Here is a 57671-nt window from a genome sequence, read left to right as displayed (position 1 = left end):
TCCGGTCGGAAAGACAATTATTGATTATCTGATTAATTTCCCGAAGCTTTATGAAAATCCGACCTGAATTAAAACGGTCAAGATCCTCGAATATCACCACATCATACCTTGTTGAGTCAAAAAAATAGACGATCTCATCAATGTAGATATTCAGTAATGAGGGAGATGATGGCCGTGTTGTAACTGCCCCTTTCAGGAGGTCCACTTTATCCAGACTTACTTTCCTATCAAATATGCCAATGCGATGCAACTGGCTTAGAAGCAATCCTAACGAGCCTGCCAAAGAGACCACCACTCCTGCCAGCCGTGCCGCAAAAGGACGTTCAAGGAGATAACGGCTAAATACTTCCGGCAAGGATAACTTTGCCGTGACGTAATGCGGGGCCAGGAAAAAAAGTGCTATCCCGGTCAGTAGCATGATCCCCGTGAGCAACGTTGCGGACTGCGCTATTTGCTCCACAGTAACACATGAGATACGATCAATACGTGAGTAGGGTAGCTCATGTTTTTTATTCTTGTAAAGGATCTGTTGCAGGATACTGTATTCAATAGATTTTTCGACGGAGCTTATAGTTTTCTTTTCTTCCTCTTTACTGCCCTCCGCGCTACTTGTGTTGGCATCATCCGCATAGTTCTGCATGTCAAAATCTGCAAGAGAAACGGTTAGCACTCGTAGTGCCCCGTCTTTAGCTTTACACCATGTTTTTATTACTGAACTTTTACCGGCACCATAGGGGCCTGTGACTGCAATGTTCCTGATGTCGCGTTGCTCATACGCAAAATTCAGCGCATCTATATAGCTTCTGGCCTTTTCAGGCTCCAGTTCTGTAGGGGTAAGCGCTTCATAGCCAAAAGAACACACTTCACCGCCGTCATTCTCTGCATGGTTAGGCATCAGCCACGGTGTAAACATTATCATTTAAATCAGTCCGTTTATTATTTTGGATAGTATTTCACCAATTGTTTTTAAGTTCTATCACAAGCCGAGCTGGACCTGTCTTACCTCAGGTTTTTATGGTTTCCGGCTTTTGGGGTTTTCGGATCTCAGGAGAAGAAGGAAGACATTGCTGCATAGAAAGTACTAATAGGTGAGAATTGTTGCTATATCTGGATTATTGTCTTTTTTGAAATAAATAGTGATTATTATTGCTATGAGTGAATAAGTCAGCCCGACGCCGAATCAGCGACTAAGCGGCACTCATCGTTTCATCCTGATCTGCCGTTCTGACCTGTGACATCGTGGCTGCCCCTGAATTCCGCTTTGTGCCAAGCGGACGTGATGCACCTCTGTTAGGATCACCAAATTTAATGAGCCACTACAACATTACGGATCGTTAGGCAAAATAACAAAAACATAGGCTCCATTTGGTTAGGATACTTATTAGTTTAACGATAGAATCTGAGGTCAACAATCTGTTTTTAATGGAGATTTAGAGTGTGGCAAAATTTTTCTTTAACGCAAAGTTATGGGGAGCGACCGCCTCAATTCCCGTAATGAAAATGCTTGCGGAGCAGGCAGAAGCAAATATATCCCGTGCGCTAAGTGATGTCGATAAGCCCGAGGCCATTGAGCCAGGAGAGTTTCCAGATGAAAAACATCATGAAGATGGACGGATTACAACGTTTCAACGCACATACTATACATGCGGATCATGCGTAGGGTATGATGAAAATGAAGTTAAATCTGAATACAAGCACCTGATAGCGCAACTTACTCGCCGCTCAGCCTTTCTAACCATATTTGGTCTGTTTGAACACCGTATGGTTGATTGCCTAGAACTTATGGATGACCTATCAGGTAAGGTTACTAATAAAATACACAAGACAGTTGAGGATTGCCATAAACGCCTCAAAGAGAATTTTGGCGGTGGAAACATTAAGGATATCGATCATCTATCAGTGATCAGAAATATTATGGCCCATAGCGATGGTATAGCAGATAACTATAAGATGCTTTCCTGTAAGCAAACCAAAAAAACTGACTCTGAAAAGCGACTCCTGCGAGCCATTCCTCGCGCTATAGCTGAGAACGCTGGCGTTTCAATTACTATTTTTAATAATGTACTGATGGATGAACGATTTCTGTTGTATGTCGTGGATGAATTTGAGCGCTATGTTGATGAGTTGAACACCGCGATCTTAACTTACCAAACGAAAATCAGTGAGAATCTTTAAGCAGTACCTGACAATTCTGCTTCTGCTGGCTGCAGTAATTTCGTGCGCTCAATCGGAAATAGCTATTAGGTGCGGGCAGGATTGATATTGTCCTAAAGATCCAATTAATAATAATCGGATTTTCCCATGAAAAGTTTAATAGTACTCAGGAGCCAGAAGTGAAGTTGAAGGAGCTATTGATGAAAGTTGTGAAAGTTGTAAAGGAGCAGGTTATAAGTACCGTTATATCGGGAATAATATGCATAGTGGCTACAGTAGGGCTTTTCCATTTCACCTCACAGCCAATCCGATCTGCTGATGTTCGTGAAAAATTAGTTGAAATGGCTCGAGCCTGCATCCAGCAGCAGTTTGCCACACATTTATACTCAGTGGCGTTTGACTCAGTGGCGAGTGAGTCCCTCGACCTAAGCACCTCAAACTCCGTAGTAGTCTACGGAAGAGCTGTGAGCACAAATGGTGCCTCTAGCCGCTTCCTGATGATCTTCGAACCCTCCGGGCAGAGTTTGATAGATAAAGTGGTTGGCAGACCTGGATTCTACGATATTGGGTATTGGGCAATCATCCCGGATGCAGGGGATGACGAAGTCGTGGCTTCTTCAGTGAGCATTGAAGATCTCGACAAAGATGGTAACAAGGACATACTTGTCCGCTTAAAGTCAACTTACGCGGATGGCGTATCCAAAGGGCTTCTTATACTTAAAAAGGATATCCATGATGTATGGCATTTGATGGGGCTTCCATCAATGACAAAGATCATGTATTCCATTGCCGCAGGTCAGTCTCCCCAGCCGGAAGGCCTTCACCCTTCACTCTCGGCAATACAATGGTTTAGTAATGACAAAAAACTCAAACCTAAGTCTGATATCAAACAATACCTTAATTGGAAAATTGACGAATATAACTGGCAAGTCACTGATACCACTGGTAATCATTCTGTGTGGATGTTCAGAAATGGCACGAAGATAAAAATGTTCGAGAATGGACAAGCAGGCTACAAGCACTTTGGTGTACTGGTCAACATCGATGATGACGAGGCGATACAGGGAAGCCATCATCTCATGGTCAGTTTTTTTAAGATAGAGAATAATAGTTTGGTTCCTGATCCGAATTGGAACTGGGCTCATCCCATGTTCTCTATCGGGTTAGAGGATAGCCAGGAAGTGGAATTGAGTGAAATGCAGGAAGCGGGCTTACAAGCTCATGTTTCAGGGAGTTCCGTTTTCGGCCTTACAGAGTTTGGGAAAATGGACTCAGATTAATATTCGCTAACCTTATCAACGAAGAGCAGGTCACAGACATAGCCTATTATGTTTTCAGAGGAGTAGGTGCTCAAGAACGCCCCCTGATAAGCCGTAAATTCTGTCGCGCAAAATCGTCTCAGATGATGCAGGGATATTAAAAACACCTTGACCTGTTCACCATTAATTGACACGTTGGACTGGTAGCTAAACCTTCATCAGCAGAAAGGTATAAACCTCCGCTAACCGTTCGTAGCAGAACTGATCCCTATGCGTGGCGCTAGTAGTTGAGGCTGCTAACATCAAACTGCGTTGAGAAAAAAGAACATGTCAATTATGCTTGATTTGTATTAGCCGTTTTTTGCCGAAGTAGCATTGAAGCGCAAACTTAGCCGGTGCAACCAGCGTTGGCTCTCCATTGAGCCAAATGCGAATATTCTTTGTTTAAGAATTATTTTTATAAGATAATCCCTCAAAGTTGAAAATATACAGGACTCACTGATGTGCGCATACAGACCCCCAAGCGTAAGGAATTTTAAGCTATTCATAGGTGAACTTACAGCAGAAGCAGCTGCAGTTCATATTTCATTATTAGAGTCCATAAAACTCGAACATGAAAATGAGAAGTATTGGAGTGAAAAGGCTGAAGAGGCAAGTATAAAACTTGAAGGCATAAAATCTGAACGAGTAATAAATAGTCAGAATAGACTCGCTATTGTAGCGCTTTATAGTGGATTTGATTTATTTCTGGAAGAAATTGAATCCGAATGCAAACACTTTGGCTTTCAGTGGAAAAGAACAGATAAAGCATCTCCTTTAGAAATTTTACAGAGCAACTTTACTAAAAAACCATTAGATAAAACATATTTTCGGTATGAATCTGACTCTGCAGATTATTTTAGGCTATTACGCAATTCAATTGCTCACCCAAGTGTGGAATGCAAAAAGAAAGCAATTGAATATTATAATTCTAAGAGAAATTCCCTCAATTTCGTGCAAGAAAAATACACAATGATTTCGGCTCCAAATGAACCAAACAACTTATCATTTCATGATATTAAGTTTTGGTGCCAATTTCTTTTAGACTTTACAGAACAAATGGCTGAACTTCTTGAACCTACGGAGAAGATGATTTTTGATAGTATTCCTTTCAATACTTGGAGAAAGTATGGGAAAGATCACGCTAAGATAAAAAAAGTTGCTAAAAACTATATACATTCACAATACTCTTATGACCTTGACAAATCTGATAAAATCATAGAAAGTTTCTACGACTCACTCGCTTAATAGGTAAAGCAACTCCCTTCATAAGAGCCTTGCAATAGGGCTCTTATGAAGGAGTAGCTCTGAGTTCGATTCTCAGGTGAGTCACCAGCTAAAGCTAAACTGATTGTTAGCAAGCAAATCTTTGTTTCAACCAACCTTCTAAATATAGAATAGACAACAGTGGTAAGGTCTGCACCTCGCTCAGAGCAGACGTTCCTTATATCTGGCTATGTTGATCTTTGGGCAAGAGGTCATCACACTGAGTTTATCAACTGGTGATGAGCCTTAGCTAACTGAATGGCCCTTTAATGTTTTTTCTCAATCAAAAGGTATGGATGAGCCCAGTCAGTAACCTCTTCACATGAAACAAACCCATCGTGCTCCAGTGCACATACCCCTTTGTGGCTGATGACATAATCGTACACAGCCTGGCTTTCCAGGCCCTGTAACATGTGCGACAGCAGCTTACGTCGCATCACATCCGACTTCCAACGTTTACGTGATGCCTTATCTTTCCAGGTGATGTTGAAAGGCTGCCCTACCGCATTAGTAACGCATTTACCGTAACGATTGGTTTTTGCTTTGGCCTCGTAACTATCCAGCAAAAAAGCCAAATCTCGCCGTAAAGGCTTCAGAAGGCGTTTCCAGCGTTTCAGTACTCGTTCAGCCTCTGCCTCACCTAGCTCACGATTCAACAAGCGTCGGGTACTGGATTTAAGTGATAGGGTAACAAAACCAGCATTGAATACACTGGAAAACCGGAATTGCTTAACCAGTTCTTCCGCAATACGTAGTACCCGGCAGATATAGCTCGTTTCCAATACTTCAAGGCTCTTTGCCAAAATACCAATACTCAACAGCTCATGCCGCAGAATCTCAAACTGGCATCCCTTGATGTCATAATTGACACCACGTGCCAGACACACCCATTTAATACCAGAAGGCAGGCTCTGAAAGCCTGTGCCAACCTCAAAGGATCTTCCGCCAATGTACGCGGTTTTATAAGATTGCCTGTAAGCCACCGTCAACGGTGACTCTTTCACCAGCTCCACGCCTGTTTCAGCAAGTCGAGAGAGAAAATTGAAAATGAATACTTTATTCTTCGTAGTGGGATTCTCGTTATAGTAATCCAGCAGTGCATCCAGATTGATTTCAAGCGGCTCAAGATTGTTCCAGACTCCCACAACCAACTCCCTGAAGGCAGCGCTAGGGATATCGCGTTTAGACTGCTCATGTTTGGCATGCTGCCCTCGATCAATGGCAATCCCAATCAGTTCATCAAATGAGTAACTTTTACGCTTGGTGAAAATATCCGTCAGATAATGGTAGCGATCCTGACGGCTAAGGTATGCCTCGCGGTCGTTGCCAAACAACTTACGCAAAAAAAGCTTAGAAACAGCATATTCCCGGCAAGAGCTTTGAGCATTGGAATACCCGGTTAGTTTGATAATTCCCGCGCATACCAGTGCCTCCATTGCACGCTCCTTGGTCGGCCCACTTTTCTTGAATACTCCAGGGAGTTTCGCCCTACCCAGCTCAAAGGGTACTGGCACAGAATAAGACCATTTTTTATTCGCCTTAATCTTTGCTTTTTTCCTGTTCTTGCGACTACAGGTAGCAACACAAATAACGTGCTGGAGAAATACTGCAATATTACGATAAAAAGGGCGCCGTAGACCTGGAACACCATGGTAAGGGATACTGAAAACAACTTCTTTGAAATAATCCAGCGTTGAATCTGTGACAAGAATATTGTTGTACGTAATATATGGCTTCATAATTCACCTGTATATAGAGATCATAGCACCATGCTCTGACCCCATTTATTTACAACTGAATTACTCAAACCTTACGTGAACCCAACAAGGTTCAGATGGTTATTAGATGATGATAATATTGGAGGCTGGAGCCTCATGATAGCTGATACTGGATAATGGCTATAGTATGTAATGACATGTATATAATAATACAGCAACAGACCGTATATATAGCCCTGCAGATGCAGCTATATACCTTGCAGACGAAAATAGCGAATAAATATCAGCTCAGCCAGAATGGGATTAGCGGATACGTAAAACGTTACCGGTTATTAAGCGGTGGAACTTCCTCCCGGTGATATTCAATAGCGGTTATAGGCGCATGTACACATTCTGGAATTTGATCTTTTGATACCTCAACTTTGCTCAAAACCGCCGATCCTAGCAATTGTCAGAGTCAGGGAAAACCATAGGCGGTTTCCCCCTACCATTGTACGAGGTGCGGATCTGACCCAAAACGATACCGGTAGTTAGTCGGTCTACCACGCCAAAATCCGGCAACGTTGGGCGGTCTGGAAGAGTGTTTTTTTCAGATCACTCATTTCGGTTCTGCCTGTTAGCCAATCAATCAGCGAAGTAACTGGCCTGTGACTCTGCCGGACTGGTCGCCATACAACAGACTGATGACGAAGCGGAATACAGCCCCCCTTGCTTATGGCCGAATTGCTGGTAAAGAACCGCAGCCCAGCTCAGCGTGAATGCAGAATTGCACAGTCAGAGACCGGCTCGCCTACGAAGCCGCAATCACTCAATCACTTTTCCATAGCGCCAAATGTTTTCATCATGGTTAGCCTGCCAGTGCTGAGTAGTGTTGATCATCCATTTTCAGCAACTATGCGAGTTAACGCATTTACATACCCTCCCGATATCCTCTTTGAACGATTTCAGCGAAAAGCTCATCAACAAACCTTGTTGCGATTATGGGTATTCAGCGACAGAATGGTCATCACAATCGATCCGCATTTCAACAGATTGCGATCACTTACAACGTAAGGTTAAGAGGCTTATGAATACCGATTTGATGCCCAATTTCTGGAAGCTGTCACACGGCTGGAAGGAGTTCTCATTCCTGGATATGGTCGAATGTATTGATGAAAAGCTCGTCTACATTCACCGCACGACCGCTGGTAAAGGGCAGTCTTCTGTTAACCAGGCAGAGGAATTTGTAAACGCTCCGATTGGTGACTACTTCTATCTGACTCACGGTAATCAGGGTGTATACCTGCTTGGTCAGTTCACTGGTCCGGTTAACTACTTCACAAAACACAGTGATGGTTGGATGGACAGACCATTCCGGCTGATCCACAAAGCCAATGCCAGGGAGGCGTATTATGGCGTCGAGAAATGGTGGACACCTAATCACAACTCAACTTTTGTTAAGGTTCCGCACCACGAATATAATTTATTTGAAGAGCTGATATTGACGCCCTATTTCGATATCAACCTGAAAGATTTTTAGACAAATCTCAAGGATGATGTTCCAAGGAGAAAATCACTAAGCAATCACTGTAAAATAATAAGGGATAATGATGATTTATCAATGCTATTCATGTTCTAGAACAACCTTCGAAACAAGCTGTCCGTGGTGCTCTCCAGATGTATCTGGAACATTTCGGCAAATGACGCCATTAGATCCATCCTATTACCCTGATTTCCAGTACCAATCTAAAGGCATCATAAAAGATTTATTCGGTAAGAAGAAAGAGCAGTCTCAACTCAACGCCCTACTTGAAAATGTTCTTTTGAAATATGCTACACTGAAAGACCCTTATTTTACTAATTTCATTCATACATCAAGATTTTCGTATAACAATCAAGATAGTAACAGTAATATAAATAGTGAACGCAATAGTGATTATTCAGAGATCAGATTATTCCAGGAAGTACTGATTAGAAAAGGGTTCAACGAACTGGAGCAATTACCATCATTGTTAGATAAGCTATTGCTGACAACTTCATTCAACTCTATTTATTCAGGGTTTGCCCGTGAGGTTAAACGACATATCAAGCCAACCCTTACCGAGACATTAAAATCATGGATAGAAGAGGCCGGTACAACTTATCGTGCGGACCTTTCCTTATTCCTGTATTACCTGTGGAGTAATAATATTCAGTACCCTGCTATAGCATATAACGAGCAGGCAGAAAGTACACCAGGCACACCATTATTATCATTTGACTCTATCGAAAAATTCCTTGCTATCTGCGAGAGTATATATTTTGATATTTTAGTTGACAGATTAGCTACCCGCCTTGAACATTTTAATCCAAACAAATTTGTCACAATGTATCTTGTCGATGCAATGGATGGGTTCCAGTTTGAGGCCTTCCTGGTTGAAATATTCCAGACTATAGGATATGACGTTAAAGAAACCAAGAAAACACAGGATCAGGGGGCAGACCTATTCGTCACCCGTTTCGGGAAGAATATGGTTATACAGGCAAAGAATTATTCTGGTTCAGTTGGCAATTCGGCAGTGCAGCAGGCAATTTCAGCAAAAGCATTTTATGGGTGTGATGAAGCAATGGTTGTGACAAACTCTTACTTCACCCGGTCTGCTAAGGAATTAGCTGATTCTGCAATGGTTCGTTTGATTGACCGAAAAGAACTTCAAAACTACCTGGATGATTACAATCAGAAAATAATTGAAGATTTCCAGTCAGAATCATGAGGTCACAACGGAGTGGTTATAGGCCACTCCGCTCCCCCCTTATCAAGCTGTAAAACTATTCTTTCATAAACTTATCGAACTTGTTGCATACAAAACAATACCGGCGACCCACCTGCTTACGTTTATAAATAATCTGAATGGTACTGTACTCCTTGTTCACATCAGATAATAATATTCCCTGCTTTGTTAATAATGTCAGAATGCCTTTGCGCTGAGATTTCGACAAGTAGTTGTGTACCAGATCCTTATCAACTGCATATACGGCACGGCCTTTAACTTTGTGGATAATGACCGGTGTCTTTTTAATCGCCGTTTGGGTTACGCGATCATTTCCAATCAAATTTAAAAGATCATCCTTTTTACAAACATCAATAATTTCTTTCAAGGAGTTCCCTATTAGGGGCTTAGTCATTTCAGGTTCAGATAAAGCCACCTTAAGGGAGTTCAGGTAGCAGGTTGAGATCCCCTTCATAACATCCTGCTTTGTAAATGGTAAAACACCATATTTCACAGCCATGGAACCTGCTACATAAGCGATGGCAAAACGTTTGGCGATACGCACCTGAATGCCGGAGTTACGATCTACCTTGTGCTTATCCAGAAAGAACTCAATCCCTTTTTCAAGCTTCCGTTTCACATTTTCACGATCCTCCTGAATATCAGCCACCAGACGCTTGAGAAAGGCTGGTTTGGCGCTTCCGTAATAGTGGTGAGTTGCATCCTTGATCGCATGAACAAGTTCGTTGCTGGAATTAACATCATCTGGCAGTGATTCGAAGATCCCCATTTCAGCACCAGCATCTGCATGAACATCAATTACACGCACATTCTCGCCTTCAAGGCGCTCAATGTTCCCGTTAGCAGCCAGTTGTTGAAGACTGCACTCGCCCGTACTGAAAATGCTCACCTGCCATTCAGCAACTTTGTTCTCATAAATTGCCGAACGTGTTTTCCCTTTACCACCCGATAACGTGTACACGCGGTTCTGCATGATTTTAGCGGCCGCCAGTACGTCTTTATCTAACAGCTTCGACTCATCGAGAACCAGGTAGCTGTCGTTATGGGCCACGGCAATCTCCTCAAGCCCTTTATCCGTATTGTTCCACAGTACGACAATGTCTTTCGGCGATCCTGCTAATGACGCCAGCATGTAGGCACTGGAGGTTTTTCCTATACTACTCATCCCCCATAAATGAAACCCGCCCCCTTCCATACCTGAAAGCTTAAGGAGAAAGCCAGAAAATCCGCAGCACAGAGCCAACATAATGCGCGAGCTATGTAGCGCGTATGGAGCAACATTGATTTTCCATAATTTTAATGTTTCCTGTTTTCCCTCGACAGGTAAATGATTTTTTGAACTGGGGTGTAATATTGGTTTATCTCCTTTTATCTCACCAATGACTTTATCATTAGCACGTAAATAAGCATCACCATAAAAACCGGGCTTATAACAGAGTGTGATTACCTTATCCGTTTCCTTAACGACCTCCTGATGCGCCCGACTCCAGTATTCTTTAGTTACATTGGGATTATGCCCACATTTTAATAACGTTTTTTTTAACTCTAATACACTGACAAGTGCTAAAGCAGGGACAAGTACACGTGTTGACTCCAGCCCCTGCGAATCAGTGATTTTAATAAGGCGGTATGCAACTGGACATGATTCGGAAATTTTTGTACGAGCCAACAATGTAACAAGTAAATTTTCTTCTTTGTCACTTAATTTTTCTTTATATACTTTCATTAACAGAACCTCATTTTTATTTAAAGATCCCCTCGCAGTTATTACTATTAACGTCGTAATTAGGGCGTAAGGGATTCCTTGCATGATTTCTCATACAATATTATTATTTGGCAGAAAAATGCAGAAACGGTTTACGGCTGGTACATATCGCTAATAGATCATGACATTATTTTAATATCAAATGGTCACCATACTTCCTTACCTTATACATAAAGGTTAATCCTGCTGCCCCAATAGAATCTAACTTAACCAGAGAATCAGCATATTGCTTACTCAGTAGACGATATTTTTTAGTCCATCGCTTCCTTTTTCTTTCGTTGCTCCCCTGTAAATAACCTTCAGCATACTGAACTGACTCAATTCGCCCCCAAATAGCTTTAAACCGATAACTTATCTGTCGTAATGGGGCTTTTAACTTACTTACTAGCATGGGGCGATTTATTACATTTCCCCGCGTATTCATATTGTTCTTGTTCTTCATCTTGATACGTAGCCTTTTTATAGCCTTCTTGTCATTGGGAATGATAAGATGAAAATGGGGCATCCACTTTTTAATATCTATGTGGTAATCCATTTCAAACCCACCGATCACCATTCCAGAGAAGCCACATTCATTTAACCAGCGACGAAGCCGTGCTATTAATGCATCGGGCTGCCATTTTAATAGTTGATTGTCACAAAATGCATCCTGATAGAATATTAAAGTGATACTTCGCCATTTTTTGCTTTTCTTACATAAACGGAGCACTTCTCCAATCATTTCCAGTCGGTGTTTCCTGAAGCATTCAGGGCATGCAGCACTTCCGCAAGGATAAAGTGGATGACACTCTTTAAGTTTTTTAAAGAGATCCCTATAAACTTTCCCTTGGTATTTCTGCAATGATTTTTCCCTGAAACACTTTTCCGCTCGGACCTTCTCCACTGTTTCAAATTTCGGTAATGCTTCGGCTAACGCTTCATTCTTATCACTTAACCTTGCCAGTGGTATTTTCATTACTCTCCTAATTGATTTATTGTTGGGCGCTCTTCAATCCAACGCTGGATATCCTCATCTCGCCAGGCAACGGAACGATTTCCAGTTACCGAAACCTGATTTGGAAAATTTTTATTAGTAATCAGGCGATATAACGTTGCCCGGCTAATGGCACAGCGCTTTAATACCTCTTGAATCTTAATTAACTTGCTCTCTTTCATGTTTGCCTCCCCGTTAGCTGATGGAGCCATTTTATCAAACTCGAAATATCAGGCTTACAGGAGAAGCGGCTCTTAAAAATAAACAAATTCTTGGATTTTCCCGGCTAAAACCCTGATAGTTGAATCCTAAGAGCCGCTTCTCATCATTGAGGAGTCCTCGACTCTAAAAAGCTCAATTAATAGTCATTATTTTGTAAGAATTTCATGTACTGAGAGGTCATTGATGGCAAATAACAGCAACAAAACCGACAAAACAGCAGATGATACTGTTCTTTTTGATATCAAAGACATTAAACGCCAAAGGGATGCGGCAAACAAAGCCAGGAAAGAGAAAAAGTATACGGACTCAGGATTTTCAAGAACAAAGATATACTTAGGAAGGGACACTTATGAAAAACTTGCCGCAATATTCGAAGACCAGCGGGGAGGTGTACTCAACATTGGGGGGCGTAAAGACATTGATTCACTTAGCCGGGTTGTCAGCTACTGCATCAATAAGGTTTACAAAGAGGTGCATATCAAAAAGAAAGGTGGTCAGTTAGCTGATGTCACTCCCGCTTTTAACGCAAAAAGTCAGGAACTATACGATCTCTACCAGGCTGTGAGCTTCATGCATAGTAGGGGGCTAAGCATCGCTAAGATCAGAATGAAAATGCATGCTGATGGGTATCCTGCCCCCAATACATTCACGCTGAAGAGTTCGGGGAATCGTTTATCGGTCTGGACGGAACAGCAGGTAAGAGACTTGCTGGATTTAGAAATCCTCAATCAAGATATTGATGACCTTCAGAAGCGCTGATATCGACTGTAATGAGTTACCAGCATTTAAGCCGTTTGCTGGCGTTTATTTTCATGCTATCCCCCTGTTTCAGAAAGCGGAGTTACCAAGGAATAAGCTATGCCTTTTGATATCGACCAAGACGCACTTCGGGCCTCAGTATTCAAACAGCATTATGTTCCCGCTGTTGAGTCAATCGGAAAAATTGGGCGTTACTGGTTTGGAGGAACAAGGCAGGCCGCCTCAATGGTGGCATCCTTATTAAGAGAAAGTGGGATGTCGATCATCTTACATAATGCACCACCTCGCTGGGAATTCGTGGTTTACCTGACAGAAAGTGACGTCAATAGTGACGACCTAGATAAAATTGCGCTTCGTCGACATGAGCTGATTGAACAAGGTGTTGCAGAACGGGATTTACCTCTTTAATCATCACCAGCACCGCAACCTCTGTGATGCTTTGGCTTTCATGTCATCATCACGATAGTCGTACCGGGTTGTGGTGGTTATGTCGCTGTGCCCTGCCAGCTGGCGTACAGTGTTAATATCCACGCCCTGCTCTAACAAGCGCGTAATGAAGGTACGCCGCATGTCATGAGGAGTAAAACGCGCTATACCTGCATCATGCTGTAACTGCTCCAGGATGCCGGTTAAACCGGTCGTTGTCATCGGCTGGCTGGCGACCCTGCCGTTGCGCTGAATGCGGTTAAACAATGCATCCCCGGCCTCTTTCGCGCCACTGGCTTTAATCCATGCGCGGATGGCTTTATCTACCGCTGCCGCAACATGTATCTCCCGGTATTTACGCCCCTTCCCCTGCCTCACTGTAAGGATGCCGTTGTCATAGTCCCGGCACTCAAGGCTGACCAGTTCCCCGGCCCGCAAACCCGCACCGCAAAGTGTCATAACAATGGCGGTATCACGACAGCAGCGGATACGTTGCGGATGCCGTTTAGCAGCCTGAACGAGTGCACGAACCTCCTCCCGGCTGAGTGCCCTTCCCTTGCGCTGGTTATCGCCATTTACGCGCTTAACGGCCCGGATACGGGCAAGGGTGTCCGCCTCCAGGCAACTGAGGTTAAAGGCCGTCTGCGCAATGCCCCGGAGTGCTGACAACGCCATGTTGACCGACGACACGGCATAGCCGTCATCCAGCAGTGCCGCACGTACTTTAGCGACAGCGGCGAAGCTAAGTTGTTCCCAGGGATAACTGGCCGCATCCGCACCGCGTTTGAGTATGCTGGCGCTGCGGTTTAACAGGCTGGTGATACCCCTCCGTCCCGACGGGGCAAGACCGCTGATATAAGCGTCCAGCACGGTGGTTTCCACTACCGGCGAGACCTGGCGCAGCGCAGCCCTTCTCATGCGTTTAACCTGCTATAACATGTATTAAACCAGGTAACTGTCTGCATCACACCAGCCCTCGTTCAGCCAGTGATACCGTCTCCGTCCCGGCCACAATAAAGTGGTCCAGCAACCGTACATCCAGCATTTGCAGTAGCTCCTGCAGCCGCTTAGTTATCCGGATATCGCACTTGCTGGGTTCTGCCTCACCGCTGGGGTGGTTATGCACAAGGATGACCGCAGCGGCGTTATGCCTGAGTACCCGCTTAATAACCTCACGGGGATGAACGCTGACCGTGTTTAACGAGCCCCTGAACAGCATTTCGCGATGCAGAAACTGGTGCTGGTTATCGAGCAGGATGATGCCAAACTCCTCATGCTCCAGCAGGGCCATTTCATACATCACGTACCGCCGTACATCATCAGGGGAGCAAAGCTGAACGCCACGCTGGTAGCACCGGCTGATAATGTCGCGGGCCTGGTCCAGGATGCGGGTTTCACGCAGGGTAAACGTCGTCATGTTCAGAACTCCCGTTCGATGAAGTAAATGGCTTCGGGAAACAACTGGCGTCGGGTTGCGCCAGCACGAAAGGAGAAAGCTTTGCGGGGCATGGAGGTTCGCCCGTTGCTGTCGAAGAACCAGAGCGTTTCTTCGTCCATTCTGGTGATAAGGGACCAGTGGAACTGGTCGCTGAGCATAATCAGCCGGGAGTGGTCTGTTACCGCCAGAAACCGCCTCATTTCACTGAAAACCCGCCCTTCCACAAGACCGCGACTTCCGTCGAAAGGTTTGGTGATTTGGACCGGAAACTGGCGGTGGTAGTGGCCTTTCCGGAGTACCTGTGCAATCAGCCAGTCGAGCCGGTTTTCATCTATCCCTTCGGTCAGCCATTCATGCAAAGGCCAGCGTTGCTGATAGGCCTGAAGAAGTCGGTTCACGAGTGGTTTTCGCTTCACCCGACCGTCATACAGCCAGCTCAGCATATTCACCACACAGTACGCGCCGCAAAGACAGTCAAGCTCTCCCTGTACAGACGCGTGGATCCCTCTGTTAGCAGTCACAGATAATGTCTCCATCAATAATTAGCTGTCAGTGTGGCGGGATTAGCTTTCCCACATAACGGTGAGTGTGTAGATATTCAGGAAGTGGTAATGAACGAAATTTCTCTGCCAGAGTGCAAAAATGTCGCGCCCTTCCCCTGGGGGTAAATCACCGGCATAGGACAGGAAGACATAGCGCTGGCTCCAGCTGATATCGATTTCCTTTTCGAGCTCCGGGTCTGTCCCCATATATTTGAAGTCAGTGATGTAATCGAAATACCATTCATCGTTGCTGGAAATAAGCCTTATTTCGACCGGGTGAAAACCACCATTCTCAGCACTGTAATTGATATCTTTGAACAGCAATGTAACAGCACGAATATTCGGTTTAACTGGCGGCTTTTTACTGAGCTCAGCCAGTATAATATTAATGAGCTCCTGACTTACGGGCATGGACAGCCCTTCCTGACGGATAATATTCATTGTATTTATTCCGGTAAATATGCGTTTGGATTGATGACACAAACCACTAATTAACCCTAACCCGTACTGACTTTTCAGACGATAGACGTCCTCCCGCCAGAAGGGATATAAAATGAAACGCTAAGTTGGCTATTAGTTTATGCATCAGTTACTGAATAATATGACACTATCCAGTAATGACATTTTACCAGGAATATACTTACAAAGCAAATAATTTCACTAGGGAACTAATTTTCCAATATAAATATGCTAACCCAAATATTTATTTCTAAAGAAGAATGGCATAATGATTTACCTCCATGGCAGGTGGGCAGGGTTCCGGGGTGGTTCCTCCTGCCTGCCGTGGCGGGAAATAAAAGTAACCAGTTAAAGTTATTTATTATCGGGCGGCTATCCCGGCACAGTAAATAAGCTCATTACTGGTCTTTGAATTGCTCAAGCAAGCGCTCCCGCTCTTCCTGGGGAAGTTTCATTATTTGTTCAGCCAGGAGGGATACATCCTGATGCTGGCTGAACAAATCTTTGGTCACCTGCTTTAAAGCCTGCTCCATCAGCAATGCACGTGACGCTGGCGACATGTTACGGAAAAGCTGAACCCACAGACTCAGCTGTTTATCAGCTCCCGCAACGCTGAATGCGTCATCTTTGGCCCTGCTTCGTTCGTTTTCAAGCGACATCGCAGCAGCACTTATATGGTAAACCACACCTTTGCCGACTTTTCGCTTACGCCGGATTTCCGGGTGGATCTCTGCCAGCTTTTCAAGGCGCATTCTTGCTCCCCTTGCAGTGCCCGGCATCCCTTCAATGCGCGTAAATTCGTCAGCCGTCAGCCAGTCTCTGGTTTCATCTGCAACCGTGGAAGGTAAGGTTTTTTTGTCCATATTAGCCTATGCGTTACTCATCTAAATTCTTTCAGATATCAATGCGTTAATTCAAAAATCATCAAAAGATAATAAAAATACTTGAAAGGTATCTTTTGTTTGCATTTAATATCTGTGTACTGATTCCATGGAGTTAATACAGTGCCTAACTCAACAGCATCGCAGAAAAACCGGGGTAACGGAAGTTCCGGGAACTGGCATCGTGCCGATATTGTGGCTGCGCTGCATAAACGCGGGCTTACTCTTGCAGCCCTTTCACGCAGCCATGGACTCGCTCCCCGCACACTGAACAATGCTCTGGAGCGCCATTACCCTCGTGCGGAACGTATTATTGCAGAAGCTCTGGAAACGACGCCGGAGAGCCTATGGCCGGAACGATATGCCCTTAAGTCAGCGCGGCAAAGCAAGTAAGGAAGACAACAATGGCGACGACCATTACAGAAATAACGGAATGTTTTGAGTATTTTTTCAGTTCCCTTTACCGGCGTGAATTTGTGAAAACGCTGCGTCTGAATGAATGTAGCGAGCGGGAACTACTGCCATTAGTACGTTGCTATCTGCTGGGTTGGTTTGCGGATAACGTATCGCCAGAAGTCAAAAGCAGGCTACCAGGAACGGTATCCGGGCATGGTTTCATTGATTTTGTGATTGATGATGTGGCCGTTGAGTTTGCAGTCCGTAAGCCAACAGCAGCTCGCTCCAATGTCTCCGCAACCGTAAACAGCACGGAAGTGAAGAAGCTAATGAAGCACGACGGCAAAGCCCTGCTTGTACTGTTCGACTTCTCTGACACGCCCTATTCAGAAGAACAGATTGAATCTTTCCGTAACTGGCCCTCCCTGGGTCGGGGGAATCACCGTAAATCAGCTTTCAACGTTGTGTATTTCTTTGTGGAAAAACGCAGGCCGCTGGCACTGGGGAAAATCACCAAAAACATTCGTATCAGCTAACAGGATATTTAATGATGAAGAGAATTATTACTGCATTAGTACTGACAGCCTTAGCCCTCCCGACAATCGCAGCTCAATACGCTAAGCCAGGTGCAGTTTTAACGCTAAAGCCAATGAACGGTAATGCAGAGTTCAGCATCAACGCATCAACCAAAGATGGCTCAGGGATCTGCAACATGGAAGGTACAGCACAACAAATAGCTGCTGGTGAGAATCAGAAACGCCGTTGGATCTGGAACGATAGTTCCAGCCAGTGTGTTGCTGTGCTCAGTGAAATGAATAATGGAAAAACCAGCGTAATGACTCGTGGTTGCGAAGGATACTGCGGGGCTTCGGCAGCAGGCGCAATGGATGGTCAATACAGCAAAAAATAATAAAACGGCACTTTGATTTGAAGGAAAACAACAAATGAAAATAAATATACTTCTGGTACTGATTGCAGCGAATTTAATAGTGGGCTGCGGCGATAAGACACCCAAATGCAATAGTGATGACGCTAAGAACCTGGTCGTTGATATAGCACGGAAAACGATAGAGAAAGGAATGACGCTTGATAAGGATGTCCGAATTTCTGTGGAAAATGTCAGGACAGTAAGCCATGAGTCAGGTCTTGACGTTTATCAGTGTGCTGCTGATCTAACTTTCGCCAAACCAAACATGAAAGACTCATTGCCTATTACGTATCGGGTACAGAAAACAGAAGATGGTAAAGGGCAGTTTTATATAAATGTATTTGGTTTATGATAGTTAGACTGCTCTGCTCCCGGTTTACCGATGCAAAAAAAACGTTAGGTCTGTACCTCGGTCATTGCCATCAATAGTATTTGCGTAGTGCATATCTTGTGGCAGGTGGTTACCCACATCATCCGGAGTTTTCAGTTAAGTGGAGTGAATACGATAATCAAGCAAAATCGTCTATAGGAACGTTGCAGTACTGTATTCTAACCGATCACAGCGCCATAGAAATGATCTCTTCCCAATATCGGTGCCAGGTTAAATCAGAGATCCGGGCCTATTTTCAGATTTCGGATAAATTCTGCCGGAGTCTGGTTATTTAACGAGGTATGTGGCCGGTACTGGTTATATTCCTGCCGCCAGTGCTCGACCTTCTCCTGGGCATCTTCCAGTGACAGGAACCAGTGCACGTTCAGACATTCATCACGCAGACTACCGTTAAATGACTCAACCAGGGCGTTATCTGTGGGCTTCCCGGGGCGGGAGAAGTCCATCGTCACCCGGTTTTCATACGCCCAGCGATCCAGCGTTTTCGAGATAAATTCGCTGCCGTTGTCCGTCTGTAGCCGCTGTGGTACCCGCTGCTGTGTCTGCCTGATCCGTTCCATCACTGCGACCACATCGTCACCGCGAAGTCCCTGGCCTACCTCGATCGCCACGCATTCACGACTAAAATTATCGACTACAGTCAGGGCGCGGATCCGCCGTCCGTTGAACAGATTATCAGCAACGAAATCCATGCTCCAGCACTGATCCACCGCGGTCACTGCCGGGCGGATACGCCTGTGCCTGGCCGTCACGTGCCGCCGCGGCCGTTTTGACTGCAGGTTCAGCCCCTCCAGACAGTAAATCCGGTTGGTTTTCTTGTGGTTAACCAGCCAGCCCTCGCGCCGCAGCAGGATATGGATCCGCTGCACACCATAACGAATGCGGGTTTCCGCAATCTCCCGTATCCGCTGCGTGAGGGCCCGGTCATCGCGGCAGCTGCGGTAGTGGTAGACCGTCCGGCTCTGCATCATCAGCCGGCATCCCCTGCGAACCCCGATGCGGTACGCCGCCAGCAGGTATTCCACTGCGTCGCGTTTCTGCACCGGCCTCAGAACTTTTTTCGGATGACGTCCTGCAGCATTTCTTTGTCCAGACTGAGATCGGCGACCAGCCGTTTCAGGCGGTGATTCTCTTCCTCCAGCTGACGTAACCGGCGCAGCTCGGTCACGCCCATGCCGCCAAACTTCTTCTTCCAATTGTAAAAAGTAGCCTCAGAAATGCCCATCTTTCTGCACACTTCCTCCACCCGCGTGCCGGTTTCGGCCTGTTTCAGCGCAAACGCGATCTGTTCTTCGGTATAACGGGTCTTTTTCATGTTGGATATGCCTCTCAGTGAGATGAAAGAAAGACCGGAGACTTCAGTTTAGCCTGGCACTGTTTTCAGGAAGGAGATCACAGTTTGACGCCAAATGAATCAGAACGATTGTTCTGGAAAAACTCTAAAGCTGTGGCCAATTTTTGTTGACCACTACAAGCATTGAGAATTCAATGTAGTGGAAACTCAAAGCACCAGTTCAGATGTACAGACTGGCAAAATAACTGGATCATTACGGATATGACTGATAACACGCAGAAAAAAAACAAAGAGACGAACGAAATCATCATCGACTTGTTCGCCCCCAATCTTCCGGGCAGCACCAAGGAAGACGACTTAATCCAGAAAGCATTGCGTGCTCAGCTGGTTGAAAGCATTCGAAGCTCGATTACTCTCCCTAAATCCAGCAATCCATCAGGGGTTGTCCGATTTATTGACGAATCAGGCCGTAATGTGTTCTTTGTGGATGGTACTCGCGGTGCAGGTAAAACCACCTTTATCAATAGCGTGGTCAAATCACTGAACAGTGACGCAGGTGATGCCAGCGCCAGCATCAAATGTCTGCCGACCATCGACCCTACCAAGCTGCCGCGTCATGAACCCATTCTGGTCACGGTGACCGCCCGTCTGAACAAAATGGTATCCGACGAGTTAAGAGGAGACTGGTCGTCGAATAGCCATAAAAAACGAAAGGAACAATGGCAGAGTCATCTTGAACAGCTCAAGCGCGGTCTGCATCTGCTGACTGACAAGGAATACAAGCCGGAATATTTCAGTGACGCTTTGAAGCTGGATGCCCAGCTTGATTCCTCCATCGGTGGCCAGAATTTGTCGCAAATCTTTGATCAACTGGTTGAACATGCTTGTGAAATTCTCGGCTGCAAGGCCATTTTGATCTCGTTTGATGATATCGATACGCAGTTTGATACGGGTTGGGATGTACTTGAATCTATTCGCAAATTCTTTAACAGCCAGAAATTAGTGGTGGTGGCGACCGGGGATTTGCGCCTTTATTCCCAGTTGATTCGCGGTAAGCAATACGAAAATTACAGCAAAACTTTGCTCGATCAGGAAAAAGAGAGCGCCCGCTTAGCCGAACGGGGCTATATGGTGGAACACCTTGAACAGCAATATTTGTTAAAACTGTTCCCGGTTCAGAAGCGTATGCAGTTGAAAACCATGCTGCAACTGGTGGGAGAGAAAGGTCAAGTTCAACACTCTGAAAAGATTAGCGTTTTATACAGTAAAAGCACAGATGGCATAAAGGTCAATACAGTTAGGAGTGCTTTGGAGAATATTGTTTCGAATGGTTTGAACATACGGGTTGGCTCCGATCTTGATATGTATGTTGATGAGCTTTTGAAGCAGCCGGTTAGATTGTTAATGCAGGTGATGCAGGATTATTACACCCGTTTGCAAGAATCTAGTATAACTGAAAGTGTGTTGCTGAGGGATTCGTTATATGGAGCAATGCTTAGCAGTATTTATAGGGTGGGCTTGAATTATGAGCAGCATCGGTTTGGTATGGATTCTTTGTGTGATGATATATTTAGATATTCGCGTCAGGATCAAGAGGTTAATACCGGATTTTATCTTCGACCTCAATCAAGTTCTGAAGCTCTTAGGAATTGCTCTGTTTATTTATCCTCTCAAGTAAGTGCTTTGTGTGGAGGAGGTCTTTCACGAATACTTCAACTTATGCTGGTTGGATGCGGCAGTGTCAGTCTCTTTGATCATGTGAAGAAGCGACTTGGAGGGGATGTAGAGAAAACTCGACCAAGTATAGATGTAGAGTTTAAGTCATATATGTCAATTGGTCGTCGTGAAAGTGTTACCAATTGGGCTAATAGAAGTTGTGCCGTTATCTCTGATGATGGGTTGCCATCCCAGTCAGCAGGTGTATATCTTGGGATGATACAAGTAAATAAGAAAAATCGTGGTGAGAAAGGAGTGTATAAAGCATTAAATATAAATTCAGAAAGTGGATTGGCGAAGCTTGCTGTTGCAGCCTCTCTTAGCTCTTCATTGACGCCAGTCCCATCGGATTTCCTGTCAGTTTTCAACCTAATTGGCGCCATTGCTGATCTAGCGGATATTGATACGAAAAGTCAGGTGGAAGATGACACTGTCTCAGAAATAAATATGGGCGAGCAGGTATTTAATAAGGCTTTACTGAAGGTCTTGGCGAAGCCCACTTGTGTTGCGCCTATATGGTCTAAACATATGGATAAAGGTACAGTCGAGGAGGTGGAAGATCAGGACATTGTTAGTGAAAAGGAAATTAGTGAAGCAATGACGGCGCTTCTTGATTGGAATCGCCTTGTTCGTCAAGAATCATCTAGAATAAAACCTTCCTCTATATTGATTGGTAAGATATGGACCCGGTTGTTTTTTAATTTGTCCTCCATATCTGAAAAGCATAAAACGTTGCTTGGTGGTGATGAAGATGCGCATAAAGGAAAATATGCAAAATATACCAATGCTGCAAAAATCATGCGATTTAATGTATTGGCATTCCTTCATGCGGTATTGGTTGAAGAAGATGCTTATCATCGGATTGACGAGAACTCATTGTCTAGTATTTCTGTTAAGTTTAAGCAAAATCCCGTCACATCTGTTGGTCAATTTGTCACCAAGCTGGATTCAATAGGGAACTTGGACGGGTTGATAAAAACTCATCCGATTTTTTCTCTCATTATAAAATGCCCGTTAATACATCCATTTCTTTTTCCTTTTGGTGGGATTAATTCGGCCGATACGCAACTCCTCCAGCAAGAAATTTCCTTTCTTGATTGTTTGGATAAGATTATTGGCGGAGAATTCCGAAAGAATGTGGATTTCGATAATTTGGAAAAAAATGATTCCTCATTTTCAGGTCTGGGAATTAGGAACTTGCATGTCACCAGTATTGCTGCTGCGCCATATGATTCAAAATCGGCAAAGTAAGATAAAACATATTCATCAGATGATGGTCAAGATTAATCTGTTTAAGGGCCGGATATGGAGCGCTTTCTTCTTAACTCAACAGTACTGTTGGATCGGCTGAGTAACGTATCGTTGGATGAGGTATTAGTTGATGACGGGGTAGAGTCATCCGTGTTCCTTGCTCAATACGAACAAACGCGTAGTTTGCCTGATCATGTAGCCAAATCGGCTTGGTCATCCCTGGAACAGCAACTCAAACAGCGAAATATGAAACTTGGTCCGGTAGCGGCCTTACGCCTGATCGCTGAAAAATTTGTTAAAAACGAGAAAGATGGCCCCAGAATTGATCTTGCTTTGTTCTCAGAATGGCAAACTCTGATGAGCCGTGTGTCGTGCCTGCCGATTATGGCGTGTCATCAGGTCATTAATCCTGGGTCTACCAGTCAGGAATATCGTTTTCACTGGCCTTTATACCCTTATCACCCGACGGTTGAGGACTACATTACCCGTGAATGGCTGCACGAAACTCACCAGCATCTGAATGGCAGTACCAGTGCGGAAGAGTGTTGGCTGGATACACTCCGGCATCCAGAAGTGACCGTCAGAGATTTCGAGAAGGGTTGGGTCTCGCAAGAGATGAAACAACTCTGCGGCCAGATTGATTCCTCACTGACGCCCAAAACCTTCAAGGATCGTTTGCAGGTTGCCAACAATATTCGCGAAATTCTTTGTCGGTTAGCTCAGGGCGTGGAGTTGCCAGAGTGGATGGCATCATTGCAGCACCCGCAGCAGTTGGCGGACAGCACAATTCTGCATCAGGGCAAGGAGTACGGGTTTGCGACGGTTTGGCCAACGGACCACAAATATAGTCAGGAGTCTGAATTTTTCTGGCTAACCGGGGTATTGGAGAAATGGCGGTATGGTGCGCCCGAAGGATTGGAACGACTCCTTTGGATTTACTTGCTAATTCAGAACCAGTATTTGACGCTGCTGGTTCAGCGAGACGATTTTTTCGGTTTTGATCAGTTCCAGAAATACACCATGACGGAGCTGAGAGAAGAAACCGAGAAATCTTATTTGTCTCGTTTCAAACATGCGCATGGTTCCGGTGTGTATTCTCAGGTGCGTTATCTGGAAGGACGTTTTGCTCCGAAGAGCTACCCCAGCAAAATGCAAAAGCTGCTCTTCAGCGTTTTGCGTGGGTACTGGGAATACCTCAAATGTCATATAACCATGGACTGGGAGCATTCCCAGCCACTGAATATTACTCAGGTGCTCGATAATCTTGAGCAGGTTAAGCCTGGCAGTGTGTGTGCCGAGCTGGCGCTGGTGCCGCACTTTATTAAGAAAAAGCCCCAAAAGGATGAAGTCTATCCCTACGCGTTGCTGTTCAAGGATTTGAAGAATCAGGCAGCTATTCTGATGGACATCCTGAATCATGAACCACGCTTGACACGCTGGATTAGAGGAGTGGATGCCGCAGCTAATGAGATGCACGCGCCACCGGAGTTGTTTGGCCCATTGTTCCGGGTGCTAGCCAAATCAGGTATTGCTCATTTTACCTATCATGTTGGCGAGGACTTTCCGCATCTGATCAGTGGTATTCGATCAATTGATGATGCCTTGAGGTTTTTGCCGTTGCGGAATGGTGACCGTCTTGGTCACTGCACGGCGATTGGCATCAAACCTGGCATCTGGAAACGCTCTTTGCCATTGTCTTTGTCCATGACCAAAGAAACGCGATTGCTCGATTTGGTGTATATCTGGCGGGAACTTCGAAGTCATGCGGAACTGCTGCGTTACGCCAGTGATGCAGCGATTGAAGCGGTTCATTTGGCCCATGAGGTATTTTCGCTGGAAGAAGAAATCTCGATTAACACTCTTGATCAAGTGTTTGAGTTGCGGGGTGTGTTGGCTGAATCGGAAGGCCTGCTGGGTGAACTGGATGGGCCATTAAAACCCAAATCCCTCTGGTTGGAAGAGTACGAGCGTGCCAGAGAGTTGGCTAAAAAAGTGGGCATGAAAAGACCTCTGAAATTGTATGAGCAATGGCTTACATCTGATAGCGTGCGAAAACAGCGTGCAGAATACGTTGAAGTTGCCCTGGAATATTTGCCGGATGAGGCGTTAGTTTTATTGCAACAGGCTACGATGGCAAAAATGGCAGACCGAAACGTTGCGATTGAGTGCCCTCCGACCAGCAATACGCGTATCAGTCAGTATCGAGATATCAATGAGCATCATATCTTTCGCTGGATGGGCTTACCAAGTGAGGCGATTGAAGGTGATGTCCCTATGTCCATTTGTCTGGGATCTGACGATCCGGGAATCTTCGCAGCAGATTTGAAATCCGAGTTCTATCATCTGTTCGTGGTGTTAACCAGAAAGTTCGGTTTGTCGCCAGCGGAGGCTTTGAGAAAGGTTGCGGAGGTGAACGAGAATGGGCGGGTTTATCGCTTTCACGATGTCAGGTAGCGCACATACATCGAGGGTTTGATGACAATGCAATGCTAAATTAAAATGTGTTGTCTCATGCGAGACCAATACAGCGCATGAAGACGGGCCATCTCTCTAAAATCCACGCAATTGCGTGGATTTTTCATTTCATGGCGTCGCAATTCATCTCGTAACCACGCAGTCAACAATAAGTGCAACATCCTGATCTACTCCTAGCCAAGATCTCAAAAAACGCATGGAACTAAAAGCAAAAATAGCAGCGCTATAGTTTTATTCTGCTCTTATTGCTGGAATTTTTAATCACCAGTTCGATGCCCAATGTTGAACCAGCATTTGTCTTAAAAGGCTATGTTGAATAAATCAGATTTCAATAGCCTAATAACCTGCTTCTTTGCATAAGAGTTATTACCCACTCAGAGTTGGCCTTACAGCTAGCCAACTGCACTCTGCTCAATGCTGATGAGTCTGTCGCGTAACCCCATAGCTGTTTGAACATCAAATATTCCAAAAACTCCCTCAAAATGCTCATCGGTGAACGGAGGCTGGGCCAGTCGTTCCGGATTCATCGTACCGTTTTCCGTCAACCATTCAATGATTGTGTTGACGAACTGAATCTGCTGACTATCAAAACGAGCCTCATCGAGGTAATCGGCAAACGCGGCTTTGGCTGCATGGCGATCGAGCCCAACCAGTTCACGTATAAAAATCCCCAGAGGTTTATCGGGATGAATGGTTTGTTGGTAAGCCTCTGTGTTATCTATACCACTCGCCTCAAACAGCTTTTGATCCAACAGTTCAAGATCGAGTTTGGTGATGCGTTGCCCGCGACGCAACCTCTGAATAGTGAGATCATGCTGATGCTCCTTTACCCAAGATTCCACGCGCTTTCTGTACAGCGTCAACGCATCGCCGTCTGTAAAGGTGTAGGTCGATTTATTCTCATACACAGAGAGGATTTCATCACGAAAATTGGTATAGACCACACTCGTACTCTCTTTATCGATAAACCGGAGCAACAAACGCAAACGCAAACGCGTTGTCTCCAGGTCTTCAAGAGAAAGGTCCTGCCAGAAGTGTTGACTCAGCACATAATCGATCCATTTAATTTGTACTCCAACCAGAGGAATACTGGCTTTGCTTCTCAGCTTCTGTGCAATCTGCAGTAATCTGTCCTGCTGAGTATCGCTGACGCCTCGCCGCTCAAGCAAAGTCAGTTCCATCGTCAAAATTAGCTGGTCGAAACGCAATGCCAGTTCCTCTTCCTGCTCCTGTGCATCAAACGGTTCCGCTGCGCTAGGCAGTCGGGATATCTGACTTAACAGCTCACCCAGATGTTCGTCAGTTAAATCCTGCCAGATATCGGCTTTTTGATACTTCTCAACCAACTTACGACTTGGGCGCACAATAAAATTATCAAGGCTCATACCAGCCACACGATGATGAAGCATTGTTAACAAATATTGCCTGAGCTTATTCCCGTAATGACCGCTTTCCTCGTTATCTTTTAACACCTGCGCCAGCACCAGACGGTTTTCAAATAGCGACTGCGACAACGACTTACCGGTAGAGTCAGCGGCTCCCTCTGGGTTCATTTCGAAATATTCAAAGTTCTGGCAAATGTCGAAGACTTTAAATTCTGTTTTATCATCATCCGGAGTCACGGGGCCGAACAGCTTTTCGCACAACCGGGTGCCACGACCCAGCATTTGCATAAACTTGACTTTAGATTTGACAACCTTAAAGAACACCAAGTTGGCAACTTCAGGAACATCCACACCGGTATCAAGCATATCGACGGAAATAGCCAGCGTCATAGGAATGTTAGGGTCGACGGGTTCACGCTCACCTTTAAATTCTTCAATAAGGCTTTCGGCAAATTTTTCTTTATAGGTGACCGTGCGAGCAAACTTTCCTTTATATTTGGGGAAATGCTCATCGAACACCTGGTTGATAAACTGCGCATGGCGGTTATTTGCGGCAAAAATAATCGTCTTCGCCAATCTGTCACCGCCCGCGACTTTAATCCCTCTTTCCATCAGTATTTTGAGGGCCGCAGTGACAGTAGGCTTATTAAATAAGAATTCGTTAATTTCAGAAGGCAGTACCTCATCCCGGTCAACCAGCTCCTCATTACTTTCCCACTCTTCCTGCTCATTTTTGCTTAATTCACCGTATTTTATCCCTTGGCGTACAAAGCCCAGCTCAACACGAACGTCACGTGGCGGAACGAGATAGCCATCATCGATGGCTTCCTGCAGCTCATAAGCAAAGGTTGGATCATCGTCAGGCAACTGAAAAACATCGTAAGTATTTTTATCCAGATCGGCCTTAGGTGTCGCCGTCAAGCCCACCAGCAAGGAATCAAAATAGTCGAAGATATAGCCGTATTTTTTGTAAACCGAGCGGTGAGCCTCATCAACAATCACCAAATCAAAATGACCGACGCCAAACAAACGGCTGTCCGGCGGCGCACTAAGCAGGTTCATCATGGTGGGATAAGTCGACAGGTACAGACGCCCTTTCAGCGTGCTGGTTGCCCCACTCAGAATTTCCGGTGAGCATTTTGGCAACAGCTTTGAGAACTCTTTTTTAGCCTGGATCACCAGTGCATTGCGATCGGCAAGGAATAATGCATTCTTTACCCACCCCCCGCGCATTAAGAGGTCCAGCAGGCCGATAATCGTTCGGGTTTTACCTGTACCGGTTGCCATTACCAACAGCGCTTTTCGCCGACGCTGCTGGTCAAATTGCTCACACACTGCCCGGATAGCCTGCTGCTGATAAGGGCGCTTATAGCCCGCGATGCTGGTGTCGATCTCAATACTGTTCAGGCTCTGTGCCAGTTCGCGACGGTCAATAAGTCGCTGCATTTCATCCCTGGATAAAAAGCCCTGCACTTTTCGCGGTACATAGTTCAGATCGTCCCAGAAGAAGATCTCATAGCCATTGGTAAAATAGATAAGCGGGCGGCGACCGCCAAAACGAGAATCTTGCTGCAGGCAATCGGCATAAAGTTCAGCCTGACGCTTCCCCTGCTGCACATCAACCGTGGTACGTTTAGCCTCAACCACCGCCAGCGGCTTGCCGTCTTCTCCCCACAGAACATAATCAACGAAACCATTTCCCTGCAGATTTTGGCTGGAAAGAGGCATTCCTGTGACCGGATATTCGCGATCGCGATTATCCTCCAGCAACCATCCCATCTCTTTCAGGTATTGGTCGATAATAAAGTGACGGGTGTCAGCTTCGTTGTAATTATGGCTGTCCTTAACTTCAACGTTTTGCAGCTTACGCTCAGCAACACTTGCTTTAAGCTGTTCCAGTTCCTGGCGCAGGCTGGCATTTTCCAGTTCACGCTTTTCTTCTTCACGTTCCTGTTGGCTATCCCGATCTTCAAGCTGTTGTTGTAACTCTTTGAGCTTTTGTGCACTGAGGGTAATCAGCCCGGCATCAACATGGACCGTTTGCGGAACATTTTTAAGATCAAAAATCTGATTGCTGACAGGTTGATTTGCGGTATAGGTGCGGTAGAGCCAGTAAAGAACATGGTGCAACTCTTTCAGGGCTTGCGTGGCGACAGCCGCACTCACTTTCGCGGCGCTGTGCACCGCATTATTTCCCGACTTTTGAATGGCTTTAATTTTAGGGAAAATACTGGAGCCCACCAGATCGCGGAAATCAGGCTGGTTAATCAGCGTGTTAAGGCTGGAGTCATATTTAGGTTTTTGCAACCCTCTGTCGAATTCATACATCCAGTGAACAGCACGTTCCAGCGTATAGCGGCTGTAAAAGCAGCAGGTCCGCGGATCGCTGCTCAGCATTTTCTCCGCCTGCTGAGCATTTAGCTGAATTTCTGACCATTCACTTAAGAAAGCAAAATTCGACATCGGGTATCCTTACTTATCAGGCCACTTTTTTGAGGTCCAGTTTTCCGGAGAAGGCGCGTTGCATTAGAGCGTTGAACTGTAATTCAAGAGTCAAACTCAGTTCCTTTGCTTCTGCAATTCTATCCTGAATAGCTTTCGCTTTTAGAACATACTCATCTTGTATTTCTTTTGGAGGAAGCACAATGTCTAGTGATTTTATTGTCCCCAGATTCAACCCATCCATGATAGCCCCCTTATTACTTCTCTTAATTTGCTCTATGACATGAGTATTCCATTTAAGAGTATCAGCTATAAAATAAGGATTAGCCTTATTTTTATCAAGTGTTAAAACTGCTAGGTGCTTGGTGGAAATTGCAAGCGGTATATCGGCAGGAATCACAGCAACCCGACCAGTCGTCCCCATGATGGTGATGATTACATCATGAGGAAGAACAGTATATCTTTTTAATTTTTCATACTTTTGTTTTGTTATGAAACGCCGTTCAACCCAACGAAACTCATTTGAAACCGCATTGTCAATACCGATTACGGCAACACCAGCAGAGACAAATTCTGAATGTTTTAAATCACTGCCAAATGGACCTGTACGCATGCTGTTTTTGCTTGTATCGCAAAGTTCTGAAATGGTGTAACTACTCCAGTTAGAATGTTCTTTTGCAGATATTCCCACACTAGATTCATAGACAGCTTGAGCCAGTGCGTTGAGCTCATTTTCTATTTTACGAGATTGATTCAACGATAGAAAAACCCTGTCCAACATATCTACAATGCCTTCTTGGATATTAAGAGGAGGTAGCTGTACTTGAAGATTTTTCAAAATATTAAGGTTAATATTTTTTTGTGCCACACCCTCTGACTTATCGGTGATTTCTTTCAACTTCGACTTAAGAGAATACATAAGAAAGCGATTATTAACCGAGTCATTACATTTTATACCAGCAATCGCCTGATTAGTCGCCATTTTATCACCTAAAATAGCAACCCTACCAAGGGTAGCAAAAATAGATATTATTACAGTACCTTCATCAAAGATCTTAGCTGAACTATTATTTAATCCTTCTAATGTGATTTGTTCCTTAGTTTCCTGTACAAGGGAGAAATCACTATAATCACTTATAGCAAGCCATTTAATTCCGCGGCCCCAATATGAAGAGTTACTTCTAGACGGCGTTCCGCCAGAATAAACAGTACCTAACTCGCCAATTTTCACCATCGGCCAACTCACAGCATCTTCTCCAATTCAGCAATCCCCTGATCCATCGCCTTTTGCAGTTCTTTGATCCGCTTCAAAATCACCGTTGGAGAATCGTACTTCACTTCCTCATACACCGTCTCTTTATAACGGTTGATGCTGAGATCGTACTCTTTCTCCACAATCTCGCTTTTCGGGACAAAGAAGCTTTGATCGGTGCGCTTACGGCTAATCTCTTTATGCGCATTTTGCCAGCGCCACAGGACGTCCGGGATATTGCTGAGTTTGTGATTCGGTAATTCTGAAGGAGCCTGCGCGCCTTCCACAGCCTTCTCATCAACGGCGTCCGCTTCGGTGGTCAATGCCTGGTCTTTAATTAGCGGCGTACGCTTATCGTCCAGCGAGAAGCCATCAGCCTGCATATCATAAAACCATACGTCATCCGTCCCGCCGCTGTTGGTTTTGGTGAAGAATAGAATGGCGGTGGAAACACCCGCGTAAGGTTTAAACACCCCAGAAGGCAGGGAAACCACCGCATCCAGCTTATGCTTTTCCACCAGCGTTTTACGAATTTCACGGTGCGATTTTGTCGAACCAAACAATACGCCGTCTGGCACAATCACGGCTGCGCGTCCACCCGGCTGCAGCATGCGCAGGATCAGCGCCAGGAACAACAGCTCTGTTTTCTCGGTTGGGTCTTTTTTCTTCTTCTCTTCGCCGCCTTCTGTCTTAACGACTTTCTTTTCGGCTTTTTTCGGCGATTTGCCCAGTGCGGTCAGCAAATCTGGCGACAGTTCATCGTAGGCCACGCTGCCCTTAAACGGCGGGTTAGCCAGGATTAGAGTGAATTTGTCTTTAATGTTCTCTTCGCCGTAATCCATCAGGCTGTCGCGATATTCCACAACAGGGTTATCCACGCCATGCTGCATCATGTTCATGGCGCCAATGCGCAGCATCGACTGATCAAAATCGTAAGCATTGAACATCACATTATGGAAATGGGCGCTGTTTTCTGGCTTCATTAACGCAGTTTTATGGTGTGTGCGCACATATTCTTCCGCGGCCATCAGGAAGCCACAGGTGCCGGAAGCCGGGTCACAAATCACATCGCTGCTGTCGCCACCAAGTTTTGGCTCGGTCATATTCACCATCATTTTGATAATATGACGAGGGGTACGGAACTGGCCGTTGGTCCCTGCTGATCCCAACTTGCTCAACATGTATTCGTAGAGATCGCCTTTGGTATCACGATCGTCCATTTCCAGCTTGTCGATCAAGTTAACCACTTTATCCAGCATTGAGGCGCTCGGAATCATGAAGATGGCGTCTTTCATGTGGCGAGCGAATGCGCTTTGCTGACCGTGAATAGTCTTGATAAACGGGAAAACCTTGTCCTTTACAAGCTCAAACATTTCCTCAGGGTCAATGTTCTTGAATTTGTTCCAGCGGTAGTGCTGTTTGTCAGGCGGGAAAAGCGCGTTTTGCAGGCCACTGTTACGCAACAACGCCTGATTTTCACGCTGCATCTCAAGCTCATCCAGACGACGGATAAACAGTAGATAGGTGAATTGTTCGATAACCGAAGTGGGATTAGCGATTCCACCGGTCCAGAAGGAGGTCCAGATCTCATCAACCTGGTTGCGTAGCTTACCTGTTAACATATGATTCCTGATAACTTTTACGTCTCTGATATGGCGATCAGAGATGGCAAATGGAGTTTGGCCGAAGCCAGAGACAAGTTGTTCTATTGTACCAATGAAAAATGTTTCTTTGGCGCTTTTTCCCGTTAGAGCAACAGGAAAGATGAAGAAGTGAGCTAATCAAGTACTACAAGACTCCATTTCACGTATTCGTATGGTAGTTGCACAGTAACAATGAAGCATCACAGCAAATGAGTACAGCGGTGAGTACAAAGCATAATATAAATAAAAATTATATATAAATATCAAAAAAATAAATTAAGTAGCATGTTTTAACGTCTAAATAAGTTTTGTTGTCTCATGAGGTGTCAGAACATCTCATGGAGCTCACAAAACCCGCTAAAATCCACGCAGTTGCGTGGATTTTTTTATTCCATATTGTCTCATGGAAGCGCAGTCTAAAATGAGTACATAGATGTCTCACCTTCTTTAGCTGAAATTAAGCTTTGATTTAACATTAATTTGCTAAGGATGATTTGTTATAAGCCATGCATTTTCATTGTTAGACAGGGGGAACTACGGCTCTTATCTTCGTCATGATTTGTAAATTTTACGCAATTACTTGATGAGGGAGCAATTTTGTCCACCTTACTGACCCGCTTAAAAACAAAACCCACGCACTTTACCCTTACCCTCAAAATTGCCCTGCTCAGCAGCGTGGTGGCTTTCTCTTCTGCATCGTTTGCCGATGAAGCCTTAAAAGAAGGGATTACGCCAGCGACGGATGCTAGCCAGATCCCGGCGGCGGCAAAGCTGCGTAAAGACACTGTGGTGGCAGGCATTTCTGAACCGCAGGGTATTTTTAACCCCTATTTCTTTGTCAACGGCTGGGACGAAAACGTCACCAATGTGATTTTCTCACGCCTGATCGACTGGGACAGCCACGGTAATCTGGTGCCAGGCCTGGCGGAAAGCTGGAGCGTCAGCCCGGACAACAAGGTCTATACCATTAAGCTGCGCCCGAACCTGACTTTTAGCGATGGCTCGCCGCTGACCGCTGAAGACGTGGCGTTTACCCTGACCGTGCTGTATGACCCGAAATACGATGGCGATACTGATATCACCCTCGCCAATATTGCGGGCGGCGCGGAGTATAAAGCCGGGAAAGCCGATAGCGTCAGCGGCCTGAAAGTGATCGACCCGCTGACCTTGCAGGTCACCACCACGCAGCCAGGCGCGACAACGCTGGCGAAAATCGGCGGCCCGGTGCTGTCAAAAGCGTATTACGGTAAAGGGTATCAGCGCGGCAACCTCGATTATTTGCGTACGCTGCACGGCAAACCGCTGGGCAACGGGCCGTATGTCTATGAAAAATATATTCCGGGCCAGGAGATTCGTTTCCACGCCAACACCCATTTCTACCGTGGCACACCGCCGACGCCGCGCTTTATCTACCGCGTGACCAACCCGTCCACCAACTTCCAGTTGTTCCAAACCGGCGAAACCGATTATGACGCGTTCACTTCGCGCCCGGATGATATCGAACAACTGAAAATGCTGGGCTTCGCCAATATCAACCTGTTCGGCTCCAGCGACTACAGCAAAGTGGAATTTAACGTGCGTCGCCCGGCGTTACAGGACGTGAAAGTGCGCCAGGCGCTGATTTACGGCCTCGATCGCCAGAAGCTGATTGATGTGGTTTATCAGGGCTACGGCAAAGTGGCGATTGAACCTATCGCCCCGATTTCATGGGCGTATAACACCGACGGCGTGAACCCGTACAAATTCGACCCGGCGCAGGCGAAGAAACTGCTTGATGAAGCGGGCTGGAAACCGGGGCCGGACGGCATACGCGTGAAGGACGGTAAACGTCTGGAGCTGACGCTGCTGGTAAGCAAGAAAGTACTGAACGATGCGCTGATCCCCATCGCCAAAGAGAACTGGCAGCAGATTGGCGTGCTGCTGAAACCGCAGGTGGTGGATTTCAACGCCCTGATGGCGCAACGCAAAGCGGGCAACTATGACCTGGCCTCTTTCAGCACCAGCACGCTCAACGATCCGCATGATGGTGTGTGGGATTACTACAGCACAGAAGCGAAAGAGTCCGGCTATAACAATCCGCAGGTTGATAAGCTGATCAATGAAGGCAATGCGGTGCTGGACGTGGAAAAACGCAAACCGATTTATCACCAGCTCTATAAAGTGCTGGCGGACGATCCACCGGCGATTCTGCTGGGTAACCGCGAGATTCTGTCGGCCAGCAGCGCCCGCGTCAGCGGCTTTAAGCCGGATATCTACAACGGACTGACCGGTAGCCTGCCGGATGTGAAAATCGTCAAGTGACACTAACAACTGCCGGGGATCTCCGGCAGTTGTCATGAGAAAGCTATGCGAAATTTTATCCTCAGGCGACTGCTGCAAACCCTGCCAATGCTGCTGCTCGCATCCCTGATTATTTTTATGCTGTTCGCAAAAACGCCGGGCGACTTTATCGACGGTAACATTACCCTCACCGCCACCCGCGCCGCCGAACTGAAAGCCATTTATGGCCTCGATCAACCACTCTTCAGCCGTTATCTGCACTGGCTCGGCCAGTTGCTGCGCGGCAATTTGGGGTTCTCTCTGCAATACCAAATCCCGGTAAGCCAGCTACTTAACCAGTACATCTGGAACTCGTTCCTGCTGGCAAGTGTTGCGCTGGTGTTTTACTGGGGCATCGGGCTGGCGGTGGGCATTGCCTCTGCGCTGAAACCCAATTCGCTGTTCGATCATCTGGTAAGCGTGGTGGTGTTCGCCGCCATGTCATTCCCGACCTTTTTCCTCTGCCTGTTGCTGATTAAGTGGTTCGCAGTCGATCTGCACTGGTTGCCGGTGGGCGGCATGACCAACACTGGCAGCGACGACAGCGGCTGGGCGTGGGTGATGCAGGTTGCGGCGCATCTGGCGTTGCCGGTTATGGCGCTGGTCATGTTGCAGGCGGGCAGCCTGACGCGCTACTTCCGCGCCAGCATGCTGGACGTGGTGAAGATGGATTTTATCCGCACCGCGCGCGCCAAAGGGCTGCGCGAACGTACGGTGATCCTCAAACACGCGCTGCGCAATGCGCTGCTGCCGATCATCACCCTGCTCGGTTTTGAGCTGCCGGGGCTATTTTCCGGCGCGATCATCACCGAAAAGGTGTTTAACTGGCCGGGCGCGGGACATATCCATATTGATTCGCTGGCCGCCCGCGATTACCCGGTGCTGATGGGATTGACCCTGTTTCTGGCGGTATTAACCATTGTTGGCAACCTGATTGCCGATGTGCTGTACGCGTGGGCCGACCCGCGCATTCGCGTGAGGTCGTGATGTTCGGTTCCCTTTTCTCAACGAATCGCCGCCTGCGCAAGGCGGAAATTCCGGCGCTGGCGCAGGCCACTCCCTCTCCGTGGCGTCAGGCGTGGAAAGCGCTGTGCCACAATCATCTGGCGATGTTGTGTCTGGTTCTGCTGGTGGTCATGACCATCTGGTGCGTACTGGGGCCGGTGTGGTCGCCGTGGAAAGATGACGCCACTGACGCGCTGATGATCAATAAACCGCCTGGCGCAGCGCACTGGCTGGGCACCGATTTTCTTGGCCGCGATATTTATACCCGCCTGCTGCTTGCCGGGCGTATCTCGCTGATTATTGGCCTGTTGACCATGCTGCTTTCGGTGGCGCTGGGCTACCTGCTGGGCGCGATCTCCGGTTATGTCGGCGGCTGGACGGACAAACTGATTATGCGCCTTGCGGATCTGGTGATGACGATCCCCAGCCTGCCGCTGCTGATTGTCGCCGGGGCGATGTTGTCAGAGCTCGATTTCTCGCCCGATTCGCGCATCTACATGGTGGTGGTGATGCTCAGCCTGCTGGAGTGGCCAAAGCTGGCGCGGCTGGTGCGCGGGCAAATCCTCTCGCTGCGCGAACGCGATTTTATGTTGGCGACGCAGGTACTGGGCCTCTCTTCGCGCCGCCGCCTGTTCGGCCATCTGTTACCGAACACCATTCCCATTCTGGTGGTGATGGCGACGATGGCGGTGGCAAATGCCATTCTGATGGAATCTGCGCTCAGCTATCTCGGCCTTGGCGTCGTACCGCCAACACCGTCGTGGGGTAATATGATGGATGCGGCCAACAGCCTGATCGATTTTCAGCGTCGCCCGTGGCTGTGGATGCCGCCAGGTATCGCCATTTTTCTGACCGTCATCGCCATTAACGTGCTGGGCGATGGCCTGCGCGATGCGCTGGACCCGAAGATGAAACGGAGCCTGAAATGAGCGAGCCGCTAATTACCTTTAACAACTTATCCATCTCCTTCGCCAGCGAGCAGGGGCGCGTGCGCGCTGTGCAGAATGTCTCATTTGCCATTCAGGCCGGGCAAACCATTGGCGTGGTGGGTGAATCCGGCTGCGGCAAAAGCGTTACCGCCATGTCGCTGATGGGGCTGTTACCGCCGCAGGTTGCGCGTATCGACGGTGGAGAAATCCGCTTTCAGGGCACCGATCTGCTGCGTCTGAAGCCATCGAAAATGGCCGATCTGCGTGGTAATCAGTTAGCGATGATTTTTCAGGAGCCGATGACGGCGCTCAACCCGGTGCTGACCATCGGCGAGCAGCTCTGCGAACCGCTGATTCGCCATCGCGGTGAAACACCCAAAGCAGCCTGGGCGCATGCCACGCAACTGATCGCCGATGTCGGGCTGGCGCGGGCGGAGAGCCTGATGAGCAGCTATCCGCACCAGCTTTCCGGCGGCATGTTGCAGCGCATCATGATTGCCATGGCGCTAAGCTGCCAGCCAAAACTGCTGATTGCCGACGAGCCAACCACGGCGCTGGATGTCACCGTGCAGGCGCAAATCCTGCGCTTACTGCGTGACCAGGCGCGGGCGCAGCAGATGGCGCTGATGCTGATCACTCATGATTTGGGTGTTATCGCACAGATGGCGGAACACGTCGTAGTGATGTACGCCGGGCGCATCGTTGAGCAAGGTCCGACCGCCGACGTGCTGCGTACCCCGCTGCACCCTTATACCAAAGGGCTGATCGCGTCGCGCCCTGTTCCGGGTGAGCGCCGACGCCGCCTCTATTCGATTCCCGGCCAGGTGCCGGATCTGGCCGAACTGCCGCCGTACTGCGCGTTCTACGATCGCTGCGAACGCGCTACGCCGCAGTGCCGCGCGGGCATTCCGCCGCTGATCGGGCAAACGCGGCAAGCCGCATGTATTCACACTGAGTTAGCGGAGCCGGTTGCATGAGCCAGCAATATGTCATTGAAGTAGATGGTCTGAAAAAGCACTTCCCGCTGCGCGACGGGCTGTTTGGTCAGGAAACCGGACAGCTACGCGCCGTGGATGGTGTCAGTTTTAACATTCGACCCGGCACCATTTTTGGCCTGGTGGGCGAATCCGGCAGCGGTAAAACCACCGTCGGACGCACGCTGCTGGGGCTGTATGACAAAACGGCGGGTAGCGTGAAGTATCGCGGGCAAGAGTTGCAGGATTTGACGCCGAAACAGATGCGTGCGCTGCGCCCGAAAATCCAACTGGTATTTCAGGATCCTTACAGCTCGCTGAACCCGCGCATTCGCATTGGCGATGCGATCGGCGAAGCGATGCTGGAACACAAGCTGTGCAGCAAAGCGGAACTGCGCGACAAAGTGCTGGAGGTGATGAAAATCTGTGGCCTGGCGCCGCAGCATTACAACCGCTTTCCCCATGAGTTCTCCGGCGGCCAGCGCCAGCGTATTGGCATTGCCCGCGCGCTGATCCTCAACCCGGATTTTATTATCGCCGACGAACCCATCTCGGCTCTGGATGTCTCCATCCAGGCGCAAATCATTAATCTGTTCTCCGATCTGCGTGATGAGCACGGTGTCACCTTCTTGTTTATCTCTCACGATCTTGGTGTCGTGGAACATTTGTGTGATGACGTGGCAGTGATGTATCTGGGGAAACTGGTGGAAACCGCCAGCCGCGATGCGCTGTTCAGCCAGCCGCTGCACCCTTACACCCAGGCGCTGCTGGCGGCGGTGCCGACGCTCGACCCGGAAAGCGAGCCCGTGGCGGTGGTGCAGGGAGAAATACCCGATCCGTCACGCCCGCCCTCCGGTTGCCGTTTCTCTTCACGCTGCCCGCAGGCAACGGAACGCTGCCGCATTGAAATTCCGGAACTGCGCGAAGTGCGCCCTGGTCATCAGGTGGCGTGCCACTGGGTGGAGTCGGCGCAATAAATATGCTCTGGCATAGGTGGAGGTTTTTCAGATGCGCCTATAAGGCTTTGTTACCAGCCGCGCCCTAACAGGCGCACGCGATCTGACATTCGCATTAAACTTCGTTCCTTATGACCCGTAAACGCGCATCCCGGATAAGGGATAGATAACTGCTTACCCATTTTATCCTCTTCAAGCAAAAGCATTTAAAAACATAACAATATGATTAATAGTTTCAGAAAATCAGGGACTGCGGTGACCCATCACTTAATTCTTATGCTGGCCCGACTGTCACCGAAACAAGGGGTAAATCCGCTTCATACCTGGCCCAACTATCCTCTAACAAAATCCACGCCATCGCGTGGATTTTCTTTTTGTCGCGCCTTAAGGGGATTATGAGCACAATTACCGATTAAATCGCTGTCTGGCGCTATCCGTTACAGGTGTGAATAATGACACGAGGGTGCCCTCCGGGTCGCGGAATTGTAGTGTCCTGTTCCCCCAGGGCATATCCTTTGGCTCATGGACAAACGCCACACCGTATTCTTTTAATCTGTTAAATTGATGGTCTACATCTTCTACCAGAAACTCAAGGATTGCGGATTGGTTCGCGGCTGGTTTTGCGCACCCTTCCTTAAACATTGCCACCGTTTCTTCGCTTCCAATGGCTATTACGGCCCCCGGGGTTACAATTTCGGCAAAAACCGGGGCAAGCCAGTCAGCGCTAACACCTGTAACGAATTCATAAAACTCAACAACTTTATTGATGTCTTGCACAATGAGTCGGGTAGAAACTAATTTCATACAATATTCTCCAGGTTGCAGCAGGAACAGCATCAGGAGGTATCATCATTCATATCTACTGACACCGTGGTGGCAACAGGAAAAAATAAATGAGACGTGCGGACAGGCTTTTCCAGATAATCCAAATACTTCGCAGGAAAAAGCTTCCGGTTACTGCAGCAAGACTGGCAGAAGAACTTGAGGTGTCTAAGCGCACGATTTATCGGGATATTGCCGACCTGGCCGGGCAACGGGTTCCTGTAGAGGGAGAAGCGGGAACAGGATACATACTGCGCTCAGATTACGATATGCCCCCTTTAATGTTTACCGCAGAAGAACTAGAGGCGGTCTTTTTGGGGGTTGAATTAGTCAAACACCTGCCGGATGCCACCCTTGCTAACAATGCAAATGATGTCCTGTCTAAAATAGCTTCGGTGATTCCTGACAAGTTGATGTGTTTTTTAAATGACGCAGCCGTTGCCGTTAAACCCGAAAACTCTGGCATCGAGAAAGTAGATACTCGCCTGATCCGGGCGGCAATACGCGATAGCCGGAAAATTTTTCTGGAGTACCGTGCCGCAGATGGAACGATATCGAAAAGAATTATTTGGCCTATCATATTAGGATATGACCTGACGCATTGCTTGCTCATCGCATGGTGTGAGGAAAAACTGGACTTCCGCCATTTCCGTGCTGACCGCATGTTGAATATTGTTGTTCTCAACGAAAAAATTGGCATCGATAACAAAAGCCTCAGGATAAAATGGAGAAAATGGCGTAGCTCCCAAGTCTACGATATTTAAGAACAAGGTATGTCTTTTGTTTGCAATCAACTCTGCAGTAATCAAAAATATATATTGCTCGTTTTACGCTCTGGCACATAGCCGTTAAGCGCTTGAAAGCGTGCAGGATTATAGCACTTATGTTATAATTTCATTTTATGCGTTGAAAAAGGTTAAATCTTGAAAACGGCAAATTTTTCCGAACTGATAAAGATAGCCGCTCTGCAGCTTTTCAGAGAAAAGGGATTCAGCAATGTTTCCACGCGTGATTTAACACAAAAACTTAATATTTCCAGAAGCCACATTTATCATTATTACCGCGACTGGGAAACGTTAAAAAAAGCGACTGTTGAATATATGTTTGACGGTGATATACAAGAGTGCAAGGAAACCCTGAAAGCCTCGCCAGGGATGAGCGCTACCGACAGAGTTAAGCTCTATATTAGTACGCTATTACCTGATGCCCCCTCAGCACACTGGCTGCTCTACCTTGAACTCTGGCCGATGGCTGCGCGTGATGCTGATTATGCTAATCTGGTGCATAATCAATCTCTTCAATGGATCAATATCCTTGAAGAGATCATCGGCTATGGCCTTGATGAAGGCGAATTCCTTTCAGTAAACGCCTCTGTATCAGCCAGACAAATAAACGCATTAATTGATGGATATTCCAGTATGCTGATCCTCGACTATTCAGAGAACAAGAGAAGTGATTTTCTTGACGAAATATCTGAACTTTCTTTTAAAATCCTTGGAAAATTCTCCTGAGCACGTATGAAAACGTGCTGTGCAAATTAGTTCTTTTTTATACCAAAATAGCCAAGAATTCGCTGCATCTTACTTTCCGCTGTGGTATTACCTGCAGCGGCAGTGTCTATCCAGGTCTCATCGGCTTCGGGATGCGGCCCTGATAATATGACGTTTCCTTTGCCATATTTATAACTGGCGATGGCTATATCTCCATTCTCGTAATACGCGATCGCCTGGAACCCATTGCCTGATGTGGTATTGTTGAGATAGGGCCCATCCTGGAAGTAAAAAGCTTCTTGCTTATTATTCCATTTGATTTGCAGGGTGTAATCTCCCTCATCCCTGGCGCGTGAATCAGGTCTTCCCACTTCTGACTCAAGGGGGGCGTCAATGAGCCCTATCCAGTCTTTATCGGCAAGATAGGCCCCCATGCAAATACCAATAAAATCTTTGCCATTTTTCACGAATTGACGAATAGCCTCAGCACCTTCATCGCCAATAACCTCATAAGAACCGGGTATATCCTGACCGCCGCCAGGCTGAATATAGATATCAAATTTCTTTAGCGTTTGCTCATTGAGTTTTAGCTTTTCTTTTTCACCCACATAAGAAATATGCAGTGGCAAACCAGTGCCGATAAGAGATTTAACAACCATTTCGGAACACCCCGGACATCCAGCCTGGCCCCGATGAACGGCGACATTATAACCCTTTGACGTAGCAGAATTTGCTAAGGTCGGGGCGGTGAAAATAGCAAAAGCAAACGCCACGGTTAACCTATTTGTTTTCTTTAACTTCGTTGTCTGGAAAAAATGTGACATAGCGGTGTCTCCCCTGGTCATGGCGTGTTTTTTATTAATCCCTGAGAATGACTTTTACGCTACCTCAAAGGATTACGTTAAATTAGAGCAATTGCTCAAATTTATCTTTACCGTTGAGTTTGTCAACAGTTTTCGGAATCAATTGAAAAAGTCTTTCATCATAAAAATGTAATCTAAACTATTTTGTTTATATTTTTTAAAGTGATACAGATATACCAGCGAAAAGAGATGGCGTGCGGCTGGCCGGTCTGCGTCTCACCAGGGCATCGCGGCAGGATGCATCCCTAAAAGCACAGACGCTGCCCCTCTCTTTGGATATAAGTCTCCTGAGACAGCAATAAGTTATTTATCGGTACAATAAATTTGATTAACAAGCCGCTACACAGAAAACCAGGTGAGTCTTAACAACCGGGTAAATATGAACTGATCAATTTTGCCATATTTTCCGCGCCGTTCATCGCAATGCTAAGTTCAAGATTACGTGCGCTTTCTTGTGCTGCGGAACGTGCACGCGCGAACATTCTTGCCTCATAGCGCTTAATAGCCTCAGCAGGATTGTTACCCGACACTAACTCGCAGGCCAGTTCTGACGCATCGAGCATAGCCAGATTGGCGCCAGCACCCGCAAAGGGCGACATAAGATGTGCAGCATCTCCCAGCAGTGTAATATTGGCATTATTTTCCCATTGGATCCCTACAGGAAGCATATTAATGGGGCGCAGTAAAAATGCCCCTTCACTCGCCTGAATAAGATTTCTCAGCGCAGGGGCCCAGTCAGCGAAGAGGGTCTCCAGCGCCTCACGTGTTTCTGTCGGGCAGAGTGACTGGACATTTCTTTGATCGCTATTTTCAGGTAATCGTAAAGCGATATACAGACGGATTTTATTATCGCCATTACGCTGCGCAATCAGCCCTTTATTGTCAGAAAGCGCCATAAAACTCCCCTTACCCACCATTGCAGAAATAACCGGGAATGCACTGTCTGGATTCAGTATTTCTGTTTCTATAAAGCTTACACCTGAATAAAAAGGCTCCTCAGAGGTCAATAACGGGCGGATCCGCGAACCTGCGCCATCCGCGCCAACAAGAATATTTGCCCGGATCTGCGTACCATTTTCAAAAAAGAGCGAATGGTTACCCTTTGCCGCAGGTTGCGTACTGACAAGACGATGATCCCAGCGTATGCGGTCTGGCTCCAGAGAATCAATCAACAGATCCCGCAGTTGCTTGCGGTCTATTTCCGGTCGATCAAAATTATCTGCCGGAACTGACTCCTCCCAAAAACAGTGACCCGTTTTATCCACAATGCGCATTTGCTGCCCTTCCGGCCTTGCAAGGGCATGAAACTTTTCTTCTAAACCCGCCGCTTTTATCGCAACCTGCCCGGAATCAGCATGGATATCCAGTGTCCCTCCCTGGTCACGTGCATAGCGTGATGCATCCCGTTCATAGACCACAGCGTCTAAGCCGTTTTGTTGAAGAATGCGAGCCAGTGTCAGTCCACCAATACCACCACCCACAATGGCGATTTCATGCGATTCGGTCATACTGTGTTCCTCTTTATTCATTAAAATCAGGCAAATAAATAGTCAATGATTAAGAGAGTCAGGTCCTGTACGGACGCAAGATCTCCCGTTACTCAAGGCAAAGTGAGCATGGTCGAACCATAAATCCTTCGACGTTATGGTGACCGGGTACATCTTCGTGATGGTTTAAGTTGACATATCAACCTTTACAGTGGCAGAGTTGATATGTCAACTTTGCTTAACGATGGCTACCCTATGAAAAAAGAAGATCTGACCCAAAGTGAAATGAATGCGTGGCGGGGGTTTCGCCGAATGGGCGAAGTGATTGCCTCTCGTATAGGCCGCGAAATAACACAAAAAACGGGATTATCATCCGCTGATTTTACGATCCTGATGCAACTCAGCATGGATGGCGGTAACCATCAGCGCCAGTGCGATATACAAACTTTCCTTGAATGGGATAAGACGCGTTTGTCTCATCAATTGTCCCGCATGGAAACGCGAGGATTAATCGAGAAAAAAAGCGAGGGCGGGAATAGTTCATTTATCAGCATGACAGATAAAGGTCGTCTTCTGCTCTCCGTAGCTCAGCCCGTGCATCAAAACGGGGTTTATGAACATTTTGCAAAATGGCTGAGCGAAGAAGACCTTGAAGCAATGATTCGGATAACAGATATTCTGCGTAATTCGTCGAAATAATAAAAGTTAAGTACCCTAACTCTCAACCGGGGATGATGTTTACTGGTCTATCTGGCAAAGACAAGAAAGTTATCTCCTTCCATGGAAATAGTTCGCGAGCGGATGATAAAAAGCACATACGCCTGGCATTGAATGTACAGTTTCAACCGATAACATCAGACACAGTATTTGTGCCAGGATAGTCTCAAACATACTTAAGCGATAAAATAAGATAATAATGACAATAGAGTGGCGATTACTTTTTCTGCGGCCGTTTTAACAAAAACGCCATCGGTATGCACAACAGAATCGATACCATCAACACAAAGTATGTTTCATTATAGGCCAATACAGACGACTGCTGCGCGATCATTTTTACCAGTTGAGCCGCCGATATTACATGGCTATCCCCACCCACGGAGGATCCTGCAAGCGCCTCGAACTTAGACTGAGCCACCGGAGAACTGGCATGTACTGACTCTCTGAGAACAGTATTATGGAATGCTTCTCTTCTGTCTAAAAATGTCCCTATTAGCGCAAGTCCTATCGCCCCACCTAAGTTACGTGCCATATTATATAAACCAGCGGCATCACCCGACTCTTCTTTTGTCACCGCCGCCATCGCCGCCTGGTTTAGTGGCATCATACAGAGCATTTGCGCGGTGCCGCGAACCAGTTGTGAAATGACAAAACTATCCCCTGAGCTTTGTATGCTAAGTGACGTATCCATAAAACAACTTATTGCAAATAGCACCAGGCCAGGAATAACGATCAGCCTAATATCCACCTTCGTCACCAGACGGGGCAAAATATACATTAATAATAATGCGGGTATCCCGGCAAGTAACAATACACCACCGGATTGCTCAGCATTATACCCTGCGATATGTGAAAGGAATTGCGGTACCAGGTAGGCAATGCCATAAAGCACAATCCCGGTAACGAATATAATGATGATGACAGAGGAGAAACTTTTATTTCTAAATAGCCTGAGGTTTAACACGGGTTTTTCAACATATATTTGCGACATGATAATCATCAACAAGCCTGTCACCGAAATCACGCTGAGCCTGCAAATCATTGTTGATTCAAACCAGTTTTCTCGCTGTCCTTCTTCCAGAATCGCTATCAATGTGCTGAGGCCAAGCGCCAGACCCGCTATTCCTAACCAATCCGCTTTAACAAACTCGTGCGATTTAATTTTCTCTGCAGGTAATCCACAAAGCAGCATGACTAACATGACGAGACAGATTGGCCCATTAATAAAAAAACACCATGACCAGTTTGCATTTTCGGTAAGCCAGCCCCCCACAACAGGCCCCAACAAGGGCCCCATAATGACTGTCAGGCCAAATGCAGTCATCCCGACCGGAAGTTGATGTAACGGCAAACGCGTTCGGACGATCGATTGCGCGGTAGGGATCATGGCACCGCCACAGAACCCCTGCCCCACGCGCGCCGCAATCAAAAACAGCAAACTGGATGAAAAGCCACACAAAAAAGAGAAAAAAATAAACAGTGTGGCATTCATAACCAGCAAGTTACGTAGCCCAAGCCATTTTGTCAGCCATGCCACCAGCGGTATCATCACAATTTCGGACATCATATAACCGGTGGTAATCCAGGTTCCTTCTGTTCCCGTAGCACCTACTGCGCCCTGAATTTGCGGTAAGGCCGAGTTAGTAATCGAGACATCGAGTGTCGCCATAAGGGCACCGGCCGCGCCTGCTGCAACAGCAATCCAGTCCGTCAGTGTTGCGTTATTTTTGGGTTTAATTTGCTCAGCCATGATGTTGAGGTTCCTGCCGTGTATCGACTTCAACTCTTACTGACAGGCCTGCAATCACCGTTGATGGCATGTCTTGATTATCGAAACGAATTCGAACCGGAACCCGCTGCACGACTTTCGTGAAATTGCCCGTCGCATTTTCCGGTGGCAATAATGCGAATTCCGATCCGGTTGCAGGCGCAAGACTTTCAATATGGCCTGCAAAAGTTTTTCCGGGGAAAGCATCTATATGTAAGCGTACGGGTTGATTGGGTCGCATGCGACCAACCTGGGTCTCTTTAAAGTTGGCAATAACGTAAACGCTTTTGGTTGGCACTATCGACATTAAACGTGAACCCGCCTGGATGTACTGGCCTGCTCTGACCCCTACATCTCCCACCGTGCCATCCTGCATACTTTGCAAAACGGTATCTTCTAAATCCAGATTGCTACTTTGCAGGTCGGCTTTCGCGCCCTGCAACTGGGCCTCGTAACCTTGTTCTTCTGCGTGACACTCGACAATTTTTGCCCGGGCAGCTTTTACTCCCGCCTCAAGGGCATGTAATTGCGCCCAGGCTTGTTGACGGGCGTTATCCCTGTCGGCAAGTTGTTGTGGTGTGGTCGCCCCTGTCTTTACCAGTGGTTGATAGCGGGCCCATTCGTTTTCTGCATGTTGTGCGGCCAGGCGAGCGGCTTGTTGCTGCACATCGGCCTGGATGAGTTGCGCCTCCAGTTGTGCGATTTGCGCCTGTAGTTGTGCTTTGTCCGCTTCAAACCTGGCGATATCAGCTACTTTTTTATCGATCGCTGCGTGACTATGGCGGCTATCAAGACGGAGCAGTGGTTCTCCTTTATGTACCCCTTGATTATCCGTCACCAGGACTTCCTCAACATATCCGCCGATTTTTGATGAAATGGAGACACTATCCGCTTTGATAAACGCGTCATCGGTTTCTTCGATATACCAACCGTTGACTATCCACCAGGCACAAATGCCAGCAAAAACAATTAGGACAAGAAAGGCCATACGCAAAATGCCCCGTTTTCGGCCCACACCGCCAGTACTGGCGTGTTCACCGTCCCCCTGGGCTACAGAGGCAGGCGTTATCGCTGATGTTATCAATAGCATGGTAGTCTCCGATGTGTATCGACCCGGCTTTCCAGATAAAGGGATGTGAAAGAAAACAGAACGTTAACAATAAAAATTGGGTTTATGATGGTGCCCATAATTGATTTCGGCCATTATTTTTACTTGATACAAACTTTTATCGAGTATAAATTTGGATCAAATAAAAGATCAAGGGGGATTTGTCCGCTGATCGGTGAGAGAGGAAAACAATGAAGGCAAACAAACCGGAAGGGTTGAGAGAACAGAAGAAGAGACTTACCCGGCAACACATTTCAGATGAAGCCACTCAGCTTTTTATCCGCTATGGTTTTGATAACGTAACCATTAGTGATATTGCGCAGGCGGCAAATGTATCGAAGATGACAGTGTCTAACTATTTTGTGCGTAAGGAAGAACTGTTGTTTGACCGCATGGGCGAGATAACGGAATTACTGGAGGAAAGCCTTAAGAACCGTAACGAAAGGTCCCCGATCGCCAAATTGAAGGGGCTGACGGCTGAATTACTTGAGCAAAAACATAAAGTTTTTATGATTAACCAGAATGTCGTTAAATTTTGGCAGGTTGTTGCGGACAGCACAACGCTGAGCACCTTTGGCATTATGCAATTTGATATTATTTGCAAACAACTTGGAAAAATGTTGGCGTCAGATGCCGGGCAACCAGAGACGGACCCTACGGCGCATCTGCTCGCCACCATTATTATGAATACATGGCGTGTCGCATACACTGAGGCGTTGTTCCGTCAAAAGATGAATATTGAGCAAACGGATATCGAGTTTCTTTTTGACATTACAGCTCGCGGATTTTGTGCTGCGGAAGCCGCAGCGAAGGGGACCCAATACCTCTAAACCAGTACGCTCTGTTTAGAACGCCTGGAAAGCGTCCCGTAAGCACGCTGATAATGACTTTATCATTCACGGGCGTGCCAGCCATTCGAATGAAGGTGATTATCTGCCGCATACCCGTGCTGCATTTCACACATGGCCTACAGTGCCTCGTTTAATGGCGACAAAGCTACGGGTTTAGTCGTAATAACCATGCACGCCACGCCTGCACTGTGTCATTCCACCTTATTTTATTGCAAAAAAAGCCCCTGCACGGATGCAGGGGAAAACCCATGTCAGAGCTTATATCTTAATAATTCGTGTTACATGAACGCCGCGAGTCTGAATAACGTAGGTAAGTACGTGACCAGGCCAGCGCACAGGCAACGTGAAGCATGACGGGCATAGTCGAATTTAATTGAACACCATCCCACCATCGATGAGCAGAGACTGGCCGGTCATATAATCGGAGTCTGGCCCGGCAAGGTACGAGACGCAGGCAGCAACATCTTCCGGTTCGGACAAGCGGCCAAGCGTAATGCGTTTGGCAAAGGTTTCGGTACCGTAGCCGAGTGGTTTGCCCGCAGCCTCAGACACCTGGCGGTCAATCTCCGCCCACATCGGCGTTTTAACGATGCCCGGGCAGTAAGCATTAACGGTGATCCCAAGCGGAGCAAGATCCCGTGCGGCAGTCTGGGTTAAACCGCGAACCGCGAACTTACTGGAACTGTAGACGGCCAGATCCGGATTACCGGTGTGCCCCGCTTGAGAGCAGGCGTTAATGATCTTGCCGCCGTGCTCCTCTTTGCGAAACGCCTCAATCGCCGCCTGAATACCCCAGATCACCCCTTTCACGTTGATGTTATAAACCTTATCAATAATCTCCGATGTGATGGATTCGATGGGCGTGGAGGGCGCAACCCCGGCGTTATTGACGATAACGTGGAAACCGCCCAGCGCTGTGCGGGCTTTCTCGACCGCCGCAAACACCTGATCGCGGTCAGAGACATCCACCTTCACGGCGATGGCGCTGCCGCCGTTACGGTTGATTTCATCGGCAACGGCGCTCGCCGTCTCATCGTTATAGTCAGCAATGGCAACAGCAAAGCCGTCTTTTACCAGACGAAGCGCTATCGCTTTACCAATCCCCTGACCTGCGCCGGTTACGAGAGCAACTTTTTTCATTTTTCTGTCCTTATAGTGAGTCATAAAATCTGGCTGAGATGGAGCTGGCCCATCAGCAGCGGGTTATCGCTATAGTCAACGGGAATGGCCACCACGGCCGGGCCATCGACATCCATTGCCGCACGAAGTGTGGGCTCAAGCGCATCAGCGCTCTCCACGGCAAAGCCTTTCGCGCCAAAGGCGTCGGCATAGACTCTGAAATCGACCGGACCGAACGCCACGCCGGAAAGTCGCTGGTATTTTTTCTCTTCCTGAATGGCCACCATGTTGTAGGCGTTATCCACCCAGATGATATGCAGCACGTTGGCGTTAAGACGTACCGCGGTTTCCAGCTCCATACTCGACTGCAGGAAGCCGCCGTCACCGGAGACGGAAACCACCTTGCGCCCCGGATTCACCAGCCAGGCGCCAATCGCCCATGGCAGCGCGACGCCCATGGTCTGCTGACCGTTGGAGATCATCAACTGACGCGCCCGGAAGCTATAGAGATAACGGGCGATCCAGATGTGGAAACTACCCATGTCCACGGTGAGCGTCACATCGTTATTTACGATGTCCTGCATGGCTCTTACGATACGCAGCGGATGCAAAGCGAACTGGTTGAGTGAGGCACCGCGGCGATCGAGCAGATCCCGCTGATGCTGGCGGTCGACCAGAATTTCTGACGCGCGCTGGCTGAGCTCCAGTTTGTGGTCAATCCGACTGGCAAGCTGGTTCAGCGTGGCGGCGATATCCCCCACCAGTTCGATGTCGGGCACATAATTACGCTCTTCATACGCGGGCAGCACATCAATGTGCACCAGCGTGGCATCCCCGCTGTTCCACATGGACGGCTCATACTCCACCGGGCTGTAGCCAATACAGATAATCAGATCCGCCAGATGCAGTAGCCGGTCGCCCGCCTGATTATTAAAAAGGCCGACGCGCCCGGCGAAGCGGGTGAAGTGTTCCTGGTTTACCGCCCCGGCGGCCTGGTAGGTGCTGGTCACCGGAATACGGCTTTTCTCCAACAGCTTACGCAGCGCCGTGCTGTTGGCAGGCTGACTCGCCATCAGACCCAGCAGGATGACCGGATTTTTGGCATTGTCGATAAGCTTCACCACATCGTTAATCACCGATTCGGGTGCCGGGCCCATCATCGCCGGGCCGCTGGCAGGCAAAATGGTGCCAGTGGCGGGCTGGTCGACAATATCCTGCGGCAGGCTGACAAACGCGCTCCCCGGTCTGCCGTGCTCGGCGGCACGAAACGCGTTTGAGATAACCTCGGCAATCGAGTCCGGGGAACTGACCTCGACGGCATATTTGCTGACAGGGCTGAACATCGCGACGGTATCCATGCTCTGATGCACCAGTTTCGCTTTATCCGCCCGCTTCACCGCCCCGCCCAGCGCCACAACCGGGTCGCCTTCGCTGTTGGCGGTAGCAATGCCGGTGATCAGGTTTGAACAACCCGGCCCGGAGGTAACCAGCGCAACCCCGGCTTTGCCGGTCAACCGTCCTACCGCTGCCGCCATAAACGCCGCGTTCGCCTCATGGCGTACGGGGATGATCTCAATGGAGGAGTCCAGCAGGGAATCAAAGACTTTATCGATTTTCGCACCCGGAATACCGAAAACCTGTTTAACGCCCTGCGCTTCCAGTTGGCCGACAACCATATCGGCGCCGTGCGCCCACTGGCGAACCTGTTTATCACTGTTCACGATGGTTCTCCTGTTAGTTTTCAACGGAACGGATAGCCGCATCCAGATTGCCTGGGTGAAGGTTGGCCTGTAAAAACGCGCTGTCGGCGGGCAGGTCAATCATGAGTTTGTGAATTTCACCGAAGGTGAGTACGCCGTTCTCCAACTGATAGTCGAGCAGGTGCCCCCCACCCTGACGGTCGTCGGTGATGAAATGTTCGTGGTAACCGGCCACGTTAATACCCTGCATATGTTGCGGCGTGCGAAATCCGACCAGCACCCCTTCGCGCTGGTTAAAGCGGAACACCGGCTGGTCGTCCAGGACGTCGGTCATCGCCCGGTAAGGCGGCTTCTGGCGCGGGACCGTGCGAGTGTGGGCGTGGCGAAAATTGCCATCAATACGCAACGCGCAGAACAGGTTATCGGAAGGGATCTGCTGGTCGATCGCATCGTGGATCTGCTGACGGCTGACCGGCGTATCGAAGGTTTTGCGATACTGCGGCTGGAACCAGGTCATCACGGCGAACGGCGTTTTCTGCTCTGGTTTCGCGGCGCGGGCGCTACCGTCGGCGCGTAACTGGTACACCTGGCTGCTAAAGGCAATCAGTTCGCCGTCCAGTTCGTTAAAGGTGCCCAAACCAAAATCGCCTTGTGCCAGCAAATCGGCGATGGTGGTGTTTCCCTCATATACGCCGCTTAACAGGGCGCTCATTAGCGATGTCTGATAGATCACGCTGTCAGGGTGCCGGGCAGAGAAACCACGTACGGTCTCGCACAGGCTGGCCTCACAGTCGCATGCCGATGAATGCATCATTATGCTCGTCCTCTTCAACTTTTTTTAGAAAGGTTAAATAAATGTTGACCCGATTCAGCCGGGAGTTCCAATATAGAAACCATGCTGGTTTGAGACGTTTTAGATATGGAACTTCGTTATCTGCGGTATTTCGTCACGGTTGCACGCGAGAGACATTTCACTAAGGCGGCTAAAGCGCTGGGAATTTCGCAACCTCCCCTGAGCCAGCAAATCAAGCGGCTTGAGGAGGAAGTGGGTACACCGTTGTTCAGACGCCTGACGCGTGGCGTGGAGCTGACCGAAGCGGGAAAAGCCTTCTATGAAGACGCGTGTGAGATCCTGGCGTTGAGCGACATAGCAGTCGAAAAAGTTCGGGGTATTGCTCGTGGGCTCAACGGTAATCTGTCGATCGGGATTACCAGTTCAGACGCTTTTCATCCGATGATCTTCACGCTTATTCGCCATTTTCAGTTGCAGAACATGGCGGTGAAGATTCATCAACTGGAAGCCAACATGTCCTCTCTTACAACGATGCTGGCGGAGGGGGAACTGGACATTGCATTCGTCCGGCTGCCTTGTGAGAGCAGTAAAGCGTTCGAATTAAAGATACTGGACCGGGAACCAATGGTGGTGGTACTGCATCGCGATCACCCTCTCGCAAAAAGCGGTCCGCTGTCGCTTGAGCAGCTCCGGGATACGCCAGTGGTTTTGTTCCCACAGGAGATTGCTCCGTGTTTATATGATCGCGTTTACTCCTGCTGCGCACGTTGCGGGATTGATATGCAAAACGCGCTACAGTGCTCACAGCTTTCCTCGTCCATCAGCATGGTGTCCGCAGGCAGCGGCTTTGCCCTGGTGCCGCAGTCAATGGTGGTCATTTCTCCGCCGAATGTTACTCATCATCCGCTTATCTCACCGACGCTCTATACCGAGATCGCGCTGTGCTGGCGACGTTTCGAACGCTCGCGAACGGTGAAACGTTTTTTGTCGATGCTGAGTGAGAAGTAAACGCAGCGCGGTTGTGCCCTGCTCTCTGAGAGACTTAAACACAAGGGCAACGGCAATCTGAGTGAAGACGGTTTACCCAGGAAACAACCTAATACCGTGTCGGCGGCACGCCGAACATGGCGCGAAAAGCAAAGGTGAATGCGGCCGGGCTTGAATAGCCCAGGTCAAGGGCAACCTGTGTAACGCTACGCTTGTTTTTGAGCATCACAACGGATTCCAGCAAGCGCACGCGTTTTTTCCATTCACTGAACGCCACGCCGGTCTCTTTTTTGAAGCGACGTGAAAAAGTGCGCACCGACATGCCGCTATCGGAGGCCCACTTCTCAATACTGTGCGCGTCACCCGGTGTTTTTTGGATCTGGCGGCAGACCTTCATCAGTAAAGGTGAGCCCGGCCATGATATGGCCAGACCGGCATCCGGCAACCGTCTGAGTAACGAAATCAGCACTTGCACAAGTTGCCCATCCTCCCCTTTATCGTCATACAACTCCGGCACATTTTGTGTCGCGTAGTGAATAAACTCACGCACGAAATCGCTGACCACCACCACTTTGCTGCCACTGAAAGCGATGGTGGCGAAATCGGCTTCAACGTAGAGACTTTCCAGCAGCACGTCGCTCGTGGCAAGAATACGATGCGGCACATGAGCCGGGATCCACACGCCATAGAGAACAGGAACCACCAGCGTCTTGCCTTCGATTTCCACACGCATACTGCCGTTGCGCGCATAGAGGAATTCAGCGAAGGGGTGCTCATGCATGTCCACGCCCGTATCGCCCATCAAAGGGTAGCTGCGAAAGTAAACCGCGCGCGGCAATGCCATCAGCACCGGGGCGGGCTGGCCGTTCACCGGCTGACTCGGCGGTAACACTAACGTAGAGCACATAAGCACCTGGCCTCTATTCGATGAAGTTTGTCTTGATAGCACAGCGCAGACAAGGCGGGTTTACTGAATAATGAAGCGGTCATAAATCTGGTTCACCCGTCATGAATAATTTACCAGCCATCTGCCTGAGGGATAAGCCTTTTCGCAAACATTGACTGGCGTGACAGGGATATTTTCTGGCTGGCTGCGCGCTACGTTAAAGGAGAGATGATGGCTAATGAATGTACCGTCGATGTGATCAGCAAACCAAACCACTGGCTGCGAATTGTGCAAGAACTGCTATCACAGGCGGGAATTGAAATTAATGGCGCTGAACCCTGGGATATCCGGGTGCACGATCCCCGTTTTTTTAAACGCGTTTTACAGCAGGGTTCGCTCGGTCTTGGCGAAAGTTATATGGAAGGCTGGTGGGACTGCAAACGGCTTGATATCTTTTTTGATAAATTGCTCCGCGCCCACCTGGACGAACAACGCCCCGCCCGTTTATCAGATCTTCTGCGCATCGCGTTTGCCCGCCTTGTTAACCCACAGTCACGCAAACGCGCCTGGCAAGTCGGCGAAGTGCATTACGACCTGGGCAATGATCTCTTTAGCCGCATGCTCGATCCCCACATGCAATATTCCTGCGGCTACTGGAAAGAGGCCGATGAGCTATTTGTCGCCCAGGAAAACAAGCTGGCGCTGATTTGCGAAAAATTACAGCTTAAACCCGGCATGACAATGCTGGATATTGGCTGCGGCTGGGGCGGTTTAGCAGAGTATGCGGCGCACCACTATGGCGTGCGTGTGGAAGGCATTACGATTTCCGCAGAGCAAAAAGCCTACGCCGAAAATCTCTGTGCCGGAAAGGAGGTGCGCATCCTGCTCCAGGATTACCGCGATCTGGATAAACAGTACGATCGTATCGTTTCTGTCGGCATGTTCGAGCACGTAGGGCCGAAAAATTACGCCACCTATTTTAAGGCGGTAGATCGCTGCCTGAAACCCGATGGTCTTTTTTTATTGCATTCCATCGGTTCGAATAAAACCCAATATAACGTTGATGCCTGGATCAATAAATATATCTTCCCTAATGGTTGCCTGCCCTCCGTAAAACAGGTCGCGCAAGCCTGTGAACCTTATTTCGTCATAGAAGACTTACATAATTTCGGCGCTGATTATGATAAGACCCTGATGGCATGGCATAGTCGGTTCAATAAGGCCTGGCCGCAATTATCAGGAAACTACTCCCTGAAATTTCAGCGTATGTTCAACTATTACCTCACCGCTTGTGCGGGCGCATTTCGCGCCAGAAATATTCAACTCTGGCAACTGGTACTAAGCCGTGGCGTCTCCGGCGGGCTGCGCGTGGCTCGCTAAATACATAATTTAATAAGGTGACTAACAACATCATCACTGACGGTCTTATTGAAAAAAGACGCGAGTCATTTCATTTTTCGGAAGCAAAATAATATGAACGTTAATTTCTTTGTCACCTGCATTGGCGACGCGCTTAAATCACGGATGGCCCGAAACAGTGTTCTGTTGCTTGAGCAACTGGGGTGTCGTGTCCAGTTTCCTGAACATCAGGGATGTTGCGGTCAACCGGCTATCAATAGCGGCTACATTACCGATGCGTTGCCGGGCATGAAAGCGCAGATTACCGCCCTTGAGATCAACGACGATCCCATTATTTCACCCGCCGGGTCGTGCATGAACGCGATTCGCCACTATCAGGACTGGCTGAGGGATGAACCAGACTGGGCAATGCGCGCGGCGAAAATTGCCAGCCGAATGGTTGATCTGACCTCGTTTATCGTAAACCAGCTTGGCGTCACGGACGTTGGTGCGCGCCTGCCGGGGCGGGCTGTCTATCATCCTTCGTGCAGTCTGTTTCGCAAGCTTGGCGTACGCGATGAACCTCTGGCCCTGTTACGTAGCGTTCGCGAACTGGAAATCATCCCTTTTGCCGCTCAGGAAACCTGCTGCGGTTTCGGCGGCACCTTCTCGGTCAAGATGGCCGAAATCTCCGGGGAGATGGTGAAGGAAAAGGTGGCGCATCTTATGGAAGCCAGGCCGGATTATGTGATCGGCGCAGATGCCAGTTGCCTGATTAATATTGGCGGGCGTTTGCAGCGCGAAGGCCACAACGTTCGTGTACTCCACATCGCCGATGTGCTGATGAGCCGCTAAGGAATCCCTATGTTTCTTAAAACCAGTAACCTCCCCTTTTATGATCGGGTACAGCAGCAAATCGACGATCCGGTGATGCGCCATGCGGTCGCGAACGCGCAGGATCGCATTGGCATTAATCGCCAGAAAATGATCGACGAACTTGAGAACTGGCCCGACTGGCGTTCCCGTGCTGCGGATATTCGCGCCCATATTCTCGAAAATCTGGATGCGTATCTCTATCAGCTCAGTGAAAAGGTCACCGCGAATGGCGGCACCGTTTTTTTTGCCAACACGCGCGAAGATGCCACCCGCTACATTTTGCAGGTTGCGCAACAGAAGCAGGCCCGCAAAATCGTGAAATCGAAGTCAATGGTGACCGAAGAGATCGGTATGAATGCCGCGCTGGAGGCAGCAGGCATTGAGGTCGTCGAAACCGACCTGGGCGAGTATATCCTGCAACTGGCCAACGACGCGCCTTCCCATGTGGTTGTTCCTGCCATACATAAAGACCGCCATCAAATTCAGCGCGTCTTGCGGGAGAAACTGGGTTACGAGGGCGCCGAAACCCCGGAAGCGATGACACGCTTTATTCGCCAGAAGATCCGCGAAGATTTCCTCACCGCCGATATCGGCATTACCGGATGCAATTTTGCGGTCGCGGAAACCGGGACGCTTAGCCTGGTGAGCAACGAAGGTAATGCCCGGCTCTGCACCACCGTACCGCGAACGCATATTGCCGTGATGGGGATGGAGCGCGTGGTGCCCTCATTTACAGAACTGGACATCATGCTGACCATGCTGGCTCGCAGCGCCGTGGGCGCCCGCCTGACCGGCTACAACACCTGGCTTACGGGCCCCGGTGGTCACGCAGAAAGCGACGGGCCTGAGGCGTTCCATCTGGTGATTGTCGACAATGGTCGTTCGCAGGTGCTGGGCTCGCCTTTTCAGGATATCTTGCGCTGTATACGCTGCGGCGCCTGCATGAACACCTGCCCTGCCTACCGCCATATTGGCGGACATGGCTACGGTTCCATTTATCCTGGCCCTGTTGGCGCGGTACTCTCGCCGCTGCTCGGTGGCTATAAGGATTTCAAACATCTGCCCTATGCCTGCTCGTTATGTACGGCCTGCGATGACGTCTGTCCGGTTCGTATCCCCTTGTCTTCATTAATTCTTGAGCACCGCCGGACGCTGGCTGAAAACGGAATGACCCCCGCGATGGAACGTCACACCGTCCATCTGTTCAATTACGCTAACCGTCATCACGCGCTGTGGAAGGTCGGTATGGTGGCGGGCGCACGCGCCGCGCAACTGATGATTCGCAACGGGAAGATGCCTTTTAGCATCGCCGCTATCCGCAAATGGACGGAAGCACGGGATCTGCCACAGGCTGATGGAGAAAGTTTCCGAAGCTGGTTCAAAACGCATCAAAAGCAACGTAAAAATGGGGAGGACGCATAATGGAAAACCGTGATGCCTTCATGCTAAACATTGCCCGACAGCTTGGCCGTGAACCGCGCCGCATCCCTCAGCCATTGCCCACGACGCATGCAGCGCCGCTAAGAAGCCGCTATGCGGAAAAGATAGCACAGCAACCTTGCGACAGTTTTATGGCCTTTGCCGCACAGGTCATGCAGGCTCACTGTGAACGGGCCTCCCTTGCCACCCTGCCACAGGTTGCCGAACGTCTCTGTAAACATTATGGCGGCGGTCCGGTACTGATAAGCGGCGATGCCCGGTTGGCAAACGCGGGTATTACGGCGCACTTGCAGAAGACGTTCCCGACACACTGCTGGGCCTCGCCGGGAAGAGAAGACAACTTACGTAACGCCGCTGCGGCAAATATCGGTGTAGTCTTTGCCGAATACGGTCTTTGTGAAACAGGCGGCGTCGTGCTCTTTTCCTCTCCCTTGCAAGGGCGAGCCATCAGCCTGCTTCCTCCGACGACATTGTTTGTTATCTACAAGAGCCGGTTACTGGCTGGCGTCACGCAACTGACGGAGATCCTTCGCCAGCGGGTGCAGACAGGCGAAACACTGCCCTCCTGTATCAATCTCATCGCCGGACCAAGCTCAACGGCAGATATTGAACTGATTAAAGTCGTTGGCGTTCACGGGCCGCTGAACGCAGTCTATTTGATTGTTGAAGACTGCTGATGCAATAAACGGGCACGCGGAGATTTGCTGTCAGTCGGCCCTGAGAAAGTGATTATTATTTCTGTCGGGGGACGCTGCTATATGACGGTGGCTCCCCTGATACTGCCAATAAAAAGGTGTTGAAATGACAAAGGAAAGCGCATTATGCCTGATGAGATTAACGATAAAGGACATTATCGACTGGATAGAATGCAATATTGCAACGCCTTTGCCACTCAAGGTGCTGGCGCAAAAATCGGGTTATTCTGCCTGGCATTTCCAGCGGGGGTTTAAAAAAATAACGGGTATGACTCCTGGCGTATATATACGTTATCGAAAAATGGTTATTGCCCGCGATTTACTCCACGATACCCGTCACTCAATCACCGATATTGCCATGCATCTCGGTTACCGACAGCAGTCAACATTCTGTCGCGCGTTTCGCGAACATTATCATCGCACGCCCGGGCAGTATCGTCTTTGGGTGAAGGAAAAGCATTACAGCGGAAGTCAGGTTAACCCTGTGATGACCACGAATCGTTAATCTCTTTGCTCGATAGCATTTATTCAACGGTTTTAAAAACAAGCCAGGAAAGCGAGCCGGTTCAGTAAGAAGCTGTCAGATCATGCTAATCTGGTTGCGGCCAGAAAACTTCGCACGATAAAGTGCCGTATCGGCACTTTCAATGAGTGACGTTCCGTCATCGTCCAGATCTGTCGCGCGTGCATGTGAAACACCAATGCTGACACTCACCACCCCAAA

At 48.1% G+C, this 57671-nt stretch carries 52 protein-coding genes and 1 tRNA gene (2 of these 53 running past the window's edge); 29 read left to right on the top strand and 24 right to left on the bottom strand.

The features are described from left to right. On the bottom strand, positions 1–919 hold the beginning of the coding sequence (locus IP582_RS11080) for a hypothetical protein (protein WP_193795976.1). It extends 2903 nt beyond the left edge of the window; 919 of the gene's 3822 nt are visible here — the first part of the coding sequence; its start codon is at positions 917–919; the stop codon falls past the left edge of the window. A gap of 518 nt (positions 920–1437) precedes the next feature. Here IP582_RS11080 and IP582_RS11075 point away from each other — a divergent pair. From IP582_RS11075 to IP582_RS11060, 4 genes are all read left to right on the top strand, one after another. After that, positions 1438–2175: a hypothetical protein gene (locus IP582_RS11075; RefSeq protein WP_193795975.1), complete on the top strand. Its 738-nt coding sequence runs from the start codon at positions 1438–1440 to the stop codon at positions 2173–2175. A gap of 179 nt (positions 2176–2354) precedes the next feature. Continuing rightward, positions 2355–3434 carry a hypothetical protein gene (locus IP582_RS11070; RefSeq protein WP_193795974.1) on the top strand — a complete coding sequence of 360 codons (1080 nt, stop codon included), beginning with the start codon at positions 2355–2357 and terminating at the stop codon, positions 3432–3434. Positions 3435–3914: 480 nt separating this feature from the next. Next, positions 3915–4700 carry a hypothetical protein gene (locus tag IP582_RS11065; protein WP_193795973.1) on the top strand — a complete coding sequence of 262 codons (786 nt, stop codon included), beginning with the start codon at positions 3915–3917 and terminating at the stop codon, positions 4698–4700. Continuing rightward, positions 4686–4787: transfer RNA gene (locus IP582_RS11060), tRNA-OTHER, on the top strand. The genes IP582_RS11065 and IP582_RS11060 overlap by 15 nt, the downstream gene beginning before the upstream one ends. Before the next feature lie 197 nt (positions 4788–4984). On the opposite strand, the gene IP582_RS11055 is transcribed toward IP582_RS11060, so the two are convergent. Next, the gene (locus IP582_RS11055; protein ID WP_193795972.1) at positions 4985–6457 is read right to left on the bottom strand and encodes a hypothetical protein; all 1473 of its coding nucleotides are present in this window, start codon (positions 6455–6457) and stop codon (positions 4985–4987) included. A 1045-nt stretch (positions 6458–7502) separates the two neighbouring features. On the opposite strand from IP582_RS11055, the gene IP582_RS11050 reads away from it, so the two are divergent. Both IP582_RS11050 and IP582_RS11045 read left to right on the top strand, forming a co-directional pair. Beyond that, on the top strand, positions 7503–7955 hold the full coding sequence (locus IP582_RS11050; RefSeq protein ID WP_193795971.1) for a hypothetical protein: 453 nt from the start codon (positions 7503–7505) through the stop codon (positions 7953–7955). 70 nt (positions 7956–8025) lie between these two features. Then, positions 8026–9168 (top strand): restriction endonuclease, encoded by a 1143-nt coding sequence (locus IP582_RS11045; protein ID WP_193796243.1) that lies wholly within the window; start codon positions 8026–8028, stop codon positions 9166–9168. A gap of 55 nt (positions 9169–9223) precedes the next feature. Here the strand turns inward: IP582_RS11045 and IP582_RS11040 are convergent, their stop codons facing one another. From IP582_RS11040 to IP582_RS11030, 3 genes are all read right to left on the bottom strand, one after another. Further along, positions 9224–10912, bottom strand: a complete 1689-nt coding sequence (locus IP582_RS11040; RefSeq protein WP_193795970.1) for a DUF927 domain-containing protein — start codon at positions 10910–10912, stop codon at positions 9224–9226. Positions 10913–11078: 166 nt separating this feature from the next. Further along, on the bottom strand, positions 11079–11906 hold the full coding sequence (locus IP582_RS11035; protein WP_193795969.1) for a hypothetical protein: 828 nt from the start codon (positions 11904–11906) through the stop codon (positions 11079–11081). Beyond that, positions 11906–12106: an AlpA family transcriptional regulator gene (locus tag IP582_RS11030; RefSeq protein ID WP_193795968.1), complete on the bottom strand. Its 201-nt coding sequence runs from the start codon at positions 12104–12106 to the stop codon at positions 11906–11908. Before IP582_RS11030 ends, IP582_RS11035 begins: the two co-directional genes overlap by 1 nt. A 223-nt stretch (positions 12107–12329) precedes the next feature. Between IP582_RS11030 and IP582_RS11025 the strand changes: the two genes are divergently transcribed. Next, positions 12330–12905 (top strand): hypothetical protein, encoded by a 576-nt coding sequence (locus tag IP582_RS11025; protein ID WP_228007973.1) that lies wholly within the window; start codon positions 12330–12332, stop codon positions 12903–12905. Between the two features lie 99 nt (positions 12906–13004). Continuing rightward, on the top strand, positions 13005–13313 hold the full coding sequence (locus tag IP582_RS11020) for a hypothetical protein (RefSeq protein ID WP_193795966.1): 309 nt from the start codon (positions 13005–13007) through the stop codon (positions 13311–13313). A gap of 3 nt (positions 13314–13316) precedes the next feature. On the opposite strand, the gene IP582_RS11015 is transcribed toward IP582_RS11020, so the two are convergent. The 5 genes from IP582_RS11015 to IP582_RS10995 all read right to left on the bottom strand — a co-directional run bounded on the left by IP582_RS11015 (position 13317) and on the right by IP582_RS10995 (position 16633). Next, positions 13317–14249: a site-specific integrase gene (locus tag IP582_RS11015; protein WP_193795965.1), complete on the bottom strand. Its 933-nt coding sequence runs from the start codon at positions 14247–14249 to the stop codon at positions 13317–13319. Between the two features lie 46 nt (positions 14250–14295). Continuing rightward, positions 14296–14748, bottom strand: a complete 453-nt coding sequence (gene radC, locus IP582_RS11010; RefSeq protein ID WP_193795964.1) for a DNA repair protein RadC — start codon at positions 14746–14748, stop codon at positions 14296–14298. A 2-nt stretch (positions 14749–14750) separates the two neighbouring features. Beyond that, positions 14751–15212 carry a hypothetical protein gene (locus IP582_RS11005; protein WP_193796242.1) on the bottom strand — a complete coding sequence of 154 codons (462 nt, stop codon included), beginning with the start codon at positions 15210–15212 and terminating at the stop codon, positions 14751–14753. Between the two features lie 120 nt (positions 15213–15332). Then, positions 15333–15752 carry a DUF2787 family protein gene (locus IP582_RS11000; RefSeq protein ID WP_228007971.1) on the bottom strand — a complete coding sequence of 140 codons (420 nt, stop codon included), beginning with the start codon at positions 15750–15752 and terminating at the stop codon, positions 15333–15335. Between the two features lie 416 nt (positions 15753–16168). After that, entirely contained in the window at positions 16169–16633 is a 465-nt protein-coding gene (locus IP582_RS10995; protein ID WP_228007970.1) for a hypothetical protein, read from the bottom strand. Between the two features lie 141 nt (positions 16634–16774). Between IP582_RS10995 and IP582_RS10990 the strand changes: the two genes are divergently transcribed. Genes IP582_RS10990 through IP582_RS10975 form a run of 4 tightly spaced genes read left to right on the top strand, consistent with a single transcriptional unit; the run spans position 16775 to position 18327 of the window. Beyond that, entirely contained in the window at positions 16775–17044 is a 270-nt protein-coding gene (locus tag IP582_RS10990; protein ID WP_193795963.1) for a helix-turn-helix domain-containing protein, read from the top strand. A gap of 11 nt (positions 17045–17055) precedes the next feature. Then, positions 17056–17583: a hypothetical protein gene (locus IP582_RS10985; protein WP_047370582.1), complete on the top strand. Its 528-nt coding sequence runs from the start codon at positions 17056–17058 to the stop codon at positions 17581–17583. A gap of 14 nt (positions 17584–17597) precedes the next feature. Then, the gene (locus IP582_RS10980; RefSeq protein ID WP_193796239.1) at positions 17598–17957 is read left to right on the top strand and encodes an acyl-CoA dehydrogenase; all 360 of its coding nucleotides are present in this window, start codon (positions 17598–17600) and stop codon (positions 17955–17957) included. A gap of 34 nt (positions 17958–17991) precedes the next feature. Further along, positions 17992–18327 (top strand): hypothetical protein, encoded by a 336-nt coding sequence (locus IP582_RS10975; protein ID WP_193795962.1) that lies wholly within the window; start codon positions 17992–17994, stop codon positions 18325–18327. A gap of 254 nt (positions 18328–18581) precedes the next feature. On the opposite strand, the gene IP582_RS10970 is transcribed toward IP582_RS10975, so the two are convergent. After that, positions 18582–19681, bottom strand: a protein-coding gene (locus tag IP582_RS10970; RefSeq protein ID WP_193795961.1) for an IS3 family transposase whose coding sequence is annotated in 2 segments (ribosomal slippage) — positions 18582–19420 and positions 19420–19681 — 1101 coding nt in all. Because the reading frame shifts where the segments join, the coding sequence is not laid out codon by codon here. 240 nt (positions 19682–19921) lie between these two features. Between IP582_RS10970 and IP582_RS10965 the strand changes: the two genes are divergently transcribed. Together IP582_RS10965 and IP582_RS10960 are read left to right on the top strand one after the other, a co-directional pair. Next, positions 19922–22627 carry an archaeal ATPase gene (locus IP582_RS10965; RefSeq protein ID WP_193795960.1) on the top strand — a complete coding sequence of 902 codons (2706 nt, stop codon included), beginning with the start codon at positions 19922–19924 and terminating at the stop codon, positions 22625–22627. 54 nt (positions 22628–22681) lie between these two features. After that, the gene (locus tag IP582_RS10960; protein ID WP_193795959.1) at positions 22682–25081 is read left to right on the top strand and encodes an adenosine deaminase; all 2400 of its coding nucleotides are present in this window, start codon (positions 22682–22684) and stop codon (positions 25079–25081) included. Between the two features lie 413 nt (positions 25082–25494). Here IP582_RS10960 and IP582_RS10955 read toward each other — a convergent pair whose 3' ends face one another. The 3 genes from IP582_RS10955 to IP582_RS10945 all read right to left on the bottom strand — a co-directional run bounded on the left by IP582_RS10955 (position 25495) and on the right by IP582_RS10945 (position 31803). After that, positions 25495–28884: a DEAD/DEAH box helicase family protein gene (locus tag IP582_RS10955; RefSeq protein WP_228007991.1), complete on the bottom strand. Its 3390-nt coding sequence runs from the start codon at positions 28882–28884 to the stop codon at positions 25495–25497. Positions 28885–28966: 82 nt separating this feature from the next. Continuing rightward, entirely contained in the window at positions 28967–30175 is a 1209-nt protein-coding gene (locus IP582_RS10950) for a restriction endonuclease subunit S (RefSeq protein ID WP_193795957.1), read from the bottom strand. After that, positions 30172–31803, bottom strand: coding sequence for a class I SAM-dependent DNA methyltransferase (locus IP582_RS10945; RefSeq protein ID WP_193795956.1), 1632 nt, complete (start codon positions 31801–31803; stop codon positions 30172–30174). The genes IP582_RS10950 and IP582_RS10945 overlap by 4 nt, the downstream gene beginning before the upstream one ends. Positions 31804–32421: 618 nt before the next feature. Between IP582_RS10945 and IP582_RS10940 the strand changes: the two genes are divergently transcribed. From IP582_RS10940 to IP582_RS10920, 5 genes are read left to right on the top strand one after another with little or no spacing between them, the layout of a single operon-like run. Next, the gene (locus IP582_RS10940; RefSeq protein ID WP_193795955.1) at positions 32422–34125 is read left to right on the top strand and encodes an ABC transporter substrate-binding protein; all 1704 of its coding nucleotides are present in this window, start codon (positions 32422–32424) and stop codon (positions 34123–34125) included. 45 nt (positions 34126–34170) lie between these two features. After that, on the top strand, positions 34171–35130 hold the full coding sequence (locus IP582_RS10935) for an ABC transporter permease (RefSeq protein ID WP_193795954.1): 960 nt from the start codon (positions 34171–34173) through the stop codon (positions 35128–35130). Further along, on the top strand, positions 35130–36077 hold the full coding sequence (gene opp4C, locus IP582_RS10930) for an oligopeptide ABC transporter permease (protein WP_193795953.1): 948 nt from the start codon (positions 35130–35132) through the stop codon (positions 36075–36077). The genes IP582_RS10935 and opp4C overlap by 1 nt, the downstream gene beginning before the upstream one ends. Then, positions 36074–37054 carry an ABC transporter ATP-binding protein gene (locus IP582_RS10925; RefSeq protein ID WP_193795952.1) on the top strand — a complete coding sequence of 327 codons (981 nt, stop codon included), beginning with the start codon at positions 36074–36076 and terminating at the stop codon, positions 37052–37054. Before opp4C ends, IP582_RS10925 begins: the two co-directional genes overlap by 4 nt. After that, positions 37051–38028: an ABC transporter ATP-binding protein gene (locus IP582_RS10920; protein ID WP_193795951.1), complete on the top strand. Its 978-nt coding sequence runs from the start codon at positions 37051–37053 to the stop codon at positions 38026–38028. The genes IP582_RS10925 and IP582_RS10920 overlap by 4 nt, the downstream gene beginning before the upstream one ends. A 384-nt stretch (positions 38029–38412) precedes the next feature. On the opposite strand, the gene IP582_RS10915 is transcribed toward IP582_RS10920, so the two are convergent. Beyond that, positions 38413–38811 (bottom strand): VOC family protein, encoded by a 399-nt coding sequence (locus IP582_RS10915; RefSeq protein WP_193795950.1) that lies wholly within the window; start codon positions 38809–38811, stop codon positions 38413–38415. 89 nt (positions 38812–38900) lie between these two features. On the opposite strand from IP582_RS10915, the gene IP582_RS10910 reads away from it, so the two are divergent. Together IP582_RS10910 and IP582_RS10905 are read left to right on the top strand one after the other, a co-directional pair. Then, entirely contained in the window at positions 38901–39593 is a 693-nt protein-coding gene (locus IP582_RS10910; RefSeq protein ID WP_193795949.1) for a YafY family protein, read from the top strand. Positions 39594–39752: 159 nt separating this feature from the next. Beyond that, complete coding sequence (locus IP582_RS10905) at positions 39753–40340, top strand: TetR/AcrR family transcriptional regulator (protein ID WP_193795948.1); 588 nt, start codon at positions 39753–39755, stop codon at positions 40338–40340. Positions 40341–40366: 26 nt separating this feature from the next. Here the strand turns inward: IP582_RS10905 and IP582_RS10900 are convergent, their stop codons facing one another. Together IP582_RS10900 and IP582_RS10895 are read right to left on the bottom strand one after the other, a co-directional pair. Then, entirely contained in the window at positions 40367–41143 is a 777-nt protein-coding gene (locus IP582_RS10900) for a BPL-N domain-containing protein (RefSeq protein ID WP_193795947.1), read from the bottom strand. Between the two features lie 401 nt (positions 41144–41544). Then, positions 41545–42690: an NAD(P)/FAD-dependent oxidoreductase gene (locus IP582_RS10895; RefSeq protein ID WP_193795946.1), complete on the bottom strand. Its 1146-nt coding sequence runs from the start codon at positions 42688–42690 to the stop codon at positions 41545–41547. A 234-nt stretch (positions 42691–42924) separates the two neighbouring features. Here IP582_RS10895 and IP582_RS10890 point away from each other — a divergent pair, with 234 nt between their 5' ends. After that, positions 42925–43368, top strand: coding sequence for a MarR family winged helix-turn-helix transcriptional regulator (locus tag IP582_RS10890; RefSeq protein WP_193795945.1), 444 nt, complete (start codon positions 42925–42927; stop codon positions 43366–43368). 235 nt (positions 43369–43603) lie between these two features. Here IP582_RS10890 and IP582_RS10885 read toward each other — a convergent pair whose 3' ends face one another. Together IP582_RS10885 and IP582_RS10880 are read right to left on the bottom strand one after the other, a co-directional pair. Continuing rightward, on the bottom strand, positions 43604–45136 hold the full coding sequence (locus IP582_RS10885; RefSeq protein ID WP_193795944.1) for a DHA2 family efflux MFS transporter permease subunit: 1533 nt from the start codon (positions 45134–45136) through the stop codon (positions 43604–43606). After that, positions 45129–46142, bottom strand: coding sequence for an HlyD family secretion protein (locus IP582_RS10880; protein WP_193795943.1), 1014 nt, complete (start codon positions 46140–46142; stop codon positions 45129–45131). Before IP582_RS10880 ends, IP582_RS10885 begins: the two co-directional genes overlap by 8 nt. 311 nt (positions 46143–46453) lie before the next feature. On the opposite strand from IP582_RS10880, the gene IP582_RS10875 reads away from it, so the two are divergent. Further along, positions 46454–47092: a TetR/AcrR family transcriptional regulator gene (locus tag IP582_RS10875; RefSeq protein WP_193795942.1), complete on the top strand. Its 639-nt coding sequence runs from the start codon at positions 46454–46456 to the stop codon at positions 47090–47092. 390 nt (positions 47093–47482) lie between these two features. Here the strand turns inward: IP582_RS10875 and IP582_RS10870 are convergent, their stop codons facing one another. From IP582_RS10870 to budA, 3 genes are read right to left on the bottom strand one after another with little or no spacing between them, the layout of a single operon-like run. After that, entirely contained in the window at positions 47483–48253 is a 771-nt protein-coding gene (locus tag IP582_RS10870) for a (S)-acetoin forming diacetyl reductase (protein WP_039079245.1), read from the bottom strand. 20 nt (positions 48254–48273) lie between these two features. Further along, on the bottom strand, positions 48274–49995 hold the full coding sequence (gene alsS, locus IP582_RS10865) for an acetolactate synthase AlsS (protein ID WP_193795941.1): 1722 nt from the start codon (positions 49993–49995) through the stop codon (positions 48274–48276). Continuing rightward, complete coding sequence (gene budA, locus IP582_RS10860) at positions 49967–50746, bottom strand: acetolactate decarboxylase (RefSeq protein WP_169039450.1); 780 nt, start codon at positions 50744–50746, stop codon at positions 49967–49969. The genes alsS and budA overlap by 29 nt, the downstream gene beginning before the upstream one ends. A 105-nt stretch (positions 50747–50851) precedes the next feature. On the opposite strand from budA, the gene IP582_RS10855 reads away from it, so the two are divergent. Next, a complete protein-coding gene (locus tag IP582_RS10855) occupies positions 50852–51733 on the top strand; it encodes a LysR family transcriptional regulator (RefSeq protein WP_193795940.1) in 882 nt (293 codons plus the stop codon). A gap of 88 nt (positions 51734–51821) precedes the next feature. Here the strand turns inward: IP582_RS10855 and IP582_RS10850 are convergent, their stop codons facing one another. Next, on the bottom strand, positions 51822–52619 hold the full coding sequence (locus IP582_RS10850; RefSeq protein WP_193795939.1) for an AraC family transcriptional regulator: 798 nt from the start codon (positions 52617–52619) through the stop codon (positions 51822–51824). Positions 52620–52829: 210 nt separating this feature from the next. Here IP582_RS10850 and cfa point away from each other — a divergent pair, with 210 nt between their 5' ends. The 5 genes from cfa (at position 52830) to IP582_RS10825 (ending at position 57452) form a co-directional block, all read left to right on the top strand. Next, positions 52830–53978, top strand: a complete 1149-nt coding sequence (gene cfa, locus IP582_RS10845) for a cyclopropane fatty acyl phospholipid synthase (RefSeq protein WP_193796238.1) — start codon at positions 52830–52832, stop codon at positions 53976–53978. A gap of 93 nt (positions 53979–54071) precedes the next feature. Continuing rightward, complete coding sequence (locus tag IP582_RS10840; protein ID WP_193795938.1) at positions 54072–54791, top strand: (Fe-S)-binding protein; 720 nt, start codon at positions 54072–54074, stop codon at positions 54789–54791. A 9-nt stretch (positions 54792–54800) separates the two neighbouring features. Beyond that, positions 54801–56234 carry a LutB/LldF family L-lactate oxidation iron-sulfur protein gene (locus IP582_RS10835; protein ID WP_193795937.1) on the top strand — a complete coding sequence of 478 codons (1434 nt, stop codon included), beginning with the start codon at positions 54801–54803 and terminating at the stop codon, positions 56232–56234. Further along, positions 56234–56929: a lactate utilization protein C gene (locus tag IP582_RS10830; protein ID WP_193795936.1), complete on the top strand. Its 696-nt coding sequence runs from the start codon at positions 56234–56236 to the stop codon at positions 56927–56929. Before IP582_RS10835 ends, IP582_RS10830 begins: the two co-directional genes overlap by 1 nt. 124 nt (positions 56930–57053) lie before the next feature. Continuing rightward, the gene (locus tag IP582_RS10825; RefSeq protein WP_107223265.1) at positions 57054–57452 is read left to right on the top strand and encodes a helix-turn-helix transcriptional regulator; all 399 of its coding nucleotides are present in this window, start codon (positions 57054–57056) and stop codon (positions 57450–57452) included. Between the two features lie 75 nt (positions 57453–57527). On the opposite strand, the gene IP582_RS10820 is transcribed toward IP582_RS10825, so the two are convergent. Next, positions 57528–57671 carry the 3' portion of a sensor domain-containing diguanylate cyclase gene (locus IP582_RS10820; RefSeq protein WP_193795935.1) on the bottom strand. Its footprint extends 1359 nt past the window's final position, so the window shows 144 of its 1503 coding nt (coding positions 1360–1503); the start codon falls outside the window, past its right edge — the gene reads right to left on this strand; it ends in the stop codon at positions 57528–57530.

The organism is Citrobacter sp. BDA59-3 (genome assembly GCF_015167655.1).
In the GTDB taxonomy this organism is placed as follows: domain Bacteria; phylum Pseudomonadota; class Gammaproteobacteria; order Enterobacterales; family Enterobacteriaceae; genus Phytobacter; species Phytobacter diazotrophicus.
Note: the sequence above shows the minus strand (reverse complement) of the source record. Positions and strands in the feature narration are given on the sequence as shown.

Coding starts and splice junctions, on each gene's coding strand:
- IP582_RS11070 (WP_193795974.1), top strand. CDS start 2,355: ATGAAAGTTGTGAAAGTTGTAAAGGAGCAGGTTATAAGTACCGTTATA.
- IP582_RS11065 (WP_193795973.1), top strand. CDS start 3,915: ATGTGCGCATACAGACCCCCAAGCGTAAGGAATTTTAAGCTATTCATA.
- IP582_RS11055 (WP_193795972.1), bottom strand. CDS start 6,457: ATGAAGCCATATATTACGTACAACAATATTCTTGTCACAGATTCAACG.
- IP582_RS11050 (WP_193795971.1), top strand. CDS start 7,503: ATGAATACCGATTTGATGCCCAATTTCTGGAAGCTGTCACACGGCTGG.
- IP582_RS11045 (WP_193796243.1), top strand. CDS start 8,026: ATGATTTATCAATGCTATTCATGTTCTAGAACAACCTTCGAAACAAGC.
- IP582_RS11040 (WP_193795970.1), bottom strand. CDS start 10,912: ATGAAAGTATATAAAGAAAAATTAAGTGACAAAGAAGAAAATTTACTT.
- IP582_RS11035 (WP_193795969.1), bottom strand. CDS start 11,906: ATGAAAATACCACTGGCAAGGTTAAGTGATAAGAATGAAGCGTTAGCC.
- IP582_RS11030 (WP_193795968.1), bottom strand. CDS start 12,106: ATGAAAGAGAGCAAGTTAATTAAGATTCAAGAGGTATTAAAGCGCTGT.
- IP582_RS11025 (WP_228007973.1), top strand. CDS start 12,330: ATGGCAAATAACAGCAACAAAACCGACAAAACAGCAGATGATACTGTT.
- IP582_RS11020 (WP_193795966.1), top strand. CDS start 13,005: ATGCCTTTTGATATCGACCAAGACGCACTTCGGGCCTCAGTATTCAAA.
- IP582_RS11015 (WP_193795965.1), bottom strand. CDS start 14,249: ATGAGAAGGGCTGCGCTGCGCCAGGTCTCGCCGGTAGTGGAAACCACC.
- radC (WP_193795964.1), bottom strand. CDS start 14,748: ATGACGACGTTTACCCTGCGTGAAACCCGCATCCTGGACCAGGCCCGC.
- IP582_RS11005 (WP_193796242.1), bottom strand. CDS start 15,212: ATGCTGAGCTGGCTGTATGACGGTCGGGTGAAGCGAAAACCACTCGTG.
- IP582_RS11000 (WP_228007971.1), bottom strand. CDS start 15,752: ATGAATATTATCCGTCAGGAAGGGCTGTCCATGCCCGTAAGTCAGGAG.
- IP582_RS10995 (WP_228007970.1), bottom strand. CDS start 16,633: ATGGACAAAAAAACCTTACCTTCCACGGTTGCAGATGAAACCAGAGAC.
- IP582_RS10985 (WP_047370582.1), top strand. CDS start 17,056: ATGGCGACGACCATTACAGAAATAACGGAATGTTTTGAGTATTTTTTC.
- IP582_RS10980 (WP_193796239.1), top strand. CDS start 17,598: ATGAAGAGAATTATTACTGCATTAGTACTGACAGCCTTAGCCCTCCCG.
- IP582_RS10975 (WP_193795962.1), top strand. CDS start 17,992: ATGAAAATAAATATACTTCTGGTACTGATTGCAGCGAATTTAATAGTG.
- IP582_RS10965 (WP_193795960.1), top strand. CDS start 19,922: ATGACTGATAACACGCAGAAAAAAAACAAAGAGACGAACGAAATCATC.
- IP582_RS10960 (WP_193795959.1), top strand. CDS start 22,682: ATGGAGCGCTTTCTTCTTAACTCAACAGTACTGTTGGATCGGCTGAGT.
- IP582_RS10955 (WP_228007991.1), bottom strand. CDS start 28,884: ATGCTGAGCAGCGATCCGCGGACCTGCTGCTTTTACAGCCGCTATACG.
- IP582_RS10945 (WP_193795956.1), bottom strand. CDS start 31,803: ATGTTAACAGGTAAGCTACGCAACCAGGTTGATGAGATCTGGACCTCC.
- IP582_RS10935 (WP_193795954.1), top strand. CDS start 34,171: ATGCGAAATTTTATCCTCAGGCGACTGCTGCAAACCCTGCCAATGCTG.
- opp4C (WP_193795953.1), top strand. CDS start 35,130: ATGTTCGGTTCCCTTTTCTCAACGAATCGCCGCCTGCGCAAGGCGGAA.
- IP582_RS10925 (WP_193795952.1), top strand. CDS start 36,074: ATGAGCGAGCCGCTAATTACCTTTAACAACTTATCCATCTCCTTCGCC.
- IP582_RS10920 (WP_193795951.1), top strand. CDS start 37,051: ATGAGCCAGCAATATGTCATTGAAGTAGATGGTCTGAAAAAGCACTTC.
- IP582_RS10915 (WP_193795950.1), bottom strand. CDS start 38,811: ATGAAATTAGTTTCTACCCGACTCATTGTGCAAGACATCAATAAAGTT.
- IP582_RS10910 (WP_193795949.1), top strand. CDS start 38,901: ATGAGACGTGCGGACAGGCTTTTCCAGATAATCCAAATACTTCGCAGG.
- IP582_RS10900 (WP_193795947.1), bottom strand. CDS start 41,143: ATGTCACATTTTTTCCAGACAACGAAGTTAAAGAAAACAAATAGGTTA.
- IP582_RS10895 (WP_193795946.1), bottom strand. CDS start 42,690: ATGACCGAATCGCATGAAATCGCCATTGTGGGTGGTGGTATTGGTGGA.
- IP582_RS10890 (WP_193795945.1), top strand. CDS start 42,925: ATGAAAAAAGAAGATCTGACCCAAAGTGAAATGAATGCGTGGCGGGGG.
- IP582_RS10885 (WP_193795944.1), bottom strand. CDS start 45,136: ATGGCTGAGCAAATTAAACCCAAAAATAACGCAACACTGACGGACTGG.
- IP582_RS10880 (WP_193795943.1), bottom strand. CDS start 46,142: ATGGCCTTTCTTGTCCTAATTGTTTTTGCTGGCATTTGTGCCTGGTGG.
- IP582_RS10875 (WP_193795942.1), top strand. CDS start 46,454: ATGAAGGCAAACAAACCGGAAGGGTTGAGAGAACAGAAGAAGAGACTT.
- IP582_RS10870 (WP_039079245.1), bottom strand. CDS start 48,253: ATGAAAAAAGTTGCTCTCGTAACCGGCGCAGGTCAGGGGATTGGTAAA.
- alsS (WP_193795941.1), bottom strand. CDS start 49,995: ATGCGGCTATCCGTTCCGTTGAAAACTAACAGGAGAACCATCGTGAAC.
- budA (WP_169039450.1), bottom strand. CDS start 50,746: ATGATGCATTCATCGGCATGCGACTGTGAGGCCAGCCTGTGCGAGACC.
- IP582_RS10855 (WP_193795940.1), top strand. CDS start 50,852: ATGGAACTTCGTTATCTGCGGTATTTCGTCACGGTTGCACGCGAGAGA.
- IP582_RS10850 (WP_193795939.1), bottom strand. CDS start 52,619: ATGTGCTCTACGTTAGTGTTACCGCCGAGTCAGCCGGTGAACGGCCAG.
- cfa (WP_193796238.1), top strand. CDS start 52,830: ATGGCTAATGAATGTACCGTCGATGTGATCAGCAAACCAAACCACTGG.
- IP582_RS10840 (WP_193795938.1), top strand. CDS start 54,072: ATGAACGTTAATTTCTTTGTCACCTGCATTGGCGACGCGCTTAAATCA.
- IP582_RS10835 (WP_193795937.1), top strand. CDS start 54,801: ATGTTTCTTAAAACCAGTAACCTCCCCTTTTATGATCGGGTACAGCAG.
- IP582_RS10830 (WP_193795936.1), top strand. CDS start 56,234: ATGGAAAACCGTGATGCCTTCATGCTAAACATTGCCCGACAGCTTGGC.
- IP582_RS10825 (WP_107223265.1), top strand. CDS start 57,054: ATGACAAAGGAAAGCGCATTATGCCTGATGAGATTAACGATAAAGGAC.